49 protein-coding genes (1 of these 49 running past the window's edge) are annotated in these 57,671 nt (G+C 39.9%); 30 read left to right on the forward strand and 19 right to left on the reverse strand.

What is annotated here, in order from left to right:
• Positions 1-267: 267 nt before the first annotated feature.
• The 5 genes from J4N24_RS17015 to truA form a co-directional block, all read right to left on the reverse strand.
• Complete coding sequence (locus J4N24_RS17015) at positions 268-1,188, reverse strand: hypothetical protein (RefSeq protein WP_207534920.1); 921 nt, start codon at positions 1,186-1,188, stop codon at positions 268-270.
• 62 nt (positions 1,189-1,250) lie between these two features.
• Positions 1,251-2,174 carry a FimB/Mfa2 family fimbrial subunit gene (locus J4N24_RS17020; RefSeq protein ID WP_207534921.1) on the reverse strand — a complete coding sequence of 308 codons (924 nt, stop codon included), beginning with the start codon at positions 2,172-2,174 and terminating at the stop codon, positions 1,251-1,253.
• 488 nt (positions 2,175-2,662) lie between these two features.
• On the reverse strand, positions 2,663-3,562 hold the full coding sequence (locus tag J4N24_RS17025; protein WP_207534922.1) for a nucleotidyltransferase family protein: 900 nt from the start codon (positions 3,560-3,562) through the stop codon (positions 2,663-2,665).
• Positions 3,563-3,790: 228 nt separating this feature from the next.
• Positions 3,791-4,897 (reverse strand): M42 family metallopeptidase, encoded by a 1,107-nt coding sequence (locus J4N24_RS17030; protein WP_207534923.1) that lies wholly within the window; start codon positions 4,895-4,897, stop codon positions 3,791-3,793.
• Positions 4,898-4,987: 90 nt separating this feature from the next.
• On the reverse strand, positions 4,988-5,746 hold the full coding sequence (gene truA / locus J4N24_RS17035; protein WP_207534924.1) for a tRNA pseudouridine(38-40) synthase TruA: 759 nt from the start codon (positions 5,744-5,746) through the stop codon (positions 4,988-4,990).
• A gap of 116 nt (positions 5,747-5,862) precedes the next feature.
• On the opposite strand from truA, the gene J4N24_RS17040 reads away from it, so the two are divergent.
• Positions 5,863-6,330 (forward strand): DUF4293 domain-containing protein, encoded by a 468-nt coding sequence (locus J4N24_RS17040; RefSeq protein ID WP_207534925.1) that lies wholly within the window; start codon positions 5,863-5,865, stop codon positions 6,328-6,330.
• Between the two features lie 206 nt (positions 6,331-6,536).
• Complete coding sequence (locus J4N24_RS17045; protein ID WP_207534926.1) at positions 6,537-7,955, forward strand: glycoside hydrolase family 28 protein; 1,419 nt, start codon at positions 6,537-6,539, stop codon at positions 7,953-7,955.
• A gap of 63 nt (positions 7,956-8,018) precedes the next feature.
• Here J4N24_RS17045 and J4N24_RS17050 read toward each other — a convergent pair whose 3' ends face one another.
• The 5 genes from J4N24_RS17050 to J4N24_RS17070 form a co-directional block, all read right to left on the reverse strand.
• Complete coding sequence (locus J4N24_RS17050; RefSeq protein ID WP_207534927.1) at positions 8,019-10,886, reverse strand: glycoside hydrolase family 2 protein; 2,868 nt, start codon at positions 10,884-10,886, stop codon at positions 8,019-8,021.
• Positions 10,887-10,928: 42 nt separating this feature from the next.
• Positions 10,929-13,793, reverse strand: coding sequence for a glycosyl hydrolase (locus J4N24_RS17055; RefSeq protein WP_207534928.1), 2,865 nt, complete (start codon positions 13,791-13,793; stop codon positions 10,929-10,931).
• Positions 13,794-13,839: 46 nt separating this feature from the next.
• The gene (locus J4N24_RS17060) at positions 13,840-15,390 is read right to left on the reverse strand and encodes a rhamnogalacturonidase (protein WP_242691690.1); all 1,551 of its coding nucleotides are present in this window, start codon (positions 15,388-15,390) and stop codon (positions 13,840-13,842) included.
• Positions 15,380-16,663, reverse strand: coding sequence for a rhamnogalacturonan acetylesterase (locus J4N24_RS17065; RefSeq protein WP_207534929.1), 1,284 nt, complete (start codon positions 16,661-16,663; stop codon positions 15,380-15,382). Before J4N24_RS17065 ends, J4N24_RS17060 begins: the two co-directional genes overlap by 11 nt.
• 74 nt (positions 16,664-16,737) lie before the next feature.
• Positions 16,738-18,120, reverse strand: a complete 1,383-nt coding sequence (locus J4N24_RS17070) for a glycoside hydrolase family 88/105 protein (RefSeq protein WP_207534930.1) — start codon at positions 18,118-18,120, stop codon at positions 16,738-16,740.
• A gap of 188 nt (positions 18,121-18,308) precedes the next feature.
• On the opposite strand from J4N24_RS17070, the gene J4N24_RS25750 reads away from it, so the two are divergent.
• The 8 genes from J4N24_RS25750 to J4N24_RS17105 all read left to right on the forward strand — a co-directional run bounded on the left by J4N24_RS25750 (position 18,309) and on the right by J4N24_RS17105 (position 27,138).
• A complete protein-coding gene (locus tag J4N24_RS25750; RefSeq protein WP_256439385.1) occupies positions 18,309-18,440 on the forward strand; it encodes a hypothetical protein in 132 nt (43 codons plus the stop codon).
• Between the two features lie 190 nt (positions 18,441-18,630).
• Positions 18,631-19,707, forward strand: a complete 1,077-nt coding sequence (locus J4N24_RS17075) for a glycoside hydrolase family protein (protein ID WP_207534931.1) — start codon at positions 18,631-18,633, stop codon at positions 19,705-19,707.
• A 16-nt stretch (positions 19,708-19,723) separates the two neighbouring features.
• On the forward strand, positions 19,724-21,157 hold the full coding sequence (locus J4N24_RS17080) for a glycoside hydrolase family 28 protein (RefSeq protein ID WP_207534932.1): 1,434 nt from the start codon (positions 19,724-19,726) through the stop codon (positions 21,155-21,157).
• Positions 21,158-21,194: 37 nt separating this feature from the next.
• Entirely contained in the window at positions 21,195-23,345 is a 2,151-nt protein-coding gene (locus J4N24_RS17085; protein ID WP_207534933.1) for a hypothetical protein, read from the forward strand.
• 119 nt (positions 23,346-23,464) lie between these two features.
• On the forward strand, positions 23,465-24,163 hold the full coding sequence (locus tag J4N24_RS17090) for a response regulator transcription factor (protein WP_207534934.1): 699 nt from the start codon (positions 23,465-23,467) through the stop codon (positions 24,161-24,163).
• On the forward strand, positions 24,147-25,505 hold the full coding sequence (locus J4N24_RS17095) for a sensor histidine kinase (protein ID WP_207534935.1): 1,359 nt from the start codon (positions 24,147-24,149) through the stop codon (positions 25,503-25,505). The genes J4N24_RS17090 and J4N24_RS17095 overlap by 17 nt, the downstream gene beginning before the upstream one ends.
• Before the next feature lie 214 nt (positions 25,506-25,719).
• Positions 25,720-26,193 (forward strand): hypothetical protein, encoded by a 474-nt coding sequence (locus tag J4N24_RS17100; protein WP_207534936.1) that lies wholly within the window; start codon positions 25,720-25,722, stop codon positions 26,191-26,193.
• A gap of 21 nt (positions 26,194-26,214) precedes the next feature.
• Complete coding sequence (locus J4N24_RS17105) at positions 26,215-27,138, forward strand: bestrophin family protein (RefSeq protein WP_207534937.1); 924 nt, start codon at positions 26,215-26,217, stop codon at positions 27,136-27,138.
• Positions 27,139-27,148: 10 nt separating this feature from the next.
• Here J4N24_RS17105 and J4N24_RS17110 read toward each other — a convergent pair whose 3' ends face one another.
• Together J4N24_RS17110 and J4N24_RS17115 are read right to left on the reverse strand one after the other, a co-directional pair.
• The gene (locus J4N24_RS17110) at positions 27,149-27,709 is read right to left on the reverse strand and encodes a hypothetical protein (RefSeq protein ID WP_242691692.1); all 561 of its coding nucleotides are present in this window, start codon (positions 27,707-27,709) and stop codon (positions 27,149-27,151) included.
• Between the two features lie 22 nt (positions 27,710-27,731).
• The gene (locus J4N24_RS17115; protein WP_207534939.1) at positions 27,732-28,529 is read right to left on the reverse strand and encodes a metallophosphoesterase family protein; all 798 of its coding nucleotides are present in this window, start codon (positions 28,527-28,529) and stop codon (positions 27,732-27,734) included.
• Between the two features lie 115 nt (positions 28,530-28,644).
• Between J4N24_RS17115 and J4N24_RS17120 the strand changes: the two genes are divergently transcribed.
• Positions 28,645-30,504, forward strand: coding sequence for an LTA synthase family protein (locus tag J4N24_RS17120; RefSeq protein ID WP_207534940.1), 1,860 nt, complete (start codon positions 28,645-28,647; stop codon positions 30,502-30,504).
• A gap of 76 nt (positions 30,505-30,580) precedes the next feature.
• Here the strand turns inward: J4N24_RS17120 and J4N24_RS17125 are convergent, their stop codons facing one another.
• Complete coding sequence (locus tag J4N24_RS17125; protein ID WP_207534941.1) at positions 30,581-31,720, reverse strand: sensor histidine kinase; 1,140 nt, start codon at positions 31,718-31,720, stop codon at positions 30,581-30,583.
• A 657-nt stretch (positions 31,721-32,377) separates the two neighbouring features.
• Between J4N24_RS17125 and J4N24_RS17130 the strand changes: the two genes are divergently transcribed.
• From J4N24_RS17130 to J4N24_RS17155, 6 genes are all read left to right on the forward strand, one after another.
• Positions 32,378-33,139, forward strand: a complete 762-nt coding sequence (locus tag J4N24_RS17130; protein ID WP_207534942.1) for a rhamnogalacturonan acetylesterase — start codon at positions 32,378-32,380, stop codon at positions 33,137-33,139.
• A gap of 14 nt (positions 33,140-33,153) precedes the next feature.
• The gene (locus J4N24_RS17135) at positions 33,154-33,957 is read left to right on the forward strand and encodes a rhamnogalacturonan acetylesterase (protein ID WP_207534943.1); all 804 of its coding nucleotides are present in this window, start codon (positions 33,154-33,156) and stop codon (positions 33,955-33,957) included.
• An 11-nt stretch (positions 33,958-33,968) separates the two neighbouring features.
• On the forward strand, positions 33,969-35,126 hold the full coding sequence (locus J4N24_RS17140; protein ID WP_207534944.1) for a glycoside hydrolase family 88/105 protein: 1,158 nt from the start codon (positions 33,969-33,971) through the stop codon (positions 35,124-35,126).
• Positions 35,127-35,204: 78 nt separating this feature from the next.
• Positions 35,205-35,519, forward strand: coding sequence for an L-rhamnose mutarotase (rhaM, locus tag J4N24_RS17145; protein ID WP_207534945.1), 315 nt, complete (start codon positions 35,205-35,207; stop codon positions 35,517-35,519).
• A 137-nt stretch (positions 35,520-35,656) separates the two neighbouring features.
• Entirely contained in the window at positions 35,657-38,434 is a 2,778-nt protein-coding gene (locus J4N24_RS17150; protein WP_242691694.1) for a glycosyl hydrolase, read from the forward strand.
• A gap of 127 nt (positions 38,435-38,561) precedes the next feature.
• Complete coding sequence (locus J4N24_RS17155) at positions 38,562-39,593, forward strand: GntR family transcriptional regulator (RefSeq protein WP_207534946.1); 1,032 nt, start codon at positions 38,562-38,564, stop codon at positions 39,591-39,593.
• A gap of 1 nt (position 39,594) precedes the next feature.
• Here J4N24_RS17155 and J4N24_RS17160 read toward each other — a convergent pair whose 3' ends face one another.
• On the reverse strand, positions 39,595-41,790 hold the full coding sequence (locus tag J4N24_RS17160; protein ID WP_207534947.1) for a bifunctional alpha,alpha-trehalose-phosphate synthase (UDP-forming)/trehalose-phosphatase: 2,196 nt from the start codon (positions 41,788-41,790) through the stop codon (positions 39,595-39,597).
• A gap of 353 nt (positions 41,791-42,143) precedes the next feature.
• Between J4N24_RS17160 and J4N24_RS17165 the strand changes: the two genes are divergently transcribed.
• A complete protein-coding gene (locus J4N24_RS17165) occupies positions 42,144-42,431 on the forward strand; it encodes a hypothetical protein (RefSeq protein WP_207534948.1) in 288 nt (95 codons plus the stop codon).
• 52 nt (positions 42,432-42,483) lie between these two features.
• Here the strand turns inward: J4N24_RS17165 and J4N24_RS17170 are convergent, their stop codons facing one another.
• Both J4N24_RS17170 and rsmA read right to left on the reverse strand, forming a co-directional pair.
• Positions 42,484-43,413 (reverse strand): 2-hydroxyacid dehydrogenase, encoded by a 930-nt coding sequence (locus J4N24_RS17170; protein ID WP_207534949.1) that lies wholly within the window; start codon positions 43,411-43,413, stop codon positions 42,484-42,486.
• A gap of 44 nt (positions 43,414-43,457) precedes the next feature.
• Positions 43,458-44,237 (reverse strand): 16S rRNA (adenine(1518)-N(6)/adenine(1519)-N(6))-dimethyltransferase RsmA, encoded by a 780-nt coding sequence (gene rsmA, locus J4N24_RS17175; RefSeq protein WP_207534950.1) that lies wholly within the window; start codon positions 44,235-44,237, stop codon positions 43,458-43,460.
• Between the two features lie 474 nt (positions 44,238-44,711).
• On the opposite strand from rsmA, the gene pdxA reads away from it, so the two are divergent.
• From pdxA to J4N24_RS17225, 10 genes are all read left to right on the forward strand, one after another.
• Entirely contained in the window at positions 44,712-45,767 is a 1,056-nt protein-coding gene (gene pdxA, locus J4N24_RS17180; RefSeq protein ID WP_207534951.1) for a 4-hydroxythreonine-4-phosphate dehydrogenase PdxA, read from the forward strand.
• Between the two features lie 117 nt (positions 45,768-45,884).
• A complete protein-coding gene (locus tag J4N24_RS17185) occupies positions 45,885-46,427 on the forward strand; it encodes a YceD family protein (RefSeq protein ID WP_207534952.1) in 543 nt (180 codons plus the stop codon).
• 23 nt (positions 46,428-46,450) lie between these two features.
• Positions 46,451-46,645 (forward strand): 50S ribosomal protein L32, encoded by a 195-nt coding sequence (gene rpmF, locus J4N24_RS17190; protein ID WP_207422310.1) that lies wholly within the window; start codon positions 46,451-46,453, stop codon positions 46,643-46,645.
• 16 nt (positions 46,646-46,661) lie between these two features.
• Positions 46,662-47,600 (forward strand): phosphate acyltransferase PlsX, encoded by a 939-nt coding sequence (plsX, locus tag J4N24_RS17195; protein WP_207534953.1) that lies wholly within the window; start codon positions 46,662-46,664, stop codon positions 47,598-47,600.
• A gap of 13 nt (positions 47,601-47,613) precedes the next feature.
• Complete coding sequence (locus J4N24_RS17200; protein ID WP_207534954.1) at positions 47,614-48,609, forward strand: beta-ketoacyl-ACP synthase III; 996 nt, start codon at positions 47,614-47,616, stop codon at positions 48,607-48,609.
• Positions 48,610-48,713: 104 nt separating this feature from the next.
• Positions 48,714-49,202 (forward strand): acetyl-CoA carboxylase biotin carboxyl carrier protein, encoded by a 489-nt coding sequence (accB, locus tag J4N24_RS17205; RefSeq protein ID WP_207534955.1) that lies wholly within the window; start codon positions 48,714-48,716, stop codon positions 49,200-49,202.
• A gap of 83 nt (positions 49,203-49,285) precedes the next feature.
• Positions 49,286-50,632: an acetyl-CoA carboxylase biotin carboxylase subunit gene (gene accC / locus J4N24_RS17210; protein WP_207534956.1), complete on the forward strand. Its 1,347-nt coding sequence runs from the start codon at positions 49,286-49,288 to the stop codon at positions 50,630-50,632.
• 63 nt (positions 50,633-50,695) lie between these two features.
• Positions 50,696-51,577 (forward strand): twin-arginine translocase subunit TatC, encoded by an 882-nt coding sequence (gene tatC, locus J4N24_RS17215; RefSeq protein WP_207534957.1) that lies wholly within the window; start codon positions 50,696-50,698, stop codon positions 51,575-51,577.
• A gap of 26 nt (positions 51,578-51,603) precedes the next feature.
• Positions 51,604-52,041 (forward strand): ribose 5-phosphate isomerase B, encoded by a 438-nt coding sequence (gene rpiB, locus J4N24_RS17220; RefSeq protein WP_207534958.1) that lies wholly within the window; start codon positions 51,604-51,606, stop codon positions 52,039-52,041.
• Between the two features lie 4 nt (positions 52,042-52,045).
• Positions 52,046-53,623, forward strand: coding sequence for a M28 family peptidase (locus J4N24_RS17225; RefSeq protein ID WP_207534959.1), 1,578 nt, complete (start codon positions 52,046-52,048; stop codon positions 53,621-53,623).
• A gap of 51 nt (positions 53,624-53,674) precedes the next feature.
• Here J4N24_RS17225 and J4N24_RS17230 read toward each other — a convergent pair whose 3' ends face one another.
• Positions 53,675-54,154, reverse strand: a complete 480-nt coding sequence (locus J4N24_RS17230) for a hypothetical protein (protein ID WP_207534960.1) — start codon at positions 54,152-54,154, stop codon at positions 53,675-53,677.
• Between the two features lie 232 nt (positions 54,155-54,386).
• On the opposite strand from J4N24_RS17230, the gene J4N24_RS17235 reads away from it, so the two are divergent.
• On the forward strand, positions 54,387-54,851 hold the full coding sequence (locus tag J4N24_RS17235; RefSeq protein WP_242691695.1) for an FKBP-type peptidyl-prolyl cis-trans isomerase: 465 nt from the start codon (positions 54,387-54,389) through the stop codon (positions 54,849-54,851).
• A gap of 14 nt (positions 54,852-54,865) precedes the next feature.
• A complete protein-coding gene (locus J4N24_RS17240; RefSeq protein WP_207534961.1) occupies positions 54,866-55,813 on the forward strand; it encodes an FKBP-type peptidyl-prolyl cis-trans isomerase in 948 nt (315 codons plus the stop codon).
• 71 nt (positions 55,814-55,884) lie between these two features.
• Here J4N24_RS17240 and J4N24_RS17245 read toward each other — a convergent pair whose 3' ends face one another.
• Both J4N24_RS17245 and J4N24_RS17250 read right to left on the reverse strand, forming a co-directional pair.
• Positions 55,885-57,204, reverse strand: coding sequence for a cryptochrome/photolyase family protein (locus J4N24_RS17245; RefSeq protein WP_207534962.1), 1,320 nt, complete (start codon positions 57,202-57,204; stop codon positions 55,885-55,887).
• Positions 57,182-57,671, reverse strand: the 3' portion of a protein-coding gene (locus tag J4N24_RS17250; protein WP_207534963.1) for a TIGR01777 family oxidoreductase. Its footprint extends 437 nt past the window's final position; only the last 490 of its 927 coding nucleotides appear in the window; its start codon lies off the right edge, out of view; the stop codon is at positions 57,182-57,184. Before J4N24_RS17250 ends, J4N24_RS17245 begins: the two co-directional genes overlap by 23 nt.

The raw sequence follows: 57,671 nt of genomic DNA on the forward strand, positions 1-57,671 counted from the left end.
AAATGCACAGTCAACAAAATAGGGAAGTTAAAACCTATAAAAAAACCTCAAACATTTTTGAGGATGTTTGAGGTTTTTACGCCAATTTAGTATTCACAAAATAGTCAACCTATTTTAGGACGTTACATTAAACCAATTGGAGGCTTTTGTTTCGATTTTACCACTTATATTGATCCATTCGCTTTTCAATGAATTCAAACATGACTTACCCTGTTATATCTTACTCAGCTCCTTCGCTATACTAATTTTTTCCCTATTTCAAACGAATTAAAAAATTACCACCGGGGGTGGAGTTTCCCAAGCGGGATCTACAGTAACATTAAAGGCCGCATTCGTTGAGAATAACGATCCTTCCAGTCTGGTTTTTTTGTTTGTGAAGAACATGCAGGTGAGATTTTTTTGTGCTACGATCTGTTCCCCCGCATATGCTATTATTTGGACCGAGCGACTTCCGCTTGCGAGGACATATGTAGATATTTTATTTGCACCCGTATAGGACGGAGTTATTCCGCTTATCTTATCAACATTACCACCACTGTTATCATTGTAAAAGCTATAAAAGGGTGCGTCGTCTACAATAACCTGAATACTTGTTATATTCGTAGGAACAACATCTTTAATCACCACATCCAAACCTGCAACGATTCTGGTTAATATTACTTGCTTATTTATTGCTTGATCTTCAACAGTAAATAAAACCTTTTTATAAAATATCTGGTCCACGGGTATAAAGGGAAGCGCTACTGAAGTCATGGTGTTGAAGTGGCATTCCGAATAACGCATATCAGGCCAATCTCCTCCTAGTCCTGCAATACGATAAAACGGGTGACCGCTGGCCACAATTATTGCAACGTAATGGCCTGGTTCGAATGCTGTACTTATAGTTCCAAAATTACTATCGGTAGGCTTGAATGAGCTGTTGAAAACTAAAGATCCGTCTGTTTCGCTCTCATCATCAAACTTATATATCTGGCAATATAGTTTAGGCGCATATTTTTTCAGCGTATCATCAGAGGCTATGTTGCTTGTTTTTTGCGCTTTTAATTCAGAAATGATTTCTTCAAATGCCTCCGTTTTGAACGTCACCTGTTGCTTTTTTTTCTCTTTTTGTTCAGGCTCTATTTCACTTTTGGAGCATGCAGAGGTAATTAGAGCCCCCAGTAGGAGGCTAAAATAAAGTAGTTTCATGTTTAATTTTTTCCAGGGGATCTTATTCCCTTTTTTTCAGATCTAGTTTATGGTTCTATTGATTAGAAAGGGATAACTGGTCCCGGCTCGTCCCAAGCAGGATCTATTGTCACTGCAAATTGAGCATCAGAAGAAAATAGCTTACCTTTCAAACTCGTCTTTCTATTGGTAAAGAAGGTACAGTTGATAACTTTTTCGGCCACGATTCCATCTGGTGAAAGTGCTCTTATTGTTACTTTTCTGGAACCATTAGCCAATACAAACATTGATATGTTTTTTTTACCTGGGAACTGCTGAGGATAGAACCCAGCTATTTTATCAACATTAGTAGAGCGAGTATCAGTCTTAAAACTGTACATGGCGGCATCGTCAACTATTAAATCTATTGAAGTAACGGTTGAAGGTATCTCATCAGTAATAGAAAGATCAAGCCCGGCAACTATTCGTTGCATGGTCACTGTTTGATTTACTGGTTGCTGAGCAACAGAGAATAGTACTTTTTTGTAAAAGATCTGATCAACAGGAGTGTGCTGATCGGTCATCGCGGAGACAGTATTAAAATGCGAATTGGAATATATCTCATCTAAAGAGCCACTACCCAGTCCCGCTAGACGATAAAACATATGACCACTTCCTACAAATATCGCGACGTAGTTTCCTGAAGCAAGTGAGGTGTCTATTTTCCCGAAGGCTTGTTCTGTAGAAACCTGGGTTTTTGAGTAGACCAAATAAGCTTCTTCTGGATTTTCATCCGAGAATTTATAGATCTGGCAGTAGAGTTTCGGAACATACTTTTTAAGGCTATCATCAAGAAGGGAACTGCTCTTTCTGTTACTTTCGAAAGTTTCCACACTCTCTAAAAATTGTGACGTTTGGAATTTAACCTTGTAGAGGCCTTTTTCTGCTTGTGGTTTAAGATCTGATTTGTGGCATCCAGCAACTATTATTAATAATAGAAGTTGGAAATAGATGTAGATGTTTTTCATTGTGAATGATATTTGTTTTTAAATAATTAGTTAGAGAAGTTGTCTGGCAGACATCAATCGTTAGGCAGATTATTGTGTCAGGTAAGCAAAATTAAACTTATCATCAGTTGATAGCTTTATCAAATTTCTTATAAATAATAACAGAAGGAACACTAATGTTAGTTGTAATTTGAAAGGTGCTCATAGATGTAGATTTAGATGGACATACTTCACAACTAAAATTGCGAATGGTAGGTGGATCGCAATGGTAGTGAGAAGATTAACTAAAGTTATGAAGCTGGTTTGATACTTTTATGACACTTGAAACTTTTAGTAATATTGTAAAAATGCGGGGGTATAATTGAATAATGTGAATAGGCGGGAACTCTTTTCATAAGTATTTGAGAAATATTCAAAGTTAGTTGATATTTCCAGATTAGGTTTTCGGAAGCAGTCTTACAAAAAGAAAAGGAGGGTTCTAAAACCCTCCTTTTCTCAGTAACGTATTTTTACCAAAGTTTATTTGGGTAAGTTCCGTTTTCGATCAAAGCAGATAAACTTTGTTGAACGATTGGCTTATCTTCTTTGTAAGTAACACCGAACCATTTAGAAGCAGTTGGAATCACTTTGAAATTAGCTTCACCAGTTTTAACTAGTTCTTCAGCCATTAACGGAATGAAGAATTCTGCTTTAGGGTTGTTCTCATTTGCCTCAACAAAGCGTTTGAACATTGGCTCTGCTTGTTTGAATATAGCAGGAGTAAAGCCCCAAAAATTCATGGAAGCACGTGCATCATCGTCTAATGGAGTTGTAGTTCCATCTTCATCTTCGTAAACGATAACTCCGTCTTTTTCATATACTTTTGTACGTTCGTTAATTTGTACTAGGTTACCCTCAGGAGATACTTTACAGATACCACGTGAAACTGATCCATGTTCAGATAAAGTTTTATCTACTTGATACCCCATAAGAGAGAAATAATCATCTCTAACTTCTGAGGTTAGGAACTGAGCCATTTTTTCGAATGCCTCATAGCCGTAGAAATCATCCGCATTGATTACGCAAAAAGGCTCTTTCACTTGACTGGATGCTTCTAGTACAGCATGTCCTGTTCCCCATGGTTTTTGTCTTTCAATTGTCTTATCAATACCGTATTTAGACAGGTCATAGCTTTGAAATACGAAGTCGATCTCAACTTTTCCCTCTAATTTTGGAGCGAAAATGCCTTTAAAGCTCTCCAAAAATTCTTCGCGAATAATAAATGTTACTTTTCCGAATCCTGCACGAATTGCATCGTAAATAGAATAATCGATAATAGTTTCGCCATTTGGGCCGAAGCCATCAACTTGTTTCATGCTACCATAGCGACTCGCCATTCCTGCAGCTAAAATTAGTAAAGTGGGTTTCATGCAGTAAAAATATAAAATGGATTGTTAATTAATAATTATCAAGAATAAACTTTGTTATAATTATTTTATCGTAATAATGTTTGCTCTTTCCTGCGAAAATTTCATTTTAGTTTAGGAGAAGGTGCTAGAGGTTAGGCAAAAAGAAAAAGGCTATACATTTTTTTTGTACAGCCTTTCTCTGAGAGTCCTATGTTATTTATAACGCACTCGATGCGAAAATATTTTAATTTACCTTATATATCTGAAATCCTGTCCTTCTTCTATCTTCAATAAGGATTCATATATAAGACGGATCACATTATCTACATCCTCTTTGTGCACCATTTCCACAGTAGTATGCATATACCGAAGAGGTAAGGAGATCAGAGCGGAAACTACTCCATCATTTGAATAAGCAAAGGCATCTGTGTCAGTTCCTGTCCACCGTGAAGAAGCCTGCCGTTGGAACGGAATTCCTGCTTGCTCGGCTGCAGCGATCAATAGGCGATTTAAGTTATTATGAACGGATGGTGCATAGGATACAACTGGTCCTTTCCCTGCTGCAAGATCGCCTTGTGCAACTTTGTTGATCATCGGCGTCTGAGTGTCGTGGGTTACGTCTGTAACGATAGCAACATTTGGCTTGATCCTGTTTGCAATCATTTCAGCTCCCCTGAGTCCAACTTCTTCCTGTACGGCATTCACAATGTATAGTCCGAATGGTAATGCTTTGTTATTCTCTTTTAGCATACGGGCCACTTCTGCAATCATGAACCCACCCACACGGTTGTCTAATGCCCGGCCTACGTAATAACGGTTATTTAGGATGAGGAATTCATCCTCATAGGTGATAACACACCCAACGTGGATACCTAATGCTTCAACTTCTTCTTTTGTGGTACATCCGCAATCAAGGAAGATGTTTTTTAAGGTTGGAGCTTCTTCTTTTTCCCCGTTTCTGGTATGAATAGCAGGCCAGCCGAATACTGCTTTTACGATTCCTTTATCCGTATGTATATTAACACGTTTTGAAGGTGCTATTTGATGGTCAGACCCACCGTTTCGGATTACATATATTAATCCATCTTTTGTAATATAGTTTACGAACCAGGAGATCTCATCACAATGCGCTTCGATAACTACCTTATATTCCGCCGTGGGATTAATTACACCTACTGCCGTTCCGTAATTATCTACATAATATTCATCTACGAAGGGCTTAATGTAATCTATCCAAAGCTGTTGCCCGGTCCACTCAAAGCCAGTAGGGGAAGGTGTATTAATATAATTTTCCAGGAATTTTAGTGATTCTTCAGTAACAACCTGCACATGTTTGTCTTCTTTATCTTCTGCCATGCTATGTATTTTTTAATAGATTTGAAATGTAATAATTCCTGTATCAATAAATGTAAAAAAATGAAAATGTTTAAAAGAGGTTTTCCTTTTTCACTCCTTAATGTAAGGATAGTTTACCCGCGTTAAATAGAGCCCACAAGCTGGAACCGAGGTGCCAGCGTTTGATCGATTTTTACTTTGAATAATAGTATGCAGTTCATTTACTGGTAACTTGTGCCGACCAACGTCAATAAGAGTTCCGACAATGGCTCTCACCATATTTCTTAAAAAACGGTCGGCAGATATATGAAAAATGTAACCTTCCTCAGTCTTTTCCCAATTAGCTCTGCTTATCTTGCAATTATTAGTGAAAACCTGTGTGTTCGATTTACTAAAGCAGCTGAAATCGATGTACTGAAATAAAATTCCGGCAGCATTATTCATCTCTTCTATATCTAGATCATCTCTTAGCAAGCAAGAGTAATTATGTTTAAATGGATTTTTCTTGGTGTGAATCCTGTATTCATAAGAGCGACTGCTTGCGTCGAAGCGTGCATGCGCTTCATTTGAAACTTCGATGAATCTAAAAACGGCTATATCAAAAGGGAGTAAGGCATTCACTCCATTTATCTCCTTTTGCTCCCGGGAGATTTCTTTATCAACCAGATCAAAATGGGCGAAGAACTGGCTCGCATGCACTCCTGTATCAGTACGGCCACATCCTACTGTTTCTATAGTTTGTCTAAAGAAGGTCGACAGCGCTTTATCTAGTTTTTCCTGTACGGAGGTAGCATTGGGTTGTACCTGCCATCCGTGATATTCAGTTCCGTTATAGGCAAGTTCAATGAAATAACGAGTAATTTTCTGCACTTTCTAATTTCGTTTTCTTTTTCCAAATCGAACTTTTAATGAATTCTTTGTTTGTTTTCTTTGGAGATTTAAAAGTGAAAAATTTCTCTAAGTTTGCAACACTTTAATATTGAATTATGATACAAAGAATACAATCAGTCTGGCTGTTTCTGGCTTCTATAGCTATTTTTCTACTATTTCTTTTCCCTTATATACAATTTGCAGATCCTGCAGGAATTTATAAAGCAATTAAAGTAACAGGACTTTATAAAGCAACAGGAGAAGGTGCAGTTATTGAGCAGGCTTTTACCGGGTTAACCATAGGTACAGTTATCGTTGGATTAATTCCTCTTGCAATTATCTTTTTCTTCAATGATAGAAAAAAGCAATTAAGCTTCTCTTATATAGCCATCATTATCATTTTAGCTTATAGCTTCTGGCTAGTTGAAACAGCAAAAAATTATGTAGGAGACCTCAACCTTCAGATGCAAAATTATGGACTGGGTGTATTCCTTCCTTCTCTTGCTATCCTTTTTTTGGTGCTGGCTACAAGGGGAATAAGGAAAGACGAAAGACTAGTAAAATCTGCCGACAGGTTAAGATAAACCGAAATTAAACTATAATAAAGCCCGGAAGTAATGCTTTCGGGCTTTTTTGTTTGCAGGATTTCTATAGTTGCAGGAAAATGCAAAGACCCTTAAGTTTTAAAGCTCTACAACTTTAAACCGTAGTGTAATTTTTACAATTGGCGATCTCCCCTTATTTATTTAAGATATAACTTAGTAGGTCAACAGATGACCTGCAAACTAACATGAAAAGATATCTATTCTTCTGCTTTTGCTTATTAATCTTCTCTTCTACCTATGCAAAAGACCAGGATCCTAAGTGGACCAAAAAGGTTGGATCTGCTAAGCTAAGCTTCAGGAAAGCAATCTATAATGTGAATAATTACGGTGCAGTTAGTGATGGAAAAACCCTGAATACAGAGGCGATTCAAAAAGCCATCGATGACTGCGCAGTCAAGGGGGGCGGAACTGTCACCTTCAAACCGGGGAAATATTTGAGCGGGGCAGTATTTGTAAAGGAAGGAGTTCACTTCCGTATTGATAAAGGAGTCGAACTTTTAGGAAGTTCAGATATAAAGCATTTTCCTGAAATTGATACTCGTATTGCAGGTATTGAAATGCCCTGGCCCGCTGCCCTGATCAATATTATTAAGCAGAATAAGGCAGCAGTATCTGGTGATGGAATTGTTAATGCACAAGGAAAGCCCTATTGGGATTACTACTGGAACCTTAGAAAGGAATACGAAGCAAAGGGTTTGCGTTGGATTGTGGATTATGATGCAAAACGTCCCCGTATGTTCTTAGCCCAAGAGTCTTCTAATATCTTATTATCTGGTATCACTTTTCAGCAAGCTGGTTTCTGGACAGTTCAAATCCTCTATTCTGATCATGTTACTATTGATGGAATTACTATACAAAATAATATAGGGGGGCATGGTCCGAGCACTGATGGGATTGATATCGACTCGTCCACCTGGGTTTTGATCCAGAATTCGGATATAGATTGTAATGACGATAACTTCTGTTTAAAATCCGGTAGAGACTGGGACGGACTTCGTGTAAACAAACCCACCGAATATGTGCTAATTCAGAACTGTGTTGCCAGAGCGGGAGCAGGATTATTAACACTGGGTAGTGAGACCGCAGGTAGTATCAGACACGTTATGGCGAGAAATCTGAAAGGCAATGGTACCAGTAATGGCTTAAATATTAAGTCGGCGACCACCAGAGGCGGTATAGTAGAAGATATTCATTTCAAAAATATTGAGTTGAAAGATGTTGGTGTAGCTGTTAGAGTAAGTATGAATTGGAATCCTGCATACAGCTACTCAACCCTGCCTGCAGGGTACAATATGGAAACAGTTCCTCAACATTGGAAGGTGATGCTTACTAAGGTAGAGCCAGTAGAAAGGGGAATTCCGAAATTTAAGGACGTACATATGTCTAACATTACAGTTGATGGGGCAAAAGGTGCAGCTATCGTAGCTGAAGGGCTAAAGAATTCCTTATTAAGCAATTTTACGTTCGACAATTTCAGCGTCTCAAATGCTACTAAGGCAGGAAGTGTTTCATTTGCTGAAGGCTGGAAGATTAGCGGGACGAGTATTTTAACTAAAGATGGTAGTAAAGTGACGGTGAAGAATTCTACTAATGTAAGTTTCTGATCTATTTCAATAATGAGAAAACGCAGGCTGTCTATGGGAGCCTGCGTTTTTTATTCTTAAACTTTAGTCTGTTAAGATATTCTCTTTAGGCATCGTAAACTGCCTGTTTTCTGTTGTCTTTGGTATACCGAAATAGAAGTATAGGGTTCGTTTGATCGGCGTATTTACAACATTCAGTTCGCTTAATGGTCCTAAAACCTTTGTATTTGGGCTAATGTTCAAACCTAGCTTCGTTCCGATCGGAGGTATCCTATCCAGAAAAGATAGATCTCCAACAGGAAGTTCGGGATGAGGTTTAATTCCGCTCAGTCCATAGAAGTTGAATAATCGCACAAACATATCATCATTAGGGCTAGCTACAGTGAATTTGCCTTCCACCGTATTTAGCTCCATCCAAACCACATCTGCGAAGTAACCTTTAAACTCAGGGTACAGCCAGGGAGCCCGACCGGTCTGGGTATCATTATTCCTATTTTCAAAAACGTTGTAGGTTGTTCCGAACATCCGGTTCTTCCACACTCTTGATGGTCCTTTTCCTAACCATTTTGCCCCCAATACAAAGTTTTCGGGATAGTTAAAGCTAACGCCACTAAACCAGTAATTGCCGTTAAGAGCATACTCGTAATCCATTTGTAGCAGACCATTTGGAGACATTCTCCATTTCACGTATTTCAAGTCGCCCGAGTAAGATGACTCAATAACGTGCTGTTCACCTTCCTGGTAGTGTTTCAGACCATTAAAAGTAGCATTTCCACTCACCAAAACAGGTCCATTGTTAAAGGACAGTTTATAGTTATTGTTATCATTTGCAACGCCAGCTAGTCTTCCAGTCTTTCTATTGAAACTGATAGAGATGCCAGCCGCTTTCATAGTCAGGAGACTGTCTGCTTCGTTCACAGTTACTGCGGGTCCCGCTTTTACACTTAATACGTTTTCCAGTAACTGTGCATTTGATTTTACCTTCCAGGTCCAGCGGTAGAGCTCGTTACCCTGAGGATCCAAAGCTGTAAGTGCTAACGCGTCGTAGTTTTTCCAATCCTCTGGCAGGATAACTCTCAACGTTCCCTTTGCAGTTGGAGCTACGTTTGGAGCATTTACAGCAGCTTTTTTCGCTACAGTATAGCCAGCAGTAGATTCATCGCGCTTTTTGAAATTAATCAGCTCCCACTGGAAAGAGCATTGGTTAAGGTTAGTGAAGTGGAAGCGATTCTCAACAGGTATTTCTCCTTTAAAATTAGAAGGCAGGTTTTTTAGCGTAATGCGCACAGGAGAGTATATTTCCCTTATAGCATAAAAACTGCCTTCTTTTTCACGGTGCGGACCTACAATTCCATCTGGGGCATTGACCCCATTAACATCAAGCATGTTATTTTGATCTGTACGCATGATACCTTCATCCGCCAGGTCCCAAATAAATCCTCCTGCTCCTCTTTTCGAATTCCAGTGAAGTTCCCAGAAATCAGCCAGACCAGCTCCTGCACCTCCATCGTCTTGTGCATGCAGGAATTCAGTCACCATATAGATGTTAGTATCGGCAAGAATCTTTTGTGTACTGTAATAATCCTCATAATGATTACAATCGATGCCATTGATGGCATTGCCTGGTTTATGATGAGCGTGAATAACTGTCCTTTTTGCCAAGTCATATTTAGCGTAGTCATCATCCAGATCGAAGTTGTGCCCTCCTTCATTTCCATTGCTCCAGAGGATTACAGATGGATGATTAGCATCACGGATTACCATTTCTTTAACCAATGGCTCACCTGCCTTTGTACTATATGCCTTTTGCCAGCCAGCCAATTCATCTAATACATAGATTCCAAGAGAGTCACAAAGGCGAAGAAAATTTTGGTCAGGAGGATAATGTGAACAACGAACTGCGTTCATATTCATTTCCTTGATCAGTTTTACATCTATAAGGTCGGCTTCCGGAAATGTAGCTCTTCCATACTCTGGCCAGAACACGTGCCGGTTTACCCCCTTCATCTTGATTTTAGTGCCATTCAGATAGATCCCGTCTTGTTTTCTTACCTCAATGGTTCTGAATCCAAATTTATCTGATGTTTTATAGATAGTATTCCCAGCGCTTTTTATAGAAACGTTTGCTGTATATAGGTTCGGCGTTTCTGCACTCCATAAAAGTGGTTTTTTGACTATGGTTTTTAAATTAATAACTGAGTCTTTACCAGTAGTCTTTGCATTTGCTGTTCCTATAACTTTGCCTTGTTTATCAACTATTTCAGCGATTATATTCCTTCCTGGCTCAGTGTTTTTTAAATAGACATTCATGTTGAATGTACCATTGGCCTTGGCATCAATAGCAGTCCATTCTATATTCTCTTTCGGCAGAGCTTCTAGATAAACAGGTCTGAATATTCCTCCAAAAACCCAGTAATCCGCCAAGCGTTCCGCATTATTAACAGAATTGTCGGCAGACATTTTACTAACCGTTGCTTCGAGCAAGTTTTTCTGGCCGTACTTTAGCTTGTCACTGATGTTATATTTAAACCGGTAAAAGGCTCCCTGGTGAACTGGTCCTGCCGTCTTCCCGTTAATTTTTACTTCGGTGTCTGTCATAGACCCCTCAAATACTATATAGACATCTTTTCCCTGCCAGTTTGCTGGCACATCAAACTGGTGCTTATATAATCCCTTTTCGTCTTCGAAGTGGAAATTTTTTCCATAGGTAACATAGTCCCTGCCATAGTTATATCCGCCAAATCCCTGCTGTTCCCAATGGGAAGGAACCTGAATAGAGGTCCAAAAGCCACTCTGTCTGCCTCCGGTAGCCCAAAACTCCCAGGTCTTTGTGTTTTTTACATCGGTACCTGAAAGGTACTGTACTTGTTTTGTGACTTCAGACTGGGCTATGACGTTTGCTGTAACTCCAAGAGATGCGGCAAGAACATAAATCCCTTTTTTTAAGTTCATAGTAATTCTTATTTTCTTTTATTGATTGGTTGCTGTTTAACTTTATTCAGGGTTTATTGTAGTCAAAGGTGTGATGGTAACAGGGCCAAGCATTCCCGATGCCCGTGGTTCCCAGTTGGCTGCTGTAAATAGTCCATCTTTTCCCGAGTTTTCTTTTCTCCTGGCCGGCATATTCGTATTATAGAATTTTTTCCAGTTTACATTGTTCTTATCAAGATAAATAACTCTGTTTGCCATAGAGTTGGTTACAAAGACCTCCAGCTTATTTTTTTTCTTAAGAAAATCCGCCGGAATTTCTAGCTGATAAATCGGGCCTATTAAGGTCGATAATTCCTGCCCATTTAATAACACTTTCGCACTCTCTTCTACAGTTCCCAAGTCAAGCAACCAGCTAGTTGCATTTCCAGCTGGTCTTTTAAATTGAATAGAATACTTTGCTGTTCCTGAAAAATCTTTCACACCTTGAATAGGAAGTGTTGTCCAGGAAGTAAGTGTTTTTAATGTAGTTGCTTTAGGAAGTAAAGGGCCGCCACTTTCAAAATTTACTTTCCAATCGCCGCCAATGACTGTACCAGCGGTTTTAGCTTTAGTATAGACATAAGGAGCACCACTTACAGGCCTATCGGAAGTTTCTAAGATACAGCTTTCTCCTTTAGTCAATTGCAAGAAAACCTCTGTTGAAGTGCCAGACGAATTGCGAATAGCAGCGTAACCAGTTTTTTCTGTCATTGGATTAAACAGAGCAACAGAGGTTGCTGAAGTTTTTACAGGCACCCAGTTGTTAATATCCTTATTGCCAGAATTGATGATAAAGTAATAGTACCCATGGTCGTGCCTTCTTCTAATGAATTGAATCCCCTGATCTACCATGGTTTCTGCTTGCACGTTTGCGGCTTTTAATGCTTTGTCCAGTTCATCTGTCAAATAAACTGCTCCCTTTCCTATACCAGCTTTTGTCAGTCCGGGTACACCGGTTTCTGAAAAGGCAAACTGACCTGTAACATGTTTGAAATCCGCTCTCCTTTGCTCCAGCCAATTCCCGAGTCCGGGAACGTCTTCAGGCGTACTTTTAAAAAATATCACAGTTGCTCCGCTTCTCGCTAAATCGGCGAGTTTCTGATACGTAGCCAAAGGCATAAATTGGGTTTGAGGTACTACAATGGTTTTATAGAAAACATCCGCTGTTTTAATCAGTGTGTCTGCTGTAGCTAGATTAAAAGTTTGACGATCAGATATAAAATCAAAACTATACCCCTTTTCCTGCAAAAACTTCGCGTTTTCCTCTACACTGTTACCCTTGAACCCTTTTTCCACACCATCGTAATGCTGAAGAAGTGTTCGCCCGGGAGTTGCAAATGAGTCATATATAGGGAGATAAAGTAAAATGTCGTTTGAGGGCTTTCCAGACTGAAGAAAGGATTGGGCTCTTGCGACATAGTTGTTGAGCTTGCCAAAGTCTTTCCAGAAAGGGTTATTTGGCGTGAAATGCACCGCTGCGTAGAAGAGCCATCCTGGCCAGGGATCATTTTGAGGAGTATAGTTTGCTCCATGATAAAAGCTGTGGTTCACTCCTCCCAGAAAAAACAGGTCCATTGCTTTTTTGATATCTCCTAGTTTGGATAGGAAATGCTCATTCTCCCAGGTGGCAGACTCTGACGAAGTAAGGAGTTTCCCAGTAACGTGAGCTGCGGATGAGGCAAATTTTATTCTTAAAATATCTGTTCCTTCTATTTCTGGAATATCCGTAGCTGCGTAAAGGTCCAGAATGTTCGCAGGAGAACCATGCGCCTGGTTCCTTATCATAGATCCCCGGTTCTTGGCCCATTTATGCCAGGTTTCGGTATAATTTTCAAGAAGGAGATCTGAAACTGTTTCTCTATAGTCAGAAAGTACCCGTTGGTTTTTCTCCTTACTGTCTTTGCCAAATAATGCTGGTAAGTAGTTCTTGAGGTCGTATCCCCGTCTCTTTTTAAATTCAGAAAAAAAATCAGGAGTCCAGTTTGCTTCACCTTGTGCATCGTCTACCTCATAAGAATCATTAAAAAATGCGCGTATACCAGAAACGTCCTGTTCTTTAAATTTTTCGTTGAAATGGTTTAAATAGTTATTCGTTGCATTTTTTGAGAAATGGTCGATAGCATAACCTTCTCCTCCTGGTCCAGCTCGTTCAACCATTTTACCGTGCATCCCTATAAAGGCAGCATACAAGCTCCAGCTGCCTTTAGGAGCTACGCAGTTTAAGTTCCCTTTGTCGTCAACATATTTAATCAAGTCTAAAGCTTCACCCTTGTCGGAGTAAGCCATCAAAGCTTGTAGAGGTAAGGCCTTTGGAAAGCGTACCTGATCAAAAGCGTGAAGCTGAAGATTAGGATTGGACGCGATTGGCTCTTTCAATCTAGAGATCTCAATACGTTCTCCCACCGTTCTGACTAATGCTGACTGCCAATATGTTACCGGTTCTTTTAGTTTTTCCCCAGATTTTAAATTGTAGGTCTTGAAGGCAATGTATTTACTAGCATCTTCGTCGCTAACCCAAGGGCCGCCGAACGGCCAGCCAGAAGCTTGTGCCATATCTACCCCCAAATTGAGACGCTTGCCTTCTGCCAGCGTGTGTTTTAGGGCGTTTATCCAATCAGGAGAAAGGAAGTTTATAAATAACTTCTCATTACCCTTTACCCCATAAATAGGGGTTATTTCTACACCTCCCAGTCCCACCTTCGAATATTCGTTCAACATCCAGGTCAAGTCTTTGTTATTTACAGCGCTACCTTCCCACCACCAACGGGTCCAGGGTTTGTTCTGTTGTGTGATCTTCGGCCATTCTGGTTTGGAAGTCTGAGCACTTGCCAAACCGTTCAATGCCAGTGCTGCTAGTGTTAAGATTACTCTTGAAAATTTCTTACTCATCAAATATTATTTCAGGTAAATTAAGGAGTGTAGGGATGGTAAAGGACTATAGTCTCTTATCATCTGCCTTCTTGTAGCTTTTATTTGGTATGGATTTGCTCGCGACAGAGCTGTAGTCTTTCACATTTTTTAAAACTACCAAGGCTGCACCAGGAGCCCTTTGTGCCTCTACATTATTAAGTTCAATATTTTTGACGTCGTCAATGATAATTGCAGGACGAGTTTCTTTACCAAGGAAACTAAGCTCGACATTATCCATCTGAATATTTTTAGCATGACGGATAAAGAAACCATACGAAGGGATCACCCCAAACTTTTGGGGCTCAGGATAGGAACCTTTAGAGTCTTCCGGAACAACTTTTTGAATAACACTTTCAGCTGAATCTATAGGCCGGTAGTAAATTCTAATGTTGCTTAGCTTAACATCTTCGATATCTCTTTCCTCATCGCCTAAAATTAGTGAGGAGAAATGCGAATCTGCGTTATATACCACGAAATTGCTGATGTTAATCCGCCTGAGCTGGCCTTTAGGAGTTCCCTCAGGAGCTCGCATGCGCCTTCCGAGTCTTAAGAATATAGGAGAATTAACAATATCCCTCATCGTGATATTCGAAATAGTTACGTCTTCCAGTAGGCCTCCATCTACTGTTTCAAGTGCTAGTCCCCTGCAATAATCAAATACACAATTAGTAATAGTAATATTCTTAAATCCTCCGTTAGATTCCGTTCCAAATTTAATTCTACCTGTGGGCCCTTCTTTATCCGGAACTAACTGGCTTTCTTTTCGTTCAAAAGTGCCTTTTATGAAGGTCCCTCTATCATATCCACTAACCTGGCAATTGGTGATAGTAACATTTTCGGTGGCGCGTGGGAATCCGAGTGCATATGAACTTTTTAAACATATGCCATCATCAAAAGGAGAGTTTACGCTACAGTCTGAGATGCGAACGTTCCTGCAGCAGTCTACATCTATCCCATCGCGATTAGTGTCGATCTTTAAATTATTGATCGTGAAGTTATCTATCCCTGTTGCCAGGATGCCAAAATGGCCTCCGTAAAGGATAGTGAAATCTCTCAAAATAACATTTCTGCATAATTTTAGTGCAATAGCTTTATTTCCTATTGGTGCTTTGTAAGGACCAAATCGGGTCAGTCCTTTTCCATAAATAGTACCGGGGCCAAGAATAGATATATTGTCTAAATTCTCACCCCAGATCAGGCTATTGTGCCAATGGCTATGTCCAAAATCCTGGTAAATATCGTTGGATGCGGGCTCGGGTGCATCATAGCCTTGATCTCCTTTTGGTTCTGCAGCCAGGATTGTAGCTCCCTGATCAATGTATAGAGAAATATTGCTTTTTAAACGGATTGAATAGCTAGGATAAGTTCCTGCTGGAAAAAATACAGTTCCTCCGCCTTGCTGTCCTGCTGCTTCAATCGCTTTGTTTATCGCTTCAGTATCCATCGTTCCACCATCTCCTTTTGCACCAAAATCTTTCACATTGAAGACAATGGAGGCGCCAAAGGTTGTTGAAGAAAAGACAGCGCAAATTATTACTGCCAAAATTTTTCGCATCTGAACAAACTTAATTTCCATCCGGCTTAATAGTAGATTTTGAAGGACTGAGAGGCCAATAAAAAGATGTGATTAAATCTGGTTGAGCAGGGTCAAAGCCTTCGAAGTTAATGATATATTTCGTTAGACCTAGTTTAATGTCTTTCATACCCTGAACTACACATTTTGCCATTTCAAAAGCACCAAATGGGTTAGGGTGAGTATTATCCACCTGAGGGTTATGAGCAAATGCTTTCTCCGACTCTCCCGGTCCCCAAGCTTCATACAGAACCTTAGTCATCTTATTCAAATCGATCAGAGGGACATTTTCCTCTCTTGCAACTTGCCGACAGGCGGCAGGATAGTCTCCTAATGTTTCGTTTATCTGCCCATTTTCATTGAAGTTTCTCCTTTGAATAGAGGTTACTATAACCGGAATCCCCCCTTTCTTACGTGCCTCTGAAATGAAGTACTTTAAATCTCTTTTATAGCTTGTAAAAGGCCCTATTCCTTCTCCTTTCTGTTTCTGGTCATTGTGCCCAAATTCAATGAACAGGTAATCCCCTTTGCGCATCTGGCTTAAGATCTTTTTCAAACGGTTACCTGCAAGGAAATTACTAAGAGTCTCTCCTGACTCAGCATAGTTAGCCACAGAAATCTTCTTCGGTTCAAAAAAAGCAGGAAGCATCTGGCCCCATGCAGCAAACGGCTCGTTGGCCTGATCAACTACGGTCGAATTTCCTGCAAGAAATACTCTGGTAGGTTTTTTTGCCCTTGTTATTTCTACGGCAGCTACTTTCGGATTGGCACCATTGAATTCTAATGTTAATTGGTCATCCCAGTGAAAGTAGTCGAATTCGCGAGGCTTCAGCTTAACTTTTTCAGTAGTACCAGGAATCTCAGGTCTTCGTATGTGAACTGTAAATGTCTTTTCCTTTATTTCTCCCTGTCGTGTAAGCTCTTTATAGATCATTACTCGCCGGCATTCTGCCCTCACTGTCTGCTCAGATGTACCTTCTTTATCTCCCAGTATTACTTTTACATCATAGTCCCCTTCAGGAAGATCTACACTAAAGTAGAAGGGCTGATTGCTCGTTATAAAGTCGTTTTTCAGAGCATCTTTTCCATGTGCCATTCCGGTTAATGAAGATCCGGGCAGAAAGCCATAGCCTTTTTCTTTTGAGTAGGTTGTTTCGGGAAGAACCTGGGTGTACCCCTTTTTTAATTCTCCTGGTCCAAAATCAAACTTCCTGCTCTGAGAATATGCTATGCCTGATGTAAAAATACAAGCTAGTAATGCAGCTGATACCTTCATTTCTGTTTTGTAAGATAATATAGATTGAGAAATTAATACGAAAGCCAGCATTACAGCCGGCTTTCTTTTATTGATTATTTTGTTATCTGTACTGAACTGTCGTTAATAGCAAAAGGATGAATCTGCAGCATCCTGAATATTTCAGCTCCGGCAAGTAATACCGGACCGTATCCATGGGCCGCATATACATTGATAGGGCGGTAGAAGTAAAAGGCCGGATCAAAACCCATTCCTGTTCCAACGCAGGTACCTTCTACCTGACCTTTAGAATTCACTTTTGTACTTACTGCGTTCCATGCCAACAACGCCGCGGGACCATATGCTTTCGCATCTAACCAACCTTTATTGACGGCTCTTGCTAAACAATAGGCATATATTGCAGTAGCTGACGTTTCTAAATATGTTTCATTACGATCTAAAAGCTGATGCCAAAAACCAGTTCCATCCTGCCGCGCAGCGAGGCCGGCTGCATGCTTTTTTAACATATCTAAAATTTCAGCCCTTCCTGGATGATTTTCAGGCAAGGCATCCAAAAGTTCTATTTTGGTAAGAATAGCCCATCCGTTTGCTCTTCCCCAATGAAATTGCGGATGAGGGTACATTTCCTGCACCCAGCCATGCATATATAGTCCTCGTTCATTGTTAAACATCCGCTGTGAAAATTGGCGGTATTGTTTTACAGCCTCATCGAAGTACTTCTTATCGCCCGTCAGTACTCCCATTTGTGCAAGAGCAGGCAGGCTCATATAAAGATCATCTAACCAAAGGGTATTGGGTTGGGGCCGATTACGTGCAAGAGTCCCATCGGTTAAACGAAATTCTTTTGTCATTATATAATTTATGAAGTTATCGACAGAAGGGCGAATGTCTGATTTTAACTGACCCGTTCTTAATGTCTTGATAAAGGAAGCTGTTAATGCACCGCCATCATCCAAGGCATGCGGATGTAAATAGGAGCGAACAGGAGTAGGAGCATCAGGATTCTTTTTTGTAAATTCTTTAAAACCGTTAATTACTTCGGCAATAAAATTAACCCTGTTAACAGCATAGTCAGTATATTTTTTATCTCCCGTAGCTGCACCAGCCTCCAGCATACCAGTATAGGTAACTCCCCATTCATAGCTCAGGAGCCTAAAATCCCCTGGTTTAAAAATTGTATTTGAATTTGCTTTTTTATAGTCTGTAACTGTACTCTGGGTAGTCTTGTCTATCAGCTGAGTATGGGTCGTTTCGTTTAGATAGTTATAAACTTTATCCAAAACAGCTTTAACATCGCTCGGCTTTGTTTCTCCGTAAGGCGTTGGATACTCCGGCTTGAGCAAATGAAGGGGCGTTGTAGAGTCGTTCCCTTTTAAATTAGTGTACTGGGCAAATAAGGGAAAGCTTGTTAAGGTAAGCCCCATAGCGATTGTAATCTTAAATGCGTTTTTCCGGCCTTGGTAAGATAAAATTGGCATATAAAAGGTTATTAAATAAAAATTAGTTAATTATTTATAAGGTGACCTTAATGAAATGCATCCCCCATTCTTAATTAAATTCATTGTTCAAAAAAATTCGAACCAAGAATAAAGCTTTAACTCTATTTTTTGATCTGTGCGTGTGTTTGTTAATCGGTTGTGTTGGATAAAAGTAGAAAGATTCCTGAATGAAGCTATCCTGTGGTATCCTGAATGATATTATTTCTATTGTAATTGTTACAGATGCTCCAGTGGAAGTTAAAGGCCTTATTAACTATATCCAAATTGCTCGTGTATCAGTATTGTTAAAAATAGTTTAACGAGTTTTTTTTAATCTTGAAACTTGATAATGAACCGTGGCTATGATATGAACTGTTGTTAGTAGCCATGCTTATCAAATACTTAGAATAATCTTCGTCTGCGTAATTAATTTCAGAATTTAGAAATTAAGGCAATCTTAGTGCGAATGGAGAGTTATCCTTTTATAATCTGTAACCAATATAACCAGTTATGAGGCGTAGAGAGTTTATTACAAATACCCTTCTAATATCTGCTGCATCTTTTCTGCCTCAGTTTTCACTTGGTTTGGATGATCCCAAATGGAAGTCTCACATGTCTCCATTTGGAAAGAGGCTTAAACCAGTTGGGCGGGCATTGGAAATGGAAGGATATTATGTATGGTGCAACAGTCCGATAATGGGGCCTGACGGCAAGGTGCACGTCTTCTTCTCACGCTGGCCCTCAAAAAAGGGAATGGGGGGATGGATTAATAGCTCGGAGATAGCTCACGCGGTAGCTGATCACCCGGAAGGTCCATTTCAATATTTAAGTACAATTTTAGCTCCCAGGGGGCAGGGATATTGGGATGGTACTACCTGCCATAATCCTCATATCAAAATCGTTGATGGTAAATACTGTCTTTTTTTTATGGGCAACTCTAATGGGAAAACAAACACTAAAAGAATTGGGATGGCCATAGCGGATTCCTTATATGGACCCTGGAGCCGCCCTGAACACCCATTGTTAGAAGTCGGCCCGGAAGGAGCCTGGGACGATCATTGCACTACTAATCCTGCTTTTTTGAAGCATCCAAACGGTCAATATTGGCTTTACTATAAGTCATGGAACAATAATGATTATTACAACTCTAAAGATCCTGCGATCAGAGGAAACCGGAAATATGGCCTGGCAATTTCAGACAAGCTTGAAGGTCCTTACATAAAATACGCTGGAAATCCAGTTATTGACTACTCAGGTAAGGGTGGGAATAAGCAGTTTGAAGACGCTTTTGTTTGGATGGAAAAAGGGAGGTTTAATATGCTGGCCCGTGATATGGGAGTATATAACCAGGAAGTTGGATTGTATATAAGATCAAAAGATGGATTACAGTGGAACGACCCAAAAGTTGCTTTTGGTCCAGTTAGTGAGTATTTGCAGGAACCTCCTGCGCCTTCCCATCTAAAACGGTACGGGCGTTTAGAACGTCCACAAATATTATTTATTAAGGGAAAGCCTGCATATTTGTTTACAGCTTCCCAGGGAGGCAAATTTATGACGGCTTCTTCCTTTATCTTTAAAATATCCTAAAACGCATACATTCAATATGAACCTCAAGAGAGACATTAACAAATTTTTGGTGCTTGCTGTTATTGCACTGTTCCTATCCTTTAAGTCGACTGATACTCCTAAAGTATGGACGACTTCGGCGCAGCCGCAGAAAGAATTGGAGGCATTAAGAAAGGAAATTAAGGCACCTCGTTTTAAAAACAAGGATTATCTTATTACTGATTTCGGAGCAAAGGCTGGTGGTGAAGTTAATAACACTGTAGCTTTCAGAAAAGCGATAGAAGCTTGTAGTAAAAATGGAGGAGGACGGGTAGTTGTACCTTCCGGAGCTTTTTTAACGGGCGCAATTTACCTGAAGAGTAACGTTAACCTGCATCTTGCTGATGGATCAACGATTGTGTTCAGTCATAACCCCAAAGATTATCCTATTGTCTTTACAAGATGGGAAGGGATGGAATGTATGAATTATTCCGCCCAGATCTATGCTTATGGTGAAAAGAACATTGCAGTAACAGGAAACGGTACTTTGGATGGTAATGCTAATAATGATCGATGGTGGAATTGGAATGGAAGCCCCAGGTACGGATGGAAGGAGGGAATGCCAAAACAGACTCCTGCAAGGACTGCACTTCACGAGATGATGCATAAGCAGATAGACCCAAGGAAACGTGTTTTTGGCGACGGACATTATCTAAGACCAAATATGTTCCAGCCTTATAATTGTAAGAATATTCTGGTTTCAGGAGTGAAAATGATTAACTCTCCTATGTGGTTTATGAATCCTGTTCTTTCTGAAAATATCACGATAGAAAAGGTAAGGGTGGCAGCTCATGGTCCTAATACCGATGGATGTGATCCTGAAGCATGTAAGAATGTGCTGATTAAGGATTGTTACTTTGATACAGGTGATGATTGTATTGCTATTAAATCTGGCAGAGATGAAGATGGACGCAGGATTGGCCGGCCAGCAGAAAACCATATAATTGAAGGGTGTGAAATGAAAGACGGACACGGAGGTGTGGTGATAGGAAGTGAAATTGCTGGAGGGGCTAGAAATATCTATGCCATAAATTGTATAATGGATAGCCCTAACCTTGACAGAGTTCTGCGTTTGAAGACAAGTTCTTCCCGAGGAGGCATCATTGAAAATATTTTCATGAAGGACATTAAGGTTGGTGCTTATAAAGATGCGGCAATTACCTGCAATATGTTTTATGAAAATCCGGGTAGTTTTATGCCTACTATCAGAAATGTATGGGTGGAAAATCTGGACGTTTCAAATGGCGGCAATTATGGTGTTTTCGTGAGAGCTTATAAAGCATCTCCCGTCCAAAACCTTAAGCTAATCAATTGTGATATCAGAGGTGTGAAAAAGCCTATGCAGATAGATTATGTGAAAAATATGGAATTGAAGAATGTAAAGATTAACGGAGAGATGGCTGTCTTGCCTGATACATTACAGAATAAATAAAATTCGTAATTGAAGAACTAGAAGTTATTTAAGTACTATGACCCCAAATAAATTAATAGCAGGCTTTATATTTTGCCTTTCATTATTTACTACTATTCTCACCCAGGCTCAGCCAATTAATCGTCAAGCTGTTGTTCTGCGCCATACTATCGTCAATACACGCATTGATTCCCTGGAATCTCTTTCAGTGGGAAATGGAAAGTTTGCCTATACGGTAGATGTTACAGGACTTCAAACGTTTCCGGAAAGATATGCCAAAGGGGTCACGCTTGGTACCCAATCCGAATGGGGGTGGAACAGGTTGAAGGATACAGCTGGATATAAATTTGAAGAAACTTTAAAAGAGTATACGCTCAACGGAAAGAAGTCTTCCTATTCCGTTCAGTTCTCCGAAGCTGGATCCAGACAAAGGGCCGCATCGGATTGGTTCCGTAAAAGCGTTCATCGTATTCAACTAGGGAACCTCGGATTGGATATTTATAAGAAGGACGGAACGCTAGCAAAGCCAGTAGATCTGAAGAATATCCGCCAAACTTTGAACATGTGGACAGGTGAGATTGTGAGCCATTTTACTGTGGAGGAAAACTCTGTTGATGTAATTACCGTCGGACATCAGGATCAGGACCTGGTTGCGTTTCAAATCAAGTCACCTTTAATTGCGGCTGGGCGTTTAAAATTAAAGTTGAAGTACGCTTATCCTACCATGGAGTTTCTGGACGAAGGTGTAAACTACAAGGATCCGCAGAAACATAGATCATCTATTACTTCTCAGAATGAAAGTGGTGCAGTAATTCAGCATGCACTGGAAGGAATTACATATTCATCAATATTCAAATGGAGTAAGGGAACGGCAGCTGCAACTACTACCTCTCATTACTACCAGATAACTCCTGATAAGAGTTCGCAAGTATTTGAACTGAGTTGTTTATTTTCTCTTCAACCGGTAGAGGCTGTGACGTTGCCCACATTTGCACAGACCAGAGAAAATAGTATCACCGGGTTAAAGAAGTTTTGGATGAGTGGAGCAGCGATTGATTTTGCAGGCAGTACCGACATCCGGGCAAAAGAACTAGAGCGTAGGGTGATCACATCAGAATACCTTACTAAAATTCAATGTACCGGTTCTTTTCCTCCCCAGGAAACGGGGTTAACTTACAACAGCTGGTTTGGTAAGCCTCACCTGGAAATGCATTGGTGGCATGGCATCCATTTCGCACTTTGGAACAGGCCAGAACTGTTGGAGAAGAGCCTCGATTGGTATTTCAAGGTTGAGGAGGGGGCTAAGGAAATTGCAAAACGACAGGGTTTCAAAGGTGCTCGTTGGCAGAAGATGACGGACCATGAAGGATTAGAAAGCCCTTCATCTGTTGGAGCTTTCATTATTTGGCAGCAACCTCATCCTATCTATATGGCCGAATTGCTGTATAGAGATGAGAACAGCAAAGATGTGCTGGAGAAGTACAAAGACATTGTTTTTCAAACAGCAGAATTCATGGCATCATTCCCTACGTATGATAGTATTAAGCAACGTTACAACCTCGGGAAAGGCCTCATTCCTGCTCAGGAAGTATTTAAAGCAGTGGATACTTATAACCCAAGTTATGAGTTGGCTTACTGGGACTGGGCGCTGCGGATCGCACAGAAATGGCGCGAACGGTTGGGTATGCCACCCAACTCTGACTGGGATGCAGTAATAAATAAGCTTGCACCTTTACCAAAGCAAAACGGACTTTATTTGTCAACAGAGAATACCCCTGATTCTTTTACTAACGAAGAGTGGTTGCGGGATCATCCATCTGTACTGGGCACCTTAGGTATGGTTCCCGCAGGTGCTAAGCTCGATAAAGCTACTATGCAACGGACTTTCGATACAGTTTGGAAGGTTTGGCAATGGGACGATACCTGGGGATGGGATTTCCCTATGACTGCTATGACTGCAGCGCGATTAGGTAAGCCCGAGAAAGCAATAGATGCTCTCTTTATGAATATAAAGACTAATACTTACCTGAAGAACGGACACAATTACCAGGACGGCCGGCTACGGATCTATCTACCAGGTAATGGAGGTGTACTGGCAACAGTAGCCATGTTGGCTGGAGGATGGGATGGTTCTTCCGGTCCTAATCCAGGCTTCCCTAAGAATGGTAAGTGGAAGGTCAGATCTGAGGGATTTAAAAAAATGCCATAATGACTAAGAGGGGGTGTTTTAGCCCCTTTTTTTGTGCATCCACGTCATATTTTCGTCAAGTAAAAAACTAAAAGAGATGTTTTTACTTTCTAGATTTAATTTTTGCTAAAAGATACTTGATGAAAATATTGTTAGTTGAAGACGAACCAGGCATTGTTTCGGTAATTTCTCGTGGGCTTGCTGAAGCTGGAATGGAAATTAGCGTTGCAGCTGACGGACGAACAGGGCTAGATATGGCTTTAAAACATGATTTTGATCTGGTAGTTTTAGATATTATGCTTCCTGAACTTAATGGGATCCAGGTGTGCCGTGAGATAAGGAAGAAGAACACCACTATTGCTATCTTAATGCTTACAGCTTTAAGTAGTACGGAGAATATTGTAACCGGCCTCGACAGCGGTGCAGATGATTATCTTGTTAAGCCTTTTAAGTTTGCAGAGCTGGAAGCGCGGATCCGTACTCTGATCCGCAGAAGCAAAGCAGAAACTCAACCCAAGAATAAGCTCGTTTTTAATAATCTTGAAATTGATCTGGATGCAAAAAGTGTTAAAAGAGCAGGTAGGGATATTAATTTAACTGCGACAGAATATCGATTACTTGAGTATTTTATGCTAAATCCCAATAAAGTACTCTCAAGAATCGAACTACTTGATCACGTTTGGGATATTAACTTTAATATGGGAACTAATGTTGTTGACGTTTATGTTAACTATCTTAGGAAAAAAATAGACAATGGGGCTCCCATTAAACTAATTCAAACGGTGTTTGGAATGGGATATATTCTGAAAGAGGACGCACCGGATGAAAATTCAAACTAAGATCACTTTACTTTATTTCTTAATTGCTACTGCAGGACTAATTCTTCTCAATGCGTCTATTTTCTACTTCGTTTCGCAGTTTAATTTTGAGGATTTTTTTAAGCGTTTGGAAGCCCGTGTGCGCTTATCCTCACAAATAAATCTTTTTCAAAATGAACCTTCCGGTCCCTTCCAAGACATTCGAAATAGGTATTTAGAAAAGTTAGATCAGGAGCGCGACTATCTTATAAAGTATAACAACGGTAACTTTCAGAAACCACTGCCCTTACCACAGCAGTTTTATGATGCGATCGTAAAAAAAGGTAGTGCCAGGTATAATGTTGATAATGAATTTTATGCGGGGTCTTTTGTGAAATCTCCCAAGGGAAGTTATATCGTTATAGTTGCCGCACAGGATCCATATGGGTTTAAGGAGCTTGAACAACTTAAAAGAGTTCTGGTAATTACTTTTCTTATCTCTGTAATTCTAACTTATGTTGCAGGGAAAGTTTTCTCTTATTATACCATAAGACCTGTCAGAGCTATTATAAAAAGCGTTCGAAATATATCCGCTAATAATCTTCACCTTAGATTGTCTGAATTAAAAGGGAGTGATGAAATTGCAGAGCTGGTACACACTTTTAATCATATGCTTACCCGCCTTGAAACATCTTTCGAAACCCAGAATAATTTTGTTAGTAACGCATCTCACGAGCTACGAACTCCATTAGCTATTATCACCTCCGAAACAGAACTTTTATTAGGTCATGAGGGCTTATCCGATCGAACAAAGCGGTCGGGCCAAAACATTTTGGCAGAGTCTGAAAAGCTTGAGCAGATCCTCACAAGTCTTCTTGGATTGGCTCAAACCGGCTTTGATGGGAAAAAGCAGAATTGGCAGCTTATTAGAACGGACGAGTTAGTATTGACTGTGGTCGATTCGGTTAAGAAGATTGATGTTGAAAGCAGTATTTCTATTGATTTCTCTGCTTTGCCAGCTAATGAGGAAATGCTTTATACTGAGGGAAATATTAACCTGCTACGGCTTGCTTTAAGCAATATTGTTCTTAATGCCTGTAAGTACTCTAATAATGAACAAGTAGTGGTGAAATTAAGCTCAGAAAACGGTAGGATTGCAATCGTCGTCATTGATAAGGGAATTGGAATTCCACAGGCTGAGCTTCAGCACGTTTTTGAACCCTTCTTCCGTGCCTCAAACACAACTGATTTCAAAGGTCACGGTATTGGGCTCCCACTCACGTTAAATATTATACGTCTTCATAAAGGTTCTATAGGAATACGGTCGGAAGAGAAAATCGGCACAGAAATGCAAGTTTTGTTACCTGTCTATAAAAAAAACTGAGCGTTTATACGTTTTCTCTAATCAAACTCTAATAAGTATTACAACTTTCGTTGGTAAGGGTGCGAAAACTAGTTCGAGTGTTTATAATTTTAATTTTCCTGTTCTTATTAAAGTATTTTTTTCTAATCAAATTCTAATATCTGTCTTAATCCTCTTTAATGTCCCCAAAGTAGTATTGTAATAACAAATTATCGTTCACATTAAAGTGATTGTTATGCAGACTATTTTAATTCCAACCAGTTTCCAGCTCAAATCGTGCGAATGCGTGTCGGCGATTATTAAGCAGTTTAAAGGGCAGGATATCTCAATACTCTTTACTCACATGTTCAAACTTTCAGATTCGATTTCAGACTTACTCATGTTGTCTAGACGCGTGAAGGAATATGAATATGTCCCTGAAGAATTCTATCGTGAATGCCATGAATTGAAATTAAATTCTCCCGAGCTAAAATCCATAGGTATCGAGTTTTTCTACGGGGGGACTTTGGCAGCTTTCAAAAATTTTCTGGAAACTCACCAGATCAATTATATTCTCAATCCAGACTCCTGTGATTATGCTCCACTTAATAAATCCAGCATAGATCCTGCTGTTTTAATAAATCGTGCAAGTCTCCCCATCCTTGAGCTGAAGAAACTTTCACCACAGAAGAATTACAGCGCAAAAGAAGAATTAGAGGAAGTTAATTAGAATTTAAAGAAGAATCTACTTATGTTATTAAGAGAAAATATTCCCGCATCATACATTGTGGGTAAAATCAAAAATGAAGTTGTGTTTGTAACACTGTATTCAGTGTTCATAGCAGTAATGTATAATACTTTTCACTTTACCAGAATATCTATTCCTATTGCAGTCCCTACTATTCTAGGTACAGTTATTTCCCTGCTTCTGGCCTTTAAATCAAATCAGGCGTACGACAGATGGTGGGAGGCACGTACCATTTGGGGAGCTATAGTGAACGATTCGCGGACCCTTACACGGCAGCTTCTTACTTATGTAGATACTAAGTATGGACCCTCCGAAGAAAGAGCCTTTTGCGAAAAGATGGCTAAGAGACAAATAGCATGGTGTTATAGCTTAAGCAGGCATTTAAGGAGACAGGATCCCTTGAAGGGCTTAGAGAAACTTATATCGGCAGAAGACTTGAATTACATAAAGCAATACAGCAACATTCCACTTGCCTTACTTGAATTACAAGGTGCAGATCTGAGACATGCTTATAAGCTGGGGTGGATTAACGAGTTTCAACAAGTTGAACTAGATAATACCCTTACTCGTTTTTCGAATGAAATGGGAGGATGTGAACGTATCAAAAATACAGTGTTTCCAGCAACCTACGGTACTTATATCCACTTCTCCCTTGTGTTATTCATAATGCTGTTGCCATTCGGGTTAATTGAATTCTTCGGAGTGGTGGAAGTACCTGTAGTGATTGCTATTGCCAGTGCTTTCTTTTTAATCGAGAAAATGGCCATCCACCTGCAAGATCCTTTTGAAAACAAGCCAACTGACACCCCTACAACTACCATATCTCAAACTATTGAGAGGGATATAAAGCAAATGCTTAAGGTTAACTACAAGCAGGAAGAAAAAGTGGAAGAGAAAGATCAATCTAAAATGTTTTACATTTTGTAGCAATACGGGGTTAGAAATAAACTCTAACCCCATATCCAACTCTCACAATTTCAAGGAAAGACATGCTGTCTCTATTTTTGAACCAACTTACGCCGTACAGGTCATTCGTATTAAGCTCTGAATAAATGCTGAAGGCCTTAAGGCCTGTTTTGGGGAGTAACTTCTCTCCATTAAATTTCGCTTCAGTAGATAATGACACGTGAATTCTCGTGGATTTAGACCACCAGTAGTATCCTTTTGGATATTGAGTTTTGCTCCATTTTTCAAATTGCTCTCCAGGAGTGTATGAAACAAAGGTTCCAGGGTTTACAGGATAAATGGCAGTAATATCTTTGACCTTAATCCTTAGTGGTTTATAAGAAAATTTTCCAGCCAGGATCCTCAAAGGTCCTCCTTTCGATTCGGGAACATAACCAAAAGTAAAGTCTAGGTTACCTCTTTCTCCTTTAAATAAATCGTAACTTATTCCCACACTTCCATAGCCTATGCTTCCTCCGTATTGAGTAACGGCTCCATCGGGGATCAAAAAGCGGGCTCCCTGACTATTAGCCTTTAAAATAGGAAATGCCATTAAAAGGAGTAGTGTCAGGACTTTAAAATTTAATAACTTTATGTAATAGCTTTCCATTAACGATCTCAATTAGATAGAACTCCCTTTTGGCTGCCGTATTTGCCACAATAAAGGGGGTTGTTTTATTATAGGGATAGAGAACCTCCGTTTGGTTGATATGCGCATGTAAAGAGCCCAGGCATTTGGAGTTTTCAGTAAGTATAGAGGCATAAGGCTTTTCCAGTTCTGAATCAAAATCATCAGAAAATGAAGGTACATGTGAAACAGCAATATAATTATTTACCCCTGCCTCTGCTGCCATCTCAGCCTTCAGCCAGCTTATGTTAGGAATTGTGCCGTCGTAGTTATATTCCCTGCTGTTTGAGTCGAAGCAAACAAACTTTACACCGTCGTAAATAAAAGAAAAATTTTCATTTCCATACATACGCCTGAAAACGCTTTTCCCGTTTGCCGAAATGTCATGATTTCCGAGAACTGCGATATAAGGCATATTCAAATCGGAATAGATGTCATTAATCCACTCCATCTCCTGGTACAATCCAAAATCGGAAATATCACCATTTAATAATGCGAAATCTACCCCCTTAATAGAATTGATAACACTTACCATGTCTTCGCAGGCGCTATAGGCCCGCTGAGTATCTCCAGTGAGAACAAACCTTATCGTATCATCTTTTTCCTGGGAGTATAATTTTTCTATATTTTTCTTATTTAAGTCTGTAGGTGTATTTGAATCAAATTTCTGATTAGGACTGAATTCTACTTCGCCACATGCGAAGAGGAGTAGCAATAGTATCAATAAGTATATGTGTGTTTTCATGTGTGTGCATAGTAACTGAGTGTTTGTTTTAAAAGAGCATAAAGCAGTCCAATGTTGATTGCAAGGCTGAATTTTACATTACTTTTGCAGATATATTTTAATAAACCCGGACTAAATGCGTGAAAATTTGCTTTCTGTACTTAAGTACTTCTTCCTGTGGTTACTATTTTTCTGCGTAGAACGGATGATCTTTCTATTGTTTTTCGTCGACAAAATTAAAAACTTTTCATCGGGAGAAATTGCTGCCAGCCTCAGATATGGCTTATGGATGGACATCTCAATGTCAGGATATTTTAGTGTGTTACCTCTGATTGGTTTTTTACTACTATGGTTAATCTCAAAAATTAGGCTTAGTCATGTATGGTTTCGTATATATTTCAGGACGCTTGTTGTGCTTGCTTCTTTAATAACAGTGATAAATTTTAATATCTATAGGGAGTGGGGGTCGAAAATTAATAGCCGGGCCTTTGAATTTTTGTTCGCTTCCCCGGGTGAAGCGATAGCAAGCAGTGTGTCTTCTCCTTTATTATTATCTTTTATAATTCTGGGTCTGCTTATTCTTCTGGGGTACTACTTAAGTAAACAGGCAGACTTCGAAGTAAGCAAGGAGGGGAAGTGGTACATTAAATTGCCTATCGCCATTTTATTACTAGGCTTAAATTTTCTTGCAATACGAGGAGGTTGGCAGTTAGCTCCGATGAACGAGAGTATGGCTTATTATTCGGCTAAACCTATATTGAATCATGCGGCTGTGAATACAGAATGGGCCTTACTGCATTCCTTAATGAGTAAGTCGAGCAAGAAGAATCCTTTTATGTTCTATAAGTCTGAAGAAGCAGAATCAATTGTTCGAGAGTTATATCCTCCCAACTCAGGTAATACAACCCGAATACTGACCACCGACCGTCCTAATATCGTTCTTGTTATCATGGAAAGCTTTACAGCAGATGTTATAGAAAGTCTGGACGGAGAAAAGGGCCTTGATCCGGGAATAGAAAGTCTTCTCCCCGAAGGTATACTCTTCAAACATATCTATGCTTCAGGAGATCGTACTGACAAAGGGGTTGTGTCAGTACTTAGTGCTTTCCCTACACAGGGAATGAAAAGCATTATGAAAGAGAATGAGAAGCAGTCAAAGCTACCATCTTTATTTAAGGCATTGGGTGCTGCAGGGTACAGTAGTTCATTTTATTATGGAGGAGAAATCCAATTTGCCAATATGAAATCCTATCTGCTTAATACAGGATGCCAAGAACTAATCGATAAAACAAGCTTCGATAAAAAAGATATGAATTCGAAGTGGGGCGCTTATGATGATGTTGTTTATCGCCGTCTTTCAAATGACTTAAATAAGAAAAAGGGCAAGCCTTTTTTTAGCGCCCTGTTAACCTTAACAAATCATGAGCCTTTCGAACTACCTGTTAAGCCACATTTTCCAGGTGAGGAAATTGAAAATAAGTTTAGGAGTACGGCCTACTATTCTGATTCTTGTTTGACCGCATTTATAAAGAGTGCAAAAGGAAGCCCGTGGTATAAGAAGACTCTTTTTATAGTTGTAGCGGATCATGGTCATAGATTGCCTAAAAATCAGCATGAGATATACGACCCTAAGCGTTATCGTATCCCCCTACTCCTATTTGGCGATGCGATAAGAAAAGAGTACAGAGGTAGTACCGTTGAGAAGGTAGGGAGTCAAACAGATATTGCCGCAATCCTGCTTGCTCAGTTAAATTTGAAGAATAAAGATTTTCAATGGAGCAAGGATTTATATAATGATAAGGTGCAGGGTCACGCCTTTTACAGCTGGGAAAATAGTTTTGGGTTTGTAAATGGTGAGAATAAAGCTCTTACATTTGATAATACAAGTAAGGCTGTTATATATAAGTCTCCTTATCTTGGGGACCAGGAAAATTCCTCTCTGCGCTATGCAAAAGCTTATATGCAGAGCGTATTTCAGCAGTTTCTCAGCTTTTAGAAAATGGGAAGAAATAGAAAAACCTGTCAGTACTGACAGGTTTACTCATTTGAAGCGATTTAGATAATTAATATTTTTATATCACCGGCATGGTGATCGTAAATGTTGTTCCTGTGTTTACCTGGCTATCTACCTCAATTTTGCCACCCAGTGATTCAATCTGAGTCTTTGTCATATGCAAACCAAGGCCTCTGCCTTCTTTATCGAAATTGAACTTCTTATAAAGGCCAAAAAGTTTATCTCCAACACTATTTAAATCCATGCCCAGTCCATTATCAGCAACTTTTATTAACAGTTGACCATCTGCCTTTTCTGCCGAAATAGTAATTGCAGGTGCTTCCTGATCTTTCGTGTATTTTATTGCATTACTGATCAGATTGTAGAATATGCTTTGAACGTAGCTTTTTATTGATTTAACTTCCGCAACCTCTGGTTGAATAGCAAGGTTAAAGATTGCGTTGCTATCCTTGATTTGCTTCTTAAGATTGTTTTTAACAGAAGTAATAATCTCCTCAATACTTATCGTCTCAAATTTTTCATTCATCGGCTTCCTTGAAGAAAGCACAAGATTTAAATCCTGAATAATTGTATCAATAGACTGAGCAGCATCTGAGATAAAGTTCACTAACTCACCCGTTTCTGAAGCCTCGTCCTGATAGTGAAATTTAATGATTTCGGTTAAGCCGATGATGTTTGCGATCGGCGACCGAAGGTTATGAGAAACAATGTAATTGAACTGCATCAATTCATTATACTTATGATTTAATTCAGTAATCAGACCTTCATGCTGCTTCTCCAGTGCTTTGATAGCTATGTTCTCTGCTTTTTCCCTTGTTATGTCTGTAATAAAACCTTCAACATCAGCAATGGAATCGGTTTCGTTATAGGTAGTATTACTAACATCTTTTACCCACTTTACTGATCCATCCTTACATATTATGCGATATTCTTTTGGCTCGAAATTTTCCTCTGTTGCTTTAGGATTAAGAGATAATATCAGGTTTTTATCCTCAGGATGAACAATGTTGATAAAGTCAATAGCAAGTAATTCTTCAACAGAGTAGCCGGTTAGGCTTACACATCCTGAACTAACGTAAATCAGAGTCAGATGCGGGGGAGAAGTGAGCTTATAGAACATTCCCTGAAGGTTTCTAAGGAGTCCTTCAGATATAGTTAAATTAATTTTTTGTTCTTCTTCTACCATTGTATGAGCCATAACTTAACTTTTACCACTTTTCTAAACTCTGACGATAAGCGGAGTTGATTCAATAAGGGCAAAAGAGAGACCATATTTAAACTTGACTGTGTTATTTTAGAATTTTGCTAAATAAAAGGGCTTGTTTTTTCTATTTCTTCTCTCAATGGCTTTTACGATTAGATTATTCGTAATAACGCTCTTCCCCGTAAGTTCTTTGCCTCTATTTCTTTTGATGATAAAGCTCCCCAAAAGTTCCCCAAATGCGATGGCGAGATTTTCCCATCTGTTTCGTGCTAAGGCAGGATGAAGCAGGTTGCGTGAGAGCTGAATAGTCGCTAAAATTGAAACGTAGTTAGGAATGGTGTGCATTTTGGAAAAAATGTCGTTACACGATTAATTAAGTATTGTATTTAGGCTTTTATATAAGATGTAGCTCTTAGCTTTGTCAACAGAGTATTCTCTTTTTTAACCAATGTATTCATCTGTTATTGCTTCTCACGGATCGTTTTTCAATACAAATTTGAGTTTCTCTTAGGGGATAAGTGTGTGATGTGTTACAATAAGGTATTGGGAAAGGTTATCAGTGCAGATAGTATCCGGGCAGGTAAAGAATATTTAAGGAGAAGCGCAAATTGTTGTAGAAAATAGATAACCAATATGAATTTTAAATTTAGAATGAGGAGCATACTGCCGTTATTGATCGCCTCTCTTAGTGTACTTTATGCTTTTAAGGCGGATAAAAAGCCGGTAATTTATATTATAGGAGACTCCACGGTCAGAAATTTCAATAATCAGCAAAGGGGATGGGGAAGTTTTCTGTCATCATTCCTTGATACTACTAAGATCAGCGTAGATAATCAAGCCATGGCTGGTAGGAGTACGCGTACTTTCATTAAGGAGAACCGGTGGAATAAAGTTGATTCTATGATGAAGTCTGGGGATTATCTTCTTATGCAGTTTGGACACAATGAAGGGTCCAAGCCAGATACCTCCCGGGCAGGATATCGAGGGGTATTGCAAGGGACCGGAGAGGAAACAAAAGAGTTAACCTGGAAGGATGGCACAATTGAGACTGTTCATACTTATGGATGGTACCTACGGAAGTTCATAAGAGAAGCAAAGGCTAAAGGGGTGACACCAGTGGTAATTTCAATGATCCCGCGAAATCAATGGAAGGATGGGAAGGTGCTGCGAGCCAACGAGAGCTACGGCAAATGGGCGAAAGAAGTTGCCGAGCAGGAAGATGTATTTTTTATAGACCTAAATAAGATTACAGCCGATAAATATGATCAGTTGGGTGCAGACAAGGTGAAAGACTATTTCTACGGGGACCATACACATACCAATGAGGTTGGGGCACGAATCAATGCGAGCTCTGTAATAGAAGGAATCAGGCTAGACAAAAAGCAGCCGTTAAACAAATACATTAAGAAATAATAATCAGGTAACTAATGAAGCAAGTAATTAAGTTTAGTCTTTTTTCAGCGATTATATTGTTCTCATCCTTCATTCTGACCAGGCCTGCAGATAAACCAACGCTGTTCCTGATCGGCGATTCTACTGTTCGAAATGGTCATGGGAAAGGAGATGGAGGATTGTGGGGTTGGGGAAGTTTTCTTCATGAATTTTTCGATACTACAAAGATCACTGTTAAAAATGAAGCCTTAGGTGGCACCAGTTCCCGTACTTTTTTTAACCGGGGACGCTGGGCTGCAGTACTTCCGCAAATTAGAAAAGGCGATTATCTGATCATGCAATTTGGACATAATGATAATGGACCGCTGGATGACACCGCCCGGGCAAGAGGAACAATTAAAGGAACCGGTGATGAAAGCAAAGAAATCTATAATCCAATAACCAAACAGCAGGAGGTGGTATATTCTTATGGCTGGTACATAAAGAAAATGGTACAGGAGGCAAAAGAGAAAGGAGCTACGGTGATCGTTTGCTCTCCTATACCCAGAAATGACTGGAAAGAGGGTAAGGTTAACCGGGCAAGTGAAGGCTATGGGAAATGGGCAAAAGAGGCAGCTTTGGCTTCAGGTGCCTTTTTCTTAGATTTGAATACACTTATTGCTGAGGATTATGATGTGGAAGGAGAATCAAAAGTAAGAGAAACCTACTTCAACACACAAGATCATACTCACCCGATAGAAGCAGGCGCTCGCCTTAATTCTGCCAAGGTAGTAGAGGGAATTAAAAGTATTAAAGGTCTTTCTTTAAAGAAATACTTGACTAAACAAGCTAAAAAGTAAACACATAAAAAATGAATAATCGTTCCTGGCTAAAAACCATTTATTGCTTATTGTTCCTGACAGTAACAGTAAGTCAGATGCAAGCTCAAAGTTTGCCGGATAAAAAAAGTGTTCTTAACGTAATGCGTTTAACGAATAGGTATTTTATGAATACCTGGCCTGATGCAGGTAAACCAATAGTTACTAATAAAGAAAGACCAAGTAATATCTGGACCCGAGGCGTTTACTATGAAGGATTGATGGAGCTATATAGAATAGAGCCGAAAAAAAAGCACCGGAAATCTTACTATAACTATGCAGTGCAATGGGGAGAAAAGCATAAATGGGGATTAAGGAGTGGAACTGCAAGGGAACGGCAGAATGCTGACGATCAAACTTGCGGACAGACCTATATAGATCTTTATCTGATCAATAAAAAGGAAGAACGTATAAGGGATATAAAAGCGGCAATAGATGGTATGCTTGCAAGTGATAGAGTTGATGACTGGTGGTGGATAGATGCACTGCAAATGGCAATGCCAGTTTTTGTACGTTTAGGAGAGGTGTATAACGAGCCTAAGTACTATGATAAGATGTATCAGATCTACAATTACACCAAAACCAAGCACGGGGGGAACGGATTATGGAACCCAGCTGATAAACTCTGGTGGAGAGATAAGGACTTTGTGCCTCCTTACAAGGAGCCTAATGGTGAAGATTGTTATTGGGCGAGAGGAAACGGCTGGGTTGTAGCAGCGTTAGTTCGCACGTTAGAAAAGCTTCCAAAAAGCGATCCTCATTATAATGAATACTTACAGGACTATAAAGACATGTTGGCGGCTCTGCTTCCCATTCAAAGGCAAGATGGATATTGGAATGTTAGCCTTCACGATCCCAATAACTTCGGCGGTAAAGAGTTAACTGGTACTTCACTTTTTGTTTATGGTATGGCCTGGGGGATAAATAATGGGCTAATAGATAGAGCAACGTATCTTCCGGTTTTGACTAAAGCCTGGAATGTTATGACAAAAGAGTGTGTGCATCCTAATGGTTTTCTGGGATATGTTCAGGGAACAGGTAAAGAGCCGAAAGACGGACAACCTGTAAGCTACACATCGAAGCCTGACTTCGAAGACTACGGTCTAGGTTGTTTCTTACTAGCAGGTAGCGAGGTTTATAAGCTGAAGTAATAGTTGCAATATGCGCTGGCTGTTTATAGAAGATATCGGAAACTAATTATAGGTCAATCAAATTTTTATCTAAGGAAAATGGCAAAGATCGCTTTTAAGATGAAGCTGAAACAGGGTTTCAAAGAAGAATACAAAGAACGCCACGACAAACTATGGCCTGAATTAAGGGAGCTTCTGAAGCAAAATGGTGTGAGTGACTATACTATTTTCCTTGATGAAGAAACTAATATTCTTTTTGGTGTGCAGCAGCAAAGCGGATCGCAGTCGTCACAAGATCTGGGAGCAACTGAAATTGTACAGAGGTGGTGGGCTTACATGGCCGACATTATGGACACTAATCCTGATAATTCACCCGTATCGGTGCCACTTGTTGAAGTATTTCACATGGATTAAAAACACTCAGGTAAGCTTATTCTTAAAGGAATTTTAAATACTGTCCATAGAGGCTATGGTGCTTCTTCGGACAGTATTATAAGTAAAGCCTTCTATGTCTTGACAGACAATCGGGGCTTTTAATTTATAAACGCAATATGAAATTAAATAGGTACGCAACCTTGGTTTTAGGAGGAATGGCGTTGATCAGTTTTAAGGCTGCAGGTCAGACCAATCTTTGGCCAGAAGTTAAAACAGAAACCAGGCCTTGGACACGCTGGTGGTGGATGGGAAACGCAGTTGATGAAAAAAATATATCTTCTCTGCTAGAAACCTATAAAGCAGCAGGAATAGGTGGAGTTGAAATTGCACCAATATACGGAGCTAAAGGTTTTGAGAAAAGATATCTCCAGTATCTTTCTCCAGAATGGATGCAGCAGCTAAATTTTACAGTTCAAAAGGCTGGAGGTTTAGGAATGGGTGTCGATTTAACAACAGGGACGGGATGGCCTTTTGGTGGTCCCCAAATTACACCTGAATTTGCTGCTGCAAAATTAATTGTTCAGCGATACAAAATAGAGGCAGGTGGAGCCTTTGGAGAAAAGATCTTATTTAAAGATCCAAAGGCAGGATATACAAAGTTTCAATCCCTAACTGCTTATAGCGAAAAGGGCGAGCCATTGTTATTAACAGATAAGGTAGAGGCAGATGGTACCTTGAAATGGGTTCCCAAATCAGGCAAATGGGACTTATACGCAACCTTTAGTGGTCGTACCCGGCAAATGGTTAAAAGAGCTGCACCCGGCGGTGAAGGCTTTACTCTAAACCACTTCTCCAGGCCTGCATTAAATGCGTATTTGGGTCGTTTTGATCAGGCTTTTGCAGGAAAGGCACCAAGAGTAAGGTCTTTTTATAATGATAGTTATGAAGTTTACAACGCCGATTGGTCTGACGATTTTTACAATGAGTTTCAAAAAAGGAGAGGATATGACCTTAGGCTTTATATTAAAGACCTGGTAAGTAAAGATTCCACCTCTAAACATATTGCCCGTCTTAAATCAGATTACAGGGAAACTATGGGTGAAATGTTGATGGATAATTTCACCCGGCCCTGGACCAACTGGGCACATAAGTATAATTCAGTAACTAAAAATCAGGCTCATGGTTCTCCTGGTAATTTGCTTGATCTTTACGCTGCTGTAGATATTCCGGAGTGTGAAACTTTCGGCTCCAGTTATTTCCGTATTCCAGGTCTAAGACGGGATAGTGCAGATATACGAAATGTTGATCCCGATCCTGTAATGTTGAAATTTGCTTCGTCTGCCGGACACGTAGCAGGTCATAATCTCGTAAGTTCTGAGACCTTTACCTGGCTGACCGAACATTTCAAAACCTCTCTGTCTCAATGTAAACCCGAAGTAGAGCAAGTGTTCCTGGCAGGGGTAAACCATGTTTTCTTTCACGGAACAACCTATTCTCCTGAGGATGTGAAATGGCCAGGATGGTTATTTTATGCCTCTGTAAATATGGTTCCCGCTAACAGCTTTTGGTCACATCTCCCAGGCTTGAACAATTATATCACACGGGTCCAGTCGGTATTGCAGACGGGGAAACCAGATAATGAACTGCTCATTTATTGGCCGGTATATGATGCCTGGAATAAGGCTAAGGGAATGGATATGCCTTTAAAGGTGCATGATATTGATGATTGGCTCCATCCTACTCCATTCTATAAAAATGTTACCGCTTTACAGAAGGCTGGTTATTCCCTGGATTTCATTTCCGATAATTTACTTAAGGGTTCAACTGCTGGATCTGGTTCGATTTCTACGTCACAGAACGGCGCTTCTTATAAGGTTCTTATTGTTCCAAAAGCTGAAATTATTCCGATGGAGACCTTAGAAAAGATGTTGCAATTAGCTAATAATGGTGCTACTGTAATTATGCAGGATCTTCCTCAGGATGTTCCCGGCCTTAGTAATCTTGAAGCGAACAGAAAACGATTTAAAGAGCTTCTAGGTAAGCTCAATTTTGTAGATGCAGGAAACGGAATAAAAGAATTGAAGACCGGAAACGGGGTTGTTTTGTTAAGTGCTGATATTCAAAAGGCGCTGGAAGCAAAAGGAGTTAAACCAGAGCAAATCACTCAGTCGGGATTAAAGTTTATCCGCCGGCAAGCTGGGGCCGACAAATATTATTATTTGGTAAATCATACAGATAAATCGGTAGATGAAGTTCTTGCCTTAAATGTTGACGCTTCTTCTGTTATGATCATGGACCCTCAAACAGGTAAAGCCGGGAAGGCTATGTCTTCCAATGAAGGTGGAACAACAAAGGTTAGAGTGCAGCTTCAGGCAGGGGAGGCCTTGGTCCTAAAGACTTCTTCATCAGATCAAAGCACCCCTAGCTGGACCTATCTGGAAAATGCCTCTGTTCCAATTGTCGTCAATGGAACCTGGAACTTGCATTTCAGCAATGGCGGACCAACGATCCCTTCAGATAAGAAACTCAACAGCCTTTTATCCTGGACAGAATTAAAAGATAGTGCAGCTATTTCTTATTCCGGAACCGGAGAGTATAGCATTTCCTTTAAAATGCCTAAAGGAGAGGCCAAAGAGTTTGTACTAGATTTAGGTAAAGTTGCTGAAAGTGCTCATGTATGGGTTAACGGGCAGGATGCCGGCATTTTATGGAGCATTCCATTCAGAACCCGGATAGGGCAGTATTTAAAACCAGGTAAGAAGAATACTATTCGAATCGAGGTTGCGAACCTGATGGCCAACAGGATAAGGGATATGGATAGAAAGGGGATACAGTGGAGGAATTATAACGAAATAAACTTCGTTAATATAAACTACCTCAGCTTTAATGCTGCTAACTGGAAGCCCCAAACTTCCGGTCTTATCGGTCCTGTCACCATTACACCTTTCAAATAAGTAGAATGATTTACTCTATCCGGAATGAAGTTTTCCGGATAGAGTTTTCTCTCTTCTCCACCCGGAGTAGCTAACCTTTAGATTATATTAAAAAACTTACTACCTTAGGATAGATTTTCTAGTATCGATGAAGCCCACACGTATTTTCGAGTTTATCCATATTGATGAATATTCGGCAACACCAAAATATCTTCAACTGACCAATTCAATCCTGACAGCCATTGAGGCGGGAAAGATTAAGAAAAATGATATGCTACCTTCAATAAATGAGGTAAGCTATGAATTGGAGATTTCGAGAGATACGGCAGAAAAAGGGTATAAATACCTTAAGAAAATTGGAGTATTAGGCTCTATACCAGGAAAAGGCTACTATATAAGAGCAACAGATTTCAGGCAAACGTTGAGGATATGCATGCTCTTCAACAAACTGAGCTCGCATAAGAAAATTGTGTATGATGCATTTGTAAGTGCGTTGGGAGAGCAGGTAGCCGTAGATTTCTATGTTTACAATAATGACCTTAAGCTATTTAAAAAATTACTGAATAATAAGATGGAAGGCTATTCACACTATGTTGTGATACCGCATTTTATTGAAGGAAGTGAGAATGCCTACGAAGTTATTAATACAATTCCTAAGGAAAAATTAGTTCTTCTGGATAAGAAAATTCCTGGTGTAGATGGTGAATACGCTGCGGTATATGAGAATTTTGAAAAAGATATTTATCATGCGCTGGAGCAGGCACGTGAATCTTTAAGTAAATATCACACTATAAAACTGATCTTTCCGGATAAAACCTATTATCCAAGGGAAATTAAAAAGGGATTCTTACGTTTTTGCCAGCAATATGCCTTTAATCATGAGGTTGTTGCGGATGTGAATGCGTTAGATATACACGAAGGAGAAGTATTTATCAGCCTGATGGAAGATGATCTGGTCGCTTTGATCGAACAGGTTATAACCAGTCAGTTAATTGTAGGAAAACAAGTAGGGGTAATTTCTTATAATGAAACACCCCTGAAAAAGATAATTCTTGATGGAATAACAACTATCTCCACCGATTTCGATCAAATGGGCACTATAGCAGCTAATATGATCCTTGAAAATTCCAGGGCTCATGTAGAGATACCCTTCAAGCTTACCATGAGAAAGTCGCTCTAGGTTAGGAAGAGGGTATACAAACCTTATCTGACAAGCACTTGAGGAACTCACGAACCTCCCTATAGTCGTTCAAAAAGTAGCTTGCTGCTGAAATATTGCTCCCCACTTTTATCGTAACGGCACTTTCCGGGAACATGCGGAACATGTCTTCATCGGTGTGGTCGTCTCCAAGGGCCATCACGAAATCGAACTGTTCTTTTTCCAGCCAAGTAAGAGCAATTTTTCCCTTATTGATTTCCATGTTCTTTACCTCCACTACCTTATTCCCGGGAAGCAGCTGCAAGCCTTTATCTGCGGTAATAAAACGAAGGTTAGCCATCAGGTCATTGGCACGAAGTTCCCCTAAGCCACTTTCTGCCTTTCTATAATGCCATACTAAAGAAAAAGTCTTTTCTTCTATGAATGAACCCGGTGTACGATCTGTAAACGTTTGAAGAATAGGACGAATTTCTTGTTTCCAGAAATTATACAAGCCTGGCTGCTGCTGCCATTGCATACCTTTACATTTTTGCCAGGCGCCGTGTTCTGCTATTATGTCTATTGGCAGTGTTCCAAACCACTCCTCGAGATTTTCATGTTTTCTACCACTGATTATAACTACTCTATTATTTGCATCCTCGCTGAGTTTACGAAGGATCTCCATAAGCTCGAAATCTGGAGATGCTTTCTCAATACTGGTATGGAACCCTACTAAGGTTCCATCATAATCCAGGAATATTATTCGTTTGGAACTCGCTGCGTATCTTTTTTCCAGGTTATCTCTTCTGTTAACCCCAATGTGTTTAGCAAGCAAAGAGTTTTGCATGTTTTTAACCTCTTTCAGCTTGTCCATATAGATTTTAACCCAGTGTCTTATATTAAATTTAGCCACAATTTCTCTCATAGAGCTCATTCTTCTGGACTGTTCAGAGGCAGGCATGTTAATGGCCTCATTTATAGCCTCAGAGAGTTGTTTAATATTATTGGGATTAACAATGATTGCGTCTATAAGCTCCTTAGCGGCTCCGGCCATCTCACTTAATACCAATACTCCGCTGTTATTAGTGCGGCATGCTACATATTCCTTGCTCACCAGGTTCATTCCATCGCGCATTGGTGTTACCAAACATACATTGGCTTGATGGTAAAGGGCTACCAGCATATCTATGGGGAATGAACGGTAGTAATAGTGAACCGGTATCCAGTTTAAGGTTCGATACAGGGAATTGATGTTTCCTACCATCTGGTCTATAGCATCCCTAAGTTCTTTATATTGAGGAACACTATCCCGGGAAGGAACAATGATCATATACAGCACCACCTTGCTAATGTACTCCGGATTTTTTTCCAAAAGCATTTGAAAGGCTTGTAAGCGCTGTATAATTCCTTTACTGTAATCCAATCTATCTATGGAGACAATGAGCTTGCACCCGTGAAAGCTTTTCTCGAGCTTTTCAATGTTTTCATGAACTTCTTTAGTGTGAGTAAGTTCCTCATATTTTTCACTGTCTATTCCCATTGGAAATGCGTCAACTACTACCTGGCGATCTCCGTGTTGTACCACGTTAGCAGTAGTATGTACAGGAAGGATACGTGAAACAGCACTGAGAAAATGCCGGGCATCATCATACGTATGGAAACCAATTAAATCGGCTCCCAGCATATTTTCCAGGATTTCGCCCCTCCACGGAATTAAACGGAACAATTCGTATGAGGGGAATGGTATATGCAGGAAGAATCCGATAGTTAGATCGGGCTGCTCCTCTCTTATAAATCCGGCAAGTAGCAGTAACTGATAGTCGTGTATCCAAATAATATCTCCGGGTCTGGCTATTTCTAATATAGCTTCTTTGAATTTATTATTTACTGCGGCATAACTGGTCCAATAAGAGTTTTCGTACACTGCATAAGTAGGATGGTAGTGAAAAACCGGCCAGAGCGTTTCATTTGAAAAACCTTCGTAGAAAAGATTAATATCCTCCTGAGTAAGGAAAACAGGCATAAGGTTTAACTCTGCAAGCTTCTCTGTTACTTCTTTCTGGTCTTCTTCTGAAGTTACCTCTACTCCAGGCCATCCTACCCAAACATTATCATCCCGCTTATAAATTGATCCAAGTCCTGTTGCTAAGCCACCCTCACTAGGCTTCAGATCATAATGGCCATCTTCCTTTTTAATTTTTACGGGGAGGCGATTAGATATAATGATGGTTCTGCTCATTGTCCGATTCGTTTAATAATTGTTTGATATTTTATAAAGTGTACCTATTACTAAACTCTACAAAAGATGTACCCTATAGTTAAGCAAAAATTCAATTTATGAAATTAGATGCTGTCGGAGCAATAATCAGGTACTTTCCTCCGGGATATAATCGCTGTAGAATTATTCACAAAAGTTATCCACACATTGCGTAATAAAAAGTTTTTTTTCGATGAACAGTAAGAATAGGTCTGCGTTTAATTTACTGTCAATCAGGTTAGTATTGATGTTGATTGTAATGCTCCCATTGGAACATTATTTGATGAGCATTGAGCCGACAAAATCACCGAATGAGAAACTAAATTTTATTTATCATGAAACGGAACAGAGCTTTATCCATTAAGAACTGGATTAAAACTATGGGCTTCGAACTAACAAAATCCCACCTTCTGAACCATCGGACGAAAAAGCTGAAGTATTACACCTTGGGTAATTTTGGTGTTTATGAAGAAATTACTCCAGCAAGAGTTCCGTCTGAGAAAAAGCAAAAATTTATTTCCTGGACACCCTGGGGTGACTCCATCGAGGTGCACTCTGTGAAAGAATTAAGTACAGCCTACGAAGAATTTATAAATTATAATCCAAGCGTAGTTCTGAACTGATCTTGTGTTAATGTTTGTAAGCCCAGTGCCTCTGTGCTGAGGAACTGGGTTTTTACATAAGATCTTTAAGTTTAGCAGCAAGTACTTCAGAAATCTTACGATAAGATTCAACACTCCAGCCACCTACATGGGGGCTTAATATGACCTTGTCATTAGACACAAGTTTCTGATACCATTGTTGTTCTGCAAGCGCCGGAAATTTCTCAACTTCAAGCACATCGAGGCCTGCACCCAGGATCTTTCCTTGTTCAATTGCTGTAAGTACGGATTGGGTATTAACAATTTCACCCCGAGCTGTATTAAGAAAAAATATAGGCTTTCTGAAGTGGAAGAAATATTCGTCGTCTATCATTTGCCTGGTTTCGCGAGTTAGGGGAATATGCAAGCTTAGTACGTCGGCCTGCTTTACAACTTGCTCCATACTAACTTCAGTAACATATTCGTCACTGAAATTGGTTTTGTATTTATCGTAGGCAATCACCTTGACATCCAAACTTTTCAGCTTACGGGCGAAACGTTGTCCCATAAACCCGTAGCCAATAATAGCCACAGTTCTTCCATTTAATTCGAGCCCACGATTACCTTCACGGTCCCAGATCCCCTTACGCACTTCAAGATCACTTCTTCTTAAATTATTCATAAGTGATAGGAGCATTCCGATTGCATGTTCTGCCACCGCATCGCGATTACCTTCTGGTGCATTTAAGAGTTTGATGCCTCTTGCTTTTGCGTGAGCCTCATCTATATTATCGAGTCCGGCACCTGCACGAGCAATAAATTCCAGTTGAGAGCCTGCATCAATAATTTCTTTATCGATCCTAAACTTAGTACGGACTGCAATTCCATTGTATTGTGCAATTGCAGCTAAGGTTTGCTCGCGGGTGTAGTGGGGGAAGTCATCTACCTTATAACCCAGCTTTTCCGCTTCTTCCGCAAATAGAGGATGTAGTTGATCGGCAATAAGAATTCTCTTCTGATTCATCTGTTGAATGATTGATAGTTGGTGAAAAACAGGAAATTTTTATTTTACTGTTTCTCGCTGATAAAGTTGGTTAGGTAGACGAAATCTTCTACTGTTAGCCTTTCTGCCCTTAGTTCGAGCATTGGTTCTTCGCCCATTTTGTCTTTTGGCAACAAGGATGAGACGGCATTGCGCAGAGTCTTTCTTCTTTGATTGAATCCCGCTTTAACTACTTTCCAAAATAGTTTCTCATCACAGTTTAGTGTTTGGTTTTCTCTGCGAGAGAGCCTGATCACAGCTGAAAGAACCTTTGGCGGCGGATTAAAAACGCCCGCTTTTACTGTAAAAAGATATTGAACATCATAGTATGCCTGAACAAAGACGCTTAGGATACCATACTCTTTAGTCCCAGCTTTTGCAGTGCAGCGTTCTGCTACTTCTTTTTGGAACATTCCTGCCATTTCAGGAATAAGTTGGCGGTTATCCAGTATTTTAAAAAGAATCTGTGAGGATATGTTGTAGGGGAAGTTTCCGATGATTGCAAACTGCCCTTTGAAGATCTTCTTAAAATCCAGTTCCAAAAAATCACCATTTATCAAACGCTCTCCAAGCTGCGGATATTGTTTTTGCAGGTACTCGTAAGATTCTGTATCCAGGTCTATGAGGTACGTTTGATATTCTGTTTTCTGCAGAAGAAAGTCGGATAGAATACCCATTCCCGGCCCTACTTCCAGAACCTCAGTATACTTACCTTCAGGATTCAGACTATTCACAATCTTTTGTGCAATATTCTTATCCGTAAGAAAGTGTTGGCCTAAATGTTTTTTTGCTCTGACAGAACTCATCCTAATATTTTCTGCAAATAACGGAAAAATTGAAATGTTAAGGGTAGTATTTAAAGAGAACTTAGCCTAGTCTCTAATCGGGACTGATCCAATACATGTTCGGAATTCCGGAGGGCTTAATCAGATAGGACTAAACTACTGGTGACTTAGTCCTCGGGTAGACTACGAGCGATGTCAGGAGTATGTACGGCTTTGGTACGGCAAACGATCGCTATAAGGTCGCTATAACATCGCTGTAAGGTCGCTATAAGGTCGCTGTAAAGTTTCTTGATTCGTGGCTGTGGTCAGGAGAGACCTGCCGGAGTTTTTGTAGTGTTAGATCAAATATAAGCAAAATTTTACTTTGCTTTAATGGAAAGATTGAGCCCAGATAAGTTTCTTGGAGAATATATAGTGTTAAGAATAGCGGATAAAAATACTTCTGAAGGAAATTTCATAAGTTTGTGAAATTTTAATGCACAACGTGCCTGATCTATGAGCGATAAAATTAAAGTTGGAATTTCTATAGGTGATATTAATGGTATCGGACTTGAAGTGATCATCAAGACTTTATCGGATAATAAAATACTAGATTATTGTACTCCGATAGTTTACGGAAGCACTAAAGTTGCATCATTCTACCGGAAAGCACTATCCATAAATGATTTTAGTTTTAACGTAATTAATAATCCTTCACAGGCTAATCCAAAACGTGCTAATATTATTAATTGCTGGGAAGAGGATGTGCGAGTTGAACCGGGAGTGATAAATGAAACCGGAGGGAAATATGCATTTATTTCTTTAGAAAAAGCTGTAGATGACCTATTAGCCGGAAATATCGATGCCTTAGTAACTGCCCCTATTAACAAGCACAATATACAGAACGAAAATTTCAATTTCCCGGGTCATACGGAATACATTCAACACAGAACTAACTCCAAAGACTCCCTGATGTTTCTTGTAGGTGAGGATATCAGAACAGGAGTGGTAACAGGACATATACCTGTGGGAGAAGTAGCCAACAATATTACCAAAGAAGCAATATTGTCTAAGCTTGAGTTGATGCGTGATAGTTTAAAAGGTGATTTCTGGATCCAAAAACCGAAAATTGCAGTGCTTGGTCTTAATCCGCATGCTGGTGATAATGGCTTGATAGGTAAAGAAGAAAAGGAAATCATTATCCCGGCGATAGAAGAGGCGAAGGAAAAAGGTATTTATGCAGTCGGGCCATTCCCAGCGGATGGATTTTTTGCAAACGGTTCACATCTTAAGTTCGATGCCGTTCTTGCTATGTATCATGATCAGGGTTTAATTCCTTTCAAATATATTGCCTTTCATGATGGGGTTAATTTTACTGCAGGTTTACCTGTGGTAAGAACATCCCCTGACCACGGAACAGGTTATGACATTGCCGGACAGAATATAGCGTCTGAAAACTCTTTTCGTTCAGCATTATTTGAGGCGATCAACATTGTTAAAAGGAGGCGTGAAATGGGAGAATTAACCGCTAATCCTTTGAAGATTTCGAAGTTGTCTCGCGATCGCGATTAAGCTAATGTTGGCGTTCAGGTTGCTGATTTAAGGGGAGTTTGGTTAAAAAAAACTCTTTTCAAAAAACTTCTCCTAATTGTAAAAAATGCCTAACTTTGCAGGCTCAATTGCCGTGCTTTGAAATCGTTACAGGAATATATAATACCCTTTACGGGATTAAAGGAGGGGAAGCATCAGTTTAACTTTGATGTTGATAAACGTTTTTTTGATGAGTTCGAATACTCTTTAGTGAAAAACGGCGACTTGAAGGTAGACTTAGAGCTGGATAAGCAGGAGACTATGTTGATCCTGCAATTTGTAATTAAGGGGCATATATTTCTTAATTGTGATGTTTGTCTTTCTGACTTCCCTACTAATGTAGATATAAAGGAGAGACAGATAGTGAAATTCGGTGAGGATGATTCTGTTGAAGATGAGACCGAAGAGATCATAATTCTGAGCAGAAACGAACACGAAGTGAATGTTTCTACTCTGATTTACGAATATATAAATTTAGCAGTGCCGTATTTTCATCGTTGTGAAGATCCCGGTAATACTGAATGGTGTGATAAAGAGATGGTTGAAAAGTTGAAGAAGCTTTCAGGCAGCCAGGAAGAAGAAGAGCAAAATACGAGTGAAGATCCCCGGTGGGATGCATTAAAGAACATAAAGAATAAATAATTTAAAATTAGAATAACAGGAACATGGCACATCCAAAACGTAAACTGTCCAAGTCGAGAAGAGATAAAAGAAGAACTCACTATAAAGCTGAGGCGCCAGGCTTGTTTACCTGCAAAACTACAGGTGCTGTGCATTTAGGCCACCGTGCTTATAATGTTGACGGTAACCTATACTATAAAGGTAAATTACTTATTGAAAGTACCTCTATAGCATCTTAAGGTAATTTTCTCCCGAATGAAAATTGGCTTAGACATAATGGGCGGGGATTTTGCTCCCAAGGCAACGGTTTTGGGAGCAATTGAAGCCTATAAAGCTTTAGACCCAAGTCAGAAAATGGTTCTGATTGGCGATAAAGAGGCTGCTCTTCCTATTTTTGAAGAACAAAATTTTAATCCAGATCTTATAGAGTTTGTCCATACTACAGAGGTTGTAGGCATGGGTGAGCATCCAACAAAAGCTATTACGCAGAAGCCAAATTCTAGTATAAGCTTGGGTTTCCGTATGCTTAAGGAAAAGACAGTTGATTCTTTTGCTTCTGCGGGAAACACAGGTGCTATGCTTGTTGGTGCTATGTTCAGCGTAAAAACTATTCCTGGAGTAATTCGTCCTGCGATTTCATCCATTGTACCAAAGCTGAAAAGTGGCTATGGTATTATGCTTGATGTGGGTGCAAATGCAGATTGTAAACCTGATACACTTCTTCAGTTCGGTATTTTAGGCAAATTGTTCGCTGAAAATATCATTGGAATTCCCAATCCTAAGGTTGGGTTGATCAATATCGGAGAAGAGGAGGAAAAGGGCAATCTTCTTATGCTGGCTACGCATCCTCTGATGCGGGATGCTAACATGTTTAACTTCGTAGGAAATGTTGAAGGACGTGATTTGTTTAATGACAAGGCTGATGTAATTGTGTGTGACGGTTTCACCGGCAACGTAATGCTTAAGCTTGCAGAAACTTTTTATGTACTTACTCTAAAAAAAGGTTTTAAGGATGAGTTTTTCTCCAGGTTTAACTATGAGCAATATGGTGGCAGCCCAATTCTGGGTGTTAATGCCCCGGTAATAATTGGTCATGGTATATCAACTCCTGAGGCAATAAAGAATATGGTTTTATTGTCGAGAAGTATGATACAAACTAAACTTGTGGAAAAGATCACATCAGCTTTTAAATAGTTCAAAACGGATTATGCAAAAAATCTACGCTGCTATAACAGCGGTTCATGGTTACGTTCCAGACTACGTTCTTACTAACCAGGAATTGGAAACAATAGTAGATACCAGTGATGAGTGGATCACCTCCCGCACTGGTATTAAAGAAAGACGGATTTTGAAAGGCGAAGGCCTGGCAACTTCCGACATGGCTGTTCCGGCAGTTCAAGGCCTTCTTGAAAAAAGAGGCATCAGTGCAGAAGAAATCGATCTCATCATTTTCTGTACGTCTACTCCAGACATGATCTTCCCTGCCACCGCAAACATTCTTGCCGATAAAATCGGGGCTAAAAATGCCTGGGGATATGATCTTCAAGCAGCTTGTTCAGGCTTCGTTTTTGGTCTTACAACTGGTGCTCAATTTATTGAATCAGGTAAACATAAGAAGGTATTAGTAGTTGGTGGAGATAAAATGTCGTCCATTGTTAACTATGAAGACCGCGCTACTTGTATCATCTTTGGTGATGGCTGCGGCTGTGCTTTACTTGAACCGGATGAGGAAGGCTTCGGACTGGTTGATTCTATCCTTAAAAGCGATGGCAATGGTAGGAATTACCTGCATTTAAAGGCAGGTGGTTCATTAAAACCAGCGTCTTATGCTACCATAGATAACCGTGAGCATTCTGTTTATCAGGAAGGGCAAGCAGTATTTAAGTTTGCCGTTACCAATATGGCCGATGTTGCTGCCGAGGTAATGGAAAGAAATAATCTTACTGCTGACGATATTGCATGGTTAGTTCCGCATCAGGCAAATAAAAGAATTATTGATGCTACGGCTAATCGTTGCGGAGTAAGTTCAGACAAGGTGATGATCAATATTCATCGTTTTGGAAATACCACTAATGGAACTATTCCATTATGCCTTTGGGAATGGGAAAGTAAGCTTAAGAAAGGAGACAACATTATTCTTGCTGCATTTGGTGGCGGATTTACATGGGGTGCTGCTTACTTGAAATGGGCTTATAACTCATAATAGAGGTTTAGAATAAGCGGGGTAAAAGCGATTAATTCGCTTCTTAATAAACAAACAGAATTAAGTTTCTGAGATTAAATTTGTAAAAAGCTTAACCAACAACTATGGACATAAAACAGATTCAGGAACTTATCCGATTTGTTTCCAAATCAGGGGTAAATGAAGTTTCTATCGAAGAGAAAGAGTTCAAAATAACCATAAAGACTAATCAGGCTCCCACAGTTGTAGCTGCAGCTATTCCGGCTGCTCCTGCGTTGCCAGCACCTGCACAACCACTTCCTGTGGCTGCACAACCTGCTGCTCCAGCTGCACCTCAAGCTCCTGCTGCTGCGCCGGTGGCAGAACAATCGAACTATATTACGATTAAGTCGCCAATGATTGGTACTTTCTATCGTTCTTCTAGTCCGGATAAACCGTCCTTTGCAGAAGTAGGTGATGAAATCAAGTCTGGCCAGGTGATCTGTATCATCGAGGCAATGAAACTTTTCAATGAAATAGAATCTGAAGTTTCAGGACGTATTGTGAAAGTTCTTGTTGAAAATGCAAGTCCTGTAGAATACGATCAACCATTATTCCTGGTAGAACCAGCATAAATTAAAATCATTTGGTGTGCAAATATGTAGATGATCCAAATTGTCTTCGTATTTGCACATTTTCTTGTTTGCACATTTAAATTATGTTTAAGAAAATACTGATTGCAAATCGTGGAGAGATTGCATTAAGGATAATCCGTACCTGTAAGGAAATGGGGATTAAGACCGTTGCTGTATATTCCACTGCTGACAGAGAAAGTTTGCATGTGAGATTTGCTGATGAAGCGGTTTGTATAGGCCCACCTGCAAGTAAAGATTCATACTTAAATATTCCCAATATTATTTCGGCTGCAGAAGTTACTAATGCAGATGCGATCCATCCGGGCTATGGCTTCCTTTCAGAGAACGCTAAGTTTTCTGCTATCTGCCGTGATTACGGAATTAAATTTATCGGAGCCACTCCTGAGCAGATCAACGATATGGGCGATAAAGCTTCGGCGAAGGAAACGATGAAGAACGCAGGTGTTCCAACTATTCCAGGATCTGACGGATTATTGAACGATGTGAAAGAAGGCATTGTTGTAGCAAATCAAATTGGCTATCCAGTGATCCTTAAGGCTACAGCCGGTGGCGGTGGCCGGGGAATGCGTATTGTCTGGAAAGACGAGGAGTTCGAACCTGCCTGGGATTCTGCGCGCCAGGAAGCTGGAGCTGCTTTCGGAAACGATGGTATCTATCTGGAGAAATTTGTTGAAGATCCAAGACACATTGAAATCCAGGTTATAGGAGACCAATACGGAACTGTGTCTCACTTATCTGAGCGTGACTGTTCCATCCAGCGTCGTCACCAAAAACTTGTTGAAGAATCACCTTCGCCATTCATGACCGAAGCGCTTCGTGAAAAAATGGGTGAGGCTGCAGTAAAAGGCGCGAAGGCAGTAAATTATGAGGGAGCCGGTACCATTGAATTCCTTGTAGACAAGCACCGTAATTTCTATTTCATGGAAATGAACACTCGTATACAGGTGGAACATCCGGTAACCGAGGAAGTAATTAATTACGATCTGATTAAAGAGCAAATCCGCGTTGCGGCAGGAGTTCCGATCTCAGGAAAAAACTACGCTCCGGCTAAACATGCTATTGAGTGTCGTATAAATGCTGAGGATCCATTTAATGGTTTCCGTCCTTCTCCAGGAAAAATCACACATTTCCATTCTCCAGGAGGTCATGGAGTAAGGGTTGACACACACGTATATGCTGGATATCAAATTCCTCCGAATTACGACTCAATGATTGCGAAGCTGATCTGTACTGGTCAGACGCGCGAAGAGGCAATATCCACAATGGAAAGAGCCCTTAGCGAATTTGTGATCGAGGGCATCAAGACTACTATTCCATTCCATATAAAACTGATGAAGGATCCGAATTTCAGAGCAGGAAACTTTACAACTAAGTTTATGGAGAGTTTCGATCTCAATTCAGCGATCTAAACGTAAAGAATAATCGTAAATACCATTCTAAGAATATAGAATGGTATTTTTGTTTTTATTAAAATGAGCGATAAAAGACCTACAGATATAGTAAAGGCTATAAAGCAAAAAGGACAGAGCCTGGAAGCGGAAATGTCCTTTTTCGATCATTTGGAAGAGTTAAGGTGGCATTTGATCCGTGCCGCTATCGGAATAGTGGTTTTTACAGTTCTTGCCTTTGTATATTACGATTGGATTTTCGATACTGTTATCATGGGTCCCAAAAAGCCGTCTTTTTGGACCTATCGGATGATGTGTGAGCTTACTGAACGATTCCATCTCGGTGCTGACTTCTGCATTAAAAGCCTTCCCTTCAAAATAATTAATACCGAGTTAGCCGGACAGTTTACACTGCAGCTTAATTCGTCTTTGCTGATAGGGCTGGTCTTTGGTTTTCCATACTTGCTTTTTGAAATCTGGAAGTTTGTAAAACCCGGACTTACTGATTTAGAAAGCAGATCAGCAAGTGGTTTTGTCTTTTACTCTACTCTTTTATTCGCTATAGGAATTATGTTTGGCTATTACGTGATAGCTCCTTTATCCGTGAATTTCCTTGCAAATTATCGTATTAGTCCCGAGATAGATAATACAATTACCATTGATTCCTATTTGTCATCTGTTGCAACCTTAACCATCGGAGCAGGCATAACCTTCGAACTTCCTATCATCATATTTATATTATCGAAGCTTGGAATAATGACGCCTGCTTTTATGCGTTCTTCAAGAAGGTACGCAACAGTTCTAATTTTAATAATAGCGGCTATCGTAACACCGACTCCTGATATGTTAACCATGCTTACGGTTAGCTTTCCTTTATTTCTGCTTTATGAAATAAGTATACTCGTTTCTGCAAGGGTAGAACGTAAACGCCAAAAAGCAGAACTGGATTTTTATAAACGAACTTAATACAACAATACAATAGAATATTTATAATGGCTACTAAAAACGTCTCAATTGCAATTGGATCTGATCATGCTGGCTTCGACTATAAAGAAATGTTGAAGGAGTACCTTAAAGACTATGACTTAAAAGACTTTGGTACTTATAGTGCAGCATCTGCGGATTATCCGGATTTTGCTCATCCTGTGGCTTCAGCGGTTGAAAATGGAGAATTTACATTAGGAATACTGGTATGTGGCAGTGCTAATGGTGTTGCTATCACTGCGAATAAGCACCAGGGGATACGTGCAGCGATAAGCTGGACAGAGGAGATTGCGGAACTTGCCCGTCAGCATAACAACGCTAATGTATTATGTATCCCTGCGCGTTTTGTTTCGACAGATGCAGCGAAATCAATTACACAGAAATTTATAGATACGGAGTTTGAGGGGGGAAGGCATGCTACACGGGTTGGAAAGATATCTTGTTAAAAATATGTTGAAGAAGAGTATAGCTGCCTCTATCCTAATTTCGGCGCTGGCATCAAATAGTTATGCTCAGGTAGATCCTGTTGCTGTTAAATACAGCAGTTATATTGATACTATTTCGGCCCGAAAGCATTTGTCGATCCTTGCATCGGATGAGTTTGAAGGAAGAGAGACAGGAAAACCAGGAGCCGCTAAAGCTGCCAATTATCTGGCAGAAGAGTTTAAAAGACTAGGACTTGCAGCTCCGGTGAATGGCAGTTATTTTCAAAAGGTAGGACTTGAAGAAAAGGCCTTAAAATTCAAGAGCTTTACAGTTAATGGAAAGCCTTTGGTTTACCTTCAGGACTTCTATGCCAGGTCTGTGGCTAAACCGGTTAGTATTAATACCTCTGAAATTGTTTTTGTGGGTTATGGTATAAGTGATGCAAAGTATGATGACTTGAAGGGACTTGACATTAAGGGAAAGGTGGTGATGGTGATCAACTATGGAGAACCGTCCAAAAATGGAACCTTCACCATCACTGGCACGAAAGAAAACTCTGAATGGTCTAAGAATATAAATAAGCGATTCGATTTACTGAGATCTAAGCAACCGGCTTTGATCCTTGCTGTTAATGAGCGCCTTGCTGCGTATCTTCAAACTAACAAAGGTCATGTGGGGGAATCAGTACTTGGGCTGAAGAAAGAACAGGCAACCGCTCCGGCGGCAACACCTATCATTCAAATTACAAATGCAGCTGCCGATCAATTCCTAAAGCCTACGGGGAAGACATTTGCAGCTATTCAAAAGCAAATTGACACTTCCGGAAAGCCTGCATCACGAGTAATTAAGGTAAGGTTTAATACTATGTTTGGTTCGCAGTCTAAGGATGTAGAGGCTGTGAATGTAATGGGCTATTTGGAAGGTTCAGATCTTAAGGATGAGGTTCTGGTTCTGTCTGCTCATTATGATCACGTGGGTTTAAATCCTGCGGGCCCGGATAAGGTATTTAATGGAGCTGATGATGACGGATCTGGAACCACTGGGGTCCTTGAACTAGCTGAAGCTTTTACCCAAGCCAAGAAAGAAGGAAAGGGGCCTCGCCGAAGCATTCTATTTCTTCTGGTAGTTGGCGAGGAGAAAGGGTTGTTAGGTTCAGAATGGTATTCTGACCATCCTGTTTTTCCTCTAAAGAATACTATTACAGATTTAAATATAGACATGATCGGCCGGGTAGATCCTTTACACAAAGCCGATCCTAATTACTGCTATTTAATAGGTTCAGATAAGTTAAGTACTGATCTTCATAAGATCAGTGAGAATGCAAATTCAACTTACACAAATTTGAAGATCGATTATAAGTATAACGATCCTAATGATCCGGAAAGAATTTATTACCGCTCAGATCATTACAATTTTGCAAAGCATGGGATCCCGATCATATTTTACTTTAATGGAGTTCATGAAGACTATCATCAGGTAGGGGACGAGGTATCAAAGATTGATTTTCCGATGTTAGTTAAACGGGCAAGCTTAGTTTATTATACGGCGTGGAACCTGGTTCAGCGAGCTAAGGCTCCGGTAGTGGATGTACATAAAGATTAAAACGAAAAGGTCGGAAACAATTGCTTCCGACCTTTTCGTTTGGTGCATTTATTAAAATGTAATGCGCACGGATAGTCCCAGTCCATTTCCATTGAAATCTGGTGAGGGGGAGAGTTCAAGAGATGGTTTCCAGTCGAGCGATAAGTTGATTGGTGCCGTATCAAATTTGTAGTCTAATCCAATCACACCGTCGGCACTTAAATATAACTGATTCTCGTCTTTAATTTTATTACGGTAGTTACCTATAGATCCGCCACCGCCATAATACCATCTTATTCCCGGAACCTCATCAAATCCAAGCGGAAGATGCTTTTCGTAAAGCCCTGTCAAACGGATTAGGGAATACTTATTCCGGCTTTTCAAGTCAAGAATAATATCTAAGGCCTTATCTGAATCCAGGAAGGTTTTGAAGGTTACGCCCGACGCGTCGCCAAGTCGCACTCCCAAGGCGTTTTGATACTGGGCTTTAGAAGATTTAGCTGTTAACAGGAGGATACCTGTAAAAAAGAAAAATAGAATACATTTTTTCATAACCTCATCAGAATTTGATAGAATACAGTGCGAAGGTAAAATAGTTTTTAGAAAAAGAGTGCTTTCTATAACGGCTGAGGGGACAGGCATCGGGTATTATATTTTATTATTCAGGAATAAGGTTTGAAGATTTAGGTCGTTAAGACTTAGTCAATGAGCTTGACTGAAATAACATAGATGAGTTGAAAGTACACGTGGAAATTTTATGTAAGTTTGCGCATTGAGAAATCAGATGAAAAAGTTTTTAGGATTTGCAGTTATGCTGCTTCTGATTGTAGGAGGCTGTAAGAAATCAGAATCGTATGATTTTGATAAGCAGTTGGCGAAAGATGAAGAGCTTATTAAGAAATTTATAGCAGATAATAATATCCAGGCCCAAAGGGATACCAGCGGAGTTTACTATGTTGTAAGCGCACCAGGAGCTGGTAGCGTTAAGTACAGTACAAGTACTAGTGTTACTGTGAAGTATAAGTTACGTTTGCTGAATGGTACAGAAATACCTCAAACTTCAGAGCCCATTAGTTTTACTCTCGGTGGTGTAATTCCGGGTTGGCAGATTGGAATTACTAAAATTCAGCCTGGAGGTAAGGTAAGATTGCTTATACCTTCGGGATATGCTTATGGTCCAAATGCAACTGGTAATATCCCAGCAAACTCCGTATTAGACTTTGATATTGAGCTTTTAGGCGTCAATTAGTATTAATTAGTGAAATGAAATCATATTTATATAAACTTCCTTTATTATTCTTTTCGGTGTTGCTTCTGGCTACCAGCTGTAAAAAAGAATATGAATCTGTTGAAGAAATAGATACCAAGAATATAAGCGATTATATATCTAAAAGTAATTTAAACTATACTAAAAACGATTCCCTCAATATTTGGTACTCGGTTGTAAAACCCGGTGCTGGTGCTGATCTTAAGTTTTCGGAAATTGTGCCTTTGGTGTTTACTGTAAGATCTTTGGATGGACGTTATGCATCCGTCGATACCTTTGCAGCTTCAAATCGATATGGTTCTTTAGGAGAGGGAGTTACTTCTAATGATTTTTTGGGGTATTTCGGATCTGAGAAGGGTTATCCAAATGCTTTGAAATACGCTGTAGTAAACTTTTTAAAGAAAAGGGGCGGTGAAATTAAGGTAATTGTTCCTTCCCGTCTTGCTTATGGAGTAAATGGCGGAGGTTCAATTCCAAGTAATGCTTCGCTTGAATACGATATTAGGGTTGTAAATGAGAAGGATATCATAAACTATGATGACCTGAGCTTGAGAAATTTTATGACATCTAATGGCCTCTCTGGTTTTACCAAGATTCAAAAAGGAGACAGTATTGTGTATTACAAAATTTCTGATCCAGGCACAGGTAGTTCAATAACAAAAGATTCAACAATATCGTTTGTTTTTACTGGACGGCTTTTAAATGGCAAGATCTTCCAGCAAAATTCGGAGTCGAGTGTTTTTCCAAGTTTACTTGCCCAGTTGGTTCCAGGTTTGCAATTAACTATCCCCTTGATTAAAGAAGGAGGCAGCCTCAGAGTCCTTATTCCTTCAAGATTAGCTTATGGAATTTATGGTAGTAGGGATGATCAATCAGGTCAGGTAATGATACCTCCAGCCTCTTGCCTTGACTTTGACATTAAGGTAACGGATGTAACTAAGTAAGTTTAAAATATTTGACGATTAGCAATCATAAAGGAAACATTGAGTTGATTTCAATGCTTCCTTTATGATATTTATATTTTTCCTAAACCTGCCTTATACGCATCTAACGCTCGCTGCCTTGCATACCTATGGTCAACTATTGGTTGAACATATTTGAAGGGATCGCTAAATTCAGGAACCCATTTCTTTACGTATTCTAATTTGGGATCGAATTTCTTGGTTTGTAGGTCGGGACTAAAGACCCGGAAATAAGGAGCTGCATCATTTCCTGTTCCTGCCGCCCATTGCCAGCCTCCAACATTACTTGCCATATCGTAATCGATCAATTTCCTGGCGAAATATGCTTCTCCCCATCTCCAATCGACCAGCAGATGTTTGCAGAGGAAGCTGGCGGTAATCATTCTAACTCTGTTGTGCATCCATCCTGTAGTATTAAGTTGGCGCATTCCTGCATCCACAATAGGATAGCCCGTATTTCCTTCGCACCATGCTTTAAAATCTTCTTCCCGGTTAATCCAGGTTATACCATCAAATTCTCTTCTAAAGGATGATTTTGCAGTGTAGGGGAAGTACCAGAGTATCATAGCATAGAAGTCCCGCCAGATCAATTCTGATAGCCATGTTTTTTCGCTGGCTTCAAAAGCTGCTGATCCAGCCTCACGGATACTTATGGTGCCAAATCTAAGATGAACACTAATTCTGGAAGTTCCGTCGAGGGCAGGAAAATCTCTTGTCCCGTTGTATTGTTCAATAACATCCTGGTATTCTTTATCCGGGAAATCAATAGAACTCGTGCTAAAGCCCAACTGTTCAAGAGCCGGAATTTCAAAGGGGGGAATTTGCAGGAGGTTCTTTAAATATTTTTTTGTAGGGTAAGCCTTTAAATGAAAATCAGGATTGAGCTTTTCAAGCCACTTACGCTTGTAAGGTGTAAAAACGGTGTAGGGACTCCCGTCATCTTTCAATATCTCCTGCTTTTCAAAGATCACATGGTCTTTATAAGTGAGCAACTCAAGGCCTTTTGATTTCAGAATTTGAGAAACTGATTCATCCCTGGACTTAGCATAAGGTTCGAAATCATGGTTAGTGTATACAGCCTTAATATTGTATTCATTCAGAAGCTGGATCCATACCTCGGTCGGCGCACCATGCTTTACCAAAATGGAGGAACCGTATTTCTGTAACTCCTGATCCAGACCTGCGATAGCTTTATGTATAAAAGTTACTCGTGCATCATCCAGATCCTCCAGTTTATCCAGAATCAGTGTGTCAAAAATAAACAGAGGGAGAACGCTTTCTCCTGATTTAAGAGCATGGTACAGACCCGCATTATCGTCAAGCCTCAAGTCTCTTCTAAACCAAAAAATGCTAACCTGCTGTTTTTCTCTCATAGATTGTTTTTAATGCGTCTTCCAGCTTCTCAAAGATAAAGTTAAAACCGGTCCCCTGAATTTTATCAGAACTTGTTCTCGTGCTGTTTAATACAAGGGCGCACATTTCTCCCAGCAGCAATCTTAAAGCAAAAGGCGGAACAGCTGGAAGGAAGAGAGGTTTATTCAAAACTTTCGCAATAGACTTCGTAAAGTCCTCATTGGTTTTTATATCGGGACTTGACGCATTGTATGTCCCCTCAAGCTGTTCGTTTTCAAGGGCGTGGAGATAGAGGGCTACTATATCGTCAAGATGGATCCAAGGCATCCACTGTTTCCCTGAGCCCAGTGGCGCTCCCAGTCCTGCTTTAATAGGTGCGTCCATTTTGGCGAGGGCTCCTCCCTTTTCTGAAAGCACAATTCCTGTTCTTAGTTTAACGATCCTTGGTCCCAGTTCTTCAGCCTCATCCACAACCTCCTCCCATTCC

The organism is Desertivirga arenae (genome assembly GCF_017355785.1).
Lineage (GTDB): Bacteria > Bacteroidota > Bacteroidia > Sphingobacteriales > Sphingobacteriaceae > Desertivirga > Desertivirga arenae.

Excerpts from the sequence above, each read along its gene's own strand:
- J4N24_RS17015 (WP_207534920.1), bottom strand. The coding sequence starts at position 1,188 with ATGAAACTACTTTATTTTAGCCTCCTACTGGGGGCTCTAATTACCTCT.
- J4N24_RS17020 (WP_207534921.1), bottom strand. The coding sequence starts at position 2,174 with ATGAAAAACATCTACATCTATTTCCAACTTCTATTATTAATAATAGTT.
- J4N24_RS17025 (WP_207534922.1), bottom strand. The coding sequence starts at position 3,562 with ATGAAACCCACTTTACTAATTTTAGCTGCAGGAATGGCGAGTCGCTAT.
- J4N24_RS17030 (WP_207534923.1), bottom strand. The coding sequence starts at position 4,897 with ATGGCAGAAGATAAAGAAGACAAACATGTGCAGGTTGTTACTGAAGAA.
- J4N24_RS17040 (WP_207534925.1), top strand. The coding sequence starts at position 5,863 with ATGATACAAAGAATACAATCAGTCTGGCTGTTTCTGGCTTCTATAGCT.
- J4N24_RS17045 (WP_207534926.1), top strand. The coding sequence starts at position 6,537 with ATGAAAAGATATCTATTCTTCTGCTTTTGCTTATTAATCTTCTCTTCT.
- J4N24_RS17050 (WP_207534927.1), bottom strand. The coding sequence starts at position 10,886 with ATGAACTTAAAAAAAGGGATTTATGTTCTTGCCGCATCTCTTGGAGTT.
- J4N24_RS17055 (WP_207534928.1), bottom strand. The coding sequence starts at position 13,793 with ATGAGTAAGAAATTTTCAAGAGTAATCTTAACACTAGCAGCACTGGCA.
- J4N24_RS17060 (WP_242691690.1), bottom strand. The coding sequence starts at position 15,390 with ATGGAAATTAAGTTTGTTCAGATGCGAAAAATTTTGGCAGTAATAATT.
- J4N24_RS17065 (WP_207534929.1), bottom strand. The coding sequence starts at position 16,663 with ATGAAGGTATCAGCTGCATTACTAGCTTGTATTTTTACATCAGGCATA.
- J4N24_RS17070 (WP_207534930.1), bottom strand. The coding sequence starts at position 18,120 with ATGCCAATTTTATCTTACCAAGGCCGGAAAAACGCATTTAAGATTACA.
- J4N24_RS25750 (WP_256439385.1), top strand. The coding sequence starts at position 18,309 with ATGAAGCTATCCTGTGGTATCCTGAATGATATTATTTCTATTGTAATT.
- J4N24_RS17075 (WP_207534931.1), top strand. The coding sequence starts at position 18,631 with ATGAGGCGTAGAGAGTTTATTACAAATACCCTTCTAATATCTGCTGCA.
- J4N24_RS17080 (WP_207534932.1), top strand. The coding sequence starts at position 19,724 with ATGAACCTCAAGAGAGACATTAACAAATTTTTGGTGCTTGCTGTTATT.
- J4N24_RS17085 (WP_207534933.1), top strand. The coding sequence starts at position 21,195 with ATGACCCCAAATAAATTAATAGCAGGCTTTATATTTTGCCTTTCATTA.
- J4N24_RS17090 (WP_207534934.1), top strand. The coding sequence starts at position 23,465 with ATGAAAATATTGTTAGTTGAAGACGAACCAGGCATTGTTTCGGTAATT.
- J4N24_RS17095 (WP_207534935.1), top strand. The coding sequence starts at position 24,147 with ATGAAAATTCAAACTAAGATCACTTTACTTTATTTCTTAATTGCTACT.
- J4N24_RS17100 (WP_207534936.1), top strand. The coding sequence starts at position 25,720 with ATGCAGACTATTTTAATTCCAACCAGTTTCCAGCTCAAATCGTGCGAA.
- J4N24_RS17105 (WP_207534937.1), top strand. The coding sequence starts at position 26,215 with ATGTTATTAAGAGAAAATATTCCCGCATCATACATTGTGGGTAAAATC.
- J4N24_RS17110 (WP_242691692.1), bottom strand. The coding sequence starts at position 27,709 with ATGGCATTTCCTATTTTAAAGGCTAATAGTCAGGGAGCCCGCTTTTTG.
- J4N24_RS17115 (WP_207534939.1), bottom strand. The coding sequence starts at position 28,529 with ATGAAAACACACATATACTTATTGATACTATTGCTACTCCTCTTCGCA.
- J4N24_RS17120 (WP_207534940.1), top strand. The coding sequence starts at position 28,645 with ATGCGTGAAAATTTGCTTTCTGTACTTAAGTACTTCTTCCTGTGGTTA.
- J4N24_RS17125 (WP_207534941.1), bottom strand. The coding sequence starts at position 31,720 with ATGGCTCATACAATGGTAGAAGAAGAACAAAAAATTAATTTAACTATA.
- J4N24_RS17130 (WP_207534942.1), top strand. The coding sequence starts at position 32,378 with ATGAGGAGCATACTGCCGTTATTGATCGCCTCTCTTAGTGTACTTTAT.
- J4N24_RS17135 (WP_207534943.1), top strand. The coding sequence starts at position 33,154 with ATGAAGCAAGTAATTAAGTTTAGTCTTTTTTCAGCGATTATATTGTTC.
- J4N24_RS17140 (WP_207534944.1), top strand. The coding sequence starts at position 33,969 with ATGAATAATCGTTCCTGGCTAAAAACCATTTATTGCTTATTGTTCCTG.
- rhaM (WP_207534945.1), top strand. The coding sequence starts at position 35,205 with ATGGCAAAGATCGCTTTTAAGATGAAGCTGAAACAGGGTTTCAAAGAA.
- J4N24_RS17150 (WP_242691694.1), top strand. The coding sequence starts at position 35,657 with ATGAAATTAAATAGGTACGCAACCTTGGTTTTAGGAGGAATGGCGTTG.
- J4N24_RS17155 (WP_207534946.1), top strand. The coding sequence starts at position 38,562 with ATGAAGCCCACACGTATTTTCGAGTTTATCCATATTGATGAATATTCG.
- J4N24_RS17160 (WP_207534947.1), bottom strand. The coding sequence starts at position 41,790 with ATGAGCAGAACCATCATTATATCTAATCGCCTCCCCGTAAAAATTAAA.
- J4N24_RS17165 (WP_207534948.1), top strand. The coding sequence starts at position 42,144 with ATGAAACGGAACAGAGCTTTATCCATTAAGAACTGGATTAAAACTATG.
- J4N24_RS17170 (WP_207534949.1), bottom strand. The coding sequence starts at position 43,413 with ATGAATCAGAAGAGAATTCTTATTGCCGATCAACTACATCCTCTATTT.
- rsmA (WP_207534950.1), bottom strand. The coding sequence starts at position 44,237 with ATGAGTTCTGTCAGAGCAAAAAAACATTTAGGCCAACACTTTCTTACG.
- pdxA (WP_207534951.1), top strand. The coding sequence starts at position 44,712 with ATGAGCGATAAAATTAAAGTTGGAATTTCTATAGGTGATATTAATGGT.
- rpmF (WP_207422310.1), top strand. The coding sequence starts at position 46,451 with ATGGCACATCCAAAACGTAAACTGTCCAAGTCGAGAAGAGATAAAAGA.
- plsX (WP_207534953.1), top strand. The coding sequence starts at position 46,662 with ATGAAAATTGGCTTAGACATAATGGGCGGGGATTTTGCTCCCAAGGCA.
- J4N24_RS17200 (WP_207534954.1), top strand. The coding sequence starts at position 47,614 with ATGCAAAAAATCTACGCTGCTATAACAGCGGTTCATGGTTACGTTCCA.
- accB (WP_207534955.1), top strand. The coding sequence starts at position 48,714 with ATGGACATAAAACAGATTCAGGAACTTATCCGATTTGTTTCCAAATCA.
- accC (WP_207534956.1), top strand. The coding sequence starts at position 49,286 with ATGTTTAAGAAAATACTGATTGCAAATCGTGGAGAGATTGCATTAAGG.
- tatC (WP_207534957.1), top strand. The coding sequence starts at position 50,696 with ATGAGCGATAAAAGACCTACAGATATAGTAAAGGCTATAAAGCAAAAA.
- rpiB (WP_207534958.1), top strand. The coding sequence starts at position 51,604 with ATGGCTACTAAAAACGTCTCAATTGCAATTGGATCTGATCATGCTGGC.
- J4N24_RS17225 (WP_207534959.1), top strand. The coding sequence starts at position 52,046 with ATGTTGAAGAAGAGTATAGCTGCCTCTATCCTAATTTCGGCGCTGGCA.
- J4N24_RS17230 (WP_207534960.1), bottom strand. The coding sequence starts at position 54,154 with ATGAAAAAATGTATTCTATTTTTCTTTTTTACAGGTATCCTCCTGTTA.
- J4N24_RS17235 (WP_242691695.1), top strand. The coding sequence starts at position 54,387 with ATGAAAAAGTTTTTAGGATTTGCAGTTATGCTGCTTCTGATTGTAGGA.
- J4N24_RS17240 (WP_207534961.1), top strand. The coding sequence starts at position 54,866 with ATGAAATCATATTTATATAAACTTCCTTTATTATTCTTTTCGGTGTTG.
- J4N24_RS17245 (WP_207534962.1), bottom strand. The coding sequence starts at position 57,204 with ATGAGAGAAAAACAGCAGGTTAGCATTTTTTGGTTTAGAAGAGACTTG.